Genomic DNA, 56,229 nt, shown 5'->3' on the forward strand with positions numbered 1-56,229 from the left:
GTACCGGTTCCTGCAGGTCCAGCTGGAGACAGGGGATGTGACCGCCGCGGGCATCACGGCCACCTTCGTCGGCCTGGCCGGTGGTCTGCTGTCCCGCCGCTACCTGATCCCGCCGCAGATCACCGCGATCGTGGGGATCACCCCCCTGCTGCCCGGCCTCGCCCTGTACCGCGGGATGTACTCGATGCTGACCGACCAGTTCGTCGTCGGAATCTCAAACCTCGGTATCGCACTGGCCACGGCCACCGCCCTGGCGGCCGGCGTCGTCCTCGGCGAGTGGATCGCCCGTCGCCTGCGTCGTCCCAGGATCCTGTACCGCTACAACGACCTGCGCCGTCCTCCGGCACGTCGGTCCCGCGGGCGCCGCCCGGGCGGATCGGTCACGCCGCCGATGCACTGGAATGTCCTGCGCCAGCGACGTGGGGGAACACCGTGGCTTCCCGATCCCCGCCGTTCCCACCAGAGGCAGCGGGACCGGGAAAGTGCGCAGGACGGTTCGGGGAGTTAGACTGAACTCTTACGCCGTATCGTCTTGTAAGGGAGCAATCAGTGCCGCCGAAGGTCAGCGACAACCACACCACCAGCGCAGAATCCCTGCACACCGTGGAAGAGGAGACCGCGAAAGCCGCGCAGCGGATCGTCGCCACCTACGCCGATGATTTCCTCGACGCCGCCACGCTGATGTGCATGCTCGGCGTCGAGCCAGAGGGGCTCATCCACCGCAAGGTCGCCGCGGACGCCGCAGCCGAAGAAGAGGCGAAGAACCCCCAGGCTGCGAAGAAGACCACGAAGAAGGCGACCAAGAAGACCGCCAAGAAGGCGCCTGCGAAGAAGGCCGCCGCCAAGAAAACCACGGCGACGAAGAGCACGAAGTCTGGAGCCGCGAAGAAGTCCACCGGCGAGTAGTCTGGCGACCACATAACCGAGAACACCGACCCTCGAGCACCCTAAGGGGAGACGACGCCGTGACTGCCGGAGATGACCGAACATACGACGCCCACGGAGAGTCGTCGGCCGGGACCGTTCCCACGAGTGACATGGTCGTGGTCGCCAACCGGCTGCCGGTGGACCGGTCCGTCGACCGGGAAGGGAAGGTGACCTGGTCACCCAGCCCCGGTGGACTAGTCACCGCCCTGCGTCCCGTCCTGGAGAGCAGCCAGGGCAGCTGGGTCGGGTGGCCCGGCGCCACGGCCGACTCCCCGGAGGAGGAAGTCCACGTCTCGGATCTCCCGGAGATGGACGGCGGCATCTCCCTGGTGCCGGTCAACATCACGACCTCCGAGTTCCAGACCTACTACGAGGGGTTCTCGAACGACACGCTGTGGCCGCTCTACCATGACCTGATCGTGCACCCGGAGTTCCACCGGTCATGGTGGCGCGCCTACCGCACCGTCAACGAACGTTTCGCCCGGGCCGCCGCGGAGGCCGCCGCACCCGGTGCCACGGTCTGGGTGCAGGACTACCAGCTCCACCTGGTCCCCGGCCTGCTGCGCGAACTGCGACCGGACCTGAAGATCGGGTTCTTCCTGCACATCCCCTTCCCCGCCCCGGAACTGTTCCGTCAACTCCCGTGGCGGTGGGACGTCCTGCAGGGCACGCTCGGCGCCGACCTCATCGGTCTGCACACCCCCGATTCGGCCTGGAACTTCCTCTACACGCTGCGCGCACTCGGCGGGGACGTGACTTTCGCCAAGGTCGGCGAAGGTGACGCCTGCGGCGCGGACGGCGAGGGGACGTTCACCGACGACGGCGCAGCCGGCACCGACGAGTCCGGTGTGTCCTACATCCGCGGTGCCCGGCTGCCACGGCGGGACGCCGTCGCCGGAACGGTGCGCACCGAGGACGGCCGCGAGGTCAAGGTCGGTGTGTTCCCGATCTCGATCGACACCGAGGGCGTCCAGTCCAAGGCCACGGCCCCGGAGACGGTGTCTGCGGCGAGTGCCCTGCGCCGACGCGTGGGCTCGCCGAAGATCCTCCTCGCCGGCGTGGATCGGCTGGACTACACCAAGGGCATTCATCAGCGCCTCAAAGCTCTGGAGCAGCTGCTCAGCCAGGGGCTGCTGAACCCGGACGAGGTCTGTCTCATCCAGGTCGCCACCCCGTCGCGTGAACGTCTCGACTCCTACGCCCGGACCCGCGAAGACGTGGAGCGTACGGTGTCGCGTATCAACGGCGCCTACGGCAGTCTCGGGCACACGGTGGTGCACTACTCCCACGCGAGCATGCCGTTCGCCCAGCTGGTCTCCCTCTACGCCGCGGCGGACGTGATGCTGGTGACCGCGCTGAAGGACGGGATGAACCTCGTCGCCAAGGAGTACGTGGCCAGTCATTCCGACGGCTCCGGGGCCCTGGTGCTCAGTGAGTTCACCGGTGCGGCGACCCAGCTGCCGAATGCCTACCTGTGCAACCCCTATGACGTGGAGTCCACCGCTGCCGCGATCATGAAGGCCATCGAGTCGCCGGACGACGACAAACAGGCCCGCATGCAGGAGATGTGGGAGGAGATCCGGTCCCACGACGTGCACGGATGGGCCCGTCGCTTTCTCGCCGTGCTGGACCCCGGCGTGCTCGACGGCGCCGACCCAGACTCCGACGCAGGCACGGTGGACGAGTGAGCCAGCGCCTGACACGCGGGGCCCTACGGACAGCACTCGGCGGCGTCGTCCTGACCGGAAGCGTCCTGCTCGCCTCCTGCGGGTCCGACATTCCCGGCGAGCTGGCGGACATACGCTGGCAGGTCGGCCGTGTGGAGGACACCGACCTCGCCGACTCCGGCACCGCCGTGGCCTCCTCGCTGTCCCAGACCGACCAGGCCCGTACGTGGCTCGCGCTGGGCGGCAGTACGGTCACCGGGGCAGCGGGCTGCATGTCGCTGAGCGGCGATGTCGAGTGGCTCGACAACGACCGGGTCCGTTTCCCCGGATTCAGTGCCCGTGACATCAGTGGTGAATCCGGTGGTACCGAGTGCCTGCCGAATGACTCCTCACTGGCCGAGCGTCTCGTGGCCCTCCTGGGCGAGGGTTCCGGCGATGGCGAAGATGGCGAAGGTGACGGGGAGGCCCCCACACTGCGGTGGAGCACCCCCAGCGAGGACGAACTCCGGCTGACCCGCACCGATGACGACCCGTCGAACTGGCAGACCGGGCGATTCGTCGAGTTCCTCGCGACGCCCTGACGTGGCGCCGCTACGCTGGACGGCATGACCGACGACTCCGTCACCACCGGCCCCCTGCCCACCGTCTCCACCGACGACGTCCAGTACCTCGCCGAGGTCCCGCACCTGCTCGTCGCCCTCGACTTCGACGGCACCCTCGCCGGATTCTCCACCGACCCGCTGTCCGTCCGGATGGTCCCCGGGGCCCGCGACGCCCTCGACCGGCTCGCCGCCTGTGCGGGCACCACCGTCATGCTGCTCTCCGGCCGCAACCTCGAGATCCTCCAGCCCGTCGCCGAGGTCACCGCCGTAGCCTCCCCCGCCCCCGGTGACATCCTGCTGGTCGGGAGCCACGGTGCCGAACCCGCCGACGCCACCAGCTCCGGTCTCGACGATGACCAACGTGCCCTGCTCTCCACACTCGCGGGGATGGCCGACGACTTCGCCACCCGGGATTCCGGGATGTGGGTGGAGCGTAAACCGTTCGCGGTCGGTCTGCATATCCGTGGAGCCGCAGACCGACGGACCGGCCTGACCGCCTACGAGGAGTTCCGTCTCGCCGCCCAGAAACTCGACGGGGTCACCGTGACCCCGGGCAAGGACATCGTCGAGGTGTCCGTGTCACCGGTCACCAAGGGCAGCTACCTCGAGGCGTACATCGACCGAACGCAGCCGGACGCCGTCGTCTTCGCCGGGGACGACGTCACCGACGAGACAGCCCTGCGCGTTCTCGACCAGCAGGGGCTCACACCTGCAGGGGACGGGGGGCACCCGGGCCGTCCCGACGTAGGCATCCGGATCGGCGACGGCGAGACCGCCGCCCACCGACGTCTCTCTGACCCGGAAGCGATGGCTGAGACCCTCGCACGTCTCGCCGAGGCCCGACTGCTCCGCCAGGGAGACCGCGAGGGCGGGGTCGTCGACGCCGCATCGGTGGCCGCAGTCAGCGAGCTGCGGGAGGACCGACAGTCCGCCCGGGGAGAAAACGCGTCGGGAGAATGATCCGTGACTCCGGCTCCGCCCATTCGGTCGCGGGTTCCCGGCGCGTGGCCTCGGTGTTCCGGCCGATCAGTGCGGCGAGCACGTTGCCGCTGGTGAACCCCTTCTCACGGTTGGGCTGCTCCACGGTCGCGAGACCGCGGAACCGCGCCCGCGCGATGCCGTCGAACCCGACCACCGACAGATCGCCGGGTACGTCGATGCCCGTGTCGTCGGCGTAGTCGAGCACCCCGAGAGCCTGACTGTCCGTGGTGCAGATGACCGCCGTGAGATCGGGGTGGTTCTCCAGGAGTTCAGCGGCTGCGCTACGGGCGGTGTCGGGGTTGTTGATGTGGCGTTCGATGACCGGGACGTCCTCCCTGCTGATCCCGGCGTCCTCCAGCACTGCCAGTGCCCCGAGGACACGGCCCTTCTGGACGTGCATCTGCGCCTTGTCCAGTCGCCCGGCGCTGACCGGCCCGTTGTTCGGACGCCGGTCCAGGCGGATGCACAGGATGCCGACACGACGGTGGCCGGCGTCCACCAGCGCCTGTGCGGCCGGGCGGATCGCCTCGCGGTCGTCGATGCCGACGAAGTTGACGCCGTGGTCGTCGGCCGGCTGGTCACAGATGACGGTGGGGACGTTGCGGCTGGTCACCGAGGTGAGGAAGGGATCGTCCGCAGCCACGGAGTAGACGATGAAGCCGTCCACGACCGCCTGGTTCACCAGGGAGGCGGGGCGGTCCTCCTCGGCGGTCTCCGCGCCTGCCGGGATCAGCAGCATCGAGGTGTCCATGCCCACGCATGCCTCGGAGACCCCTGACATGAACTCCAGTGACGCCTGGTCTTCGAAGGCGTAGGTCATGTCATCGGTGAGCAGCACACCGATGGCACCGGCGCGACGGGTCCGCAGGGAGCGGGCCGTCGGGTCCGGACCGGAGTACCCCATCCGCTCGGCTGTCCGCATGATGCGCTCGCGCAGTTCGACAGAGAGCTGCTCCGGACGGTTGTACGCGTTGGAGACCGTTGTCCTGGAGACACCCAGTTCCGCGGCGATGGAGGCCAGGGTGCCCCTCCGGCCCTGTCTGCCTTGCCGACCCTGGTTACTGGAGCGATTCACGACGACCATGGTAGTCGACGGCTCCGGGCGTGACTGACGTAACCCTAATTGGCAAGCGTTACCAACAAGGACTACTGTCGTCCTCATGTCACGACGTCGATCCGCCACCCGTACCGCTGCCGCCCTGTCACTGGCCGGGGCCACCGCCCTGGCTTTCGGCCTCACCGCCTGTGCAGGCGGTGCGGACAGTGCCTCCGCCGACAACGGCGGCATCCGCATCGTCGCGTCCACCTCCACCTGGGGCGACATCGCCCAGCAGGTCATCGACGATGTTGACGATGCTGCTGATGCTGACGGCGCCACCGACGCTGAGGACATCACGGTGGACACCATCCTCTCGGGCACCGACGACGACCCCCACGAGTACGAGGCCACCGCCCGGGACATCTCCACCATCCGGGACGCCGACATCGTCGTCGGCAACGGGGCCGGCTACGACAACTGGCTCACCGACAACGCCGGGGACGATGCCGAGGTCATCACCGCCGCCCCGGTCGCTGAGGGACACGATCACGGCGACCATGCAGAGGAGGCCGAGGAAACCGACCACGCCGACCACGCCGACCACGATCACGGCAGCGGCGTCCTCGAAGGCGAGGACAATCCGCATGTCTGGTTCGACATGGACCGCGTCACCGAGTTCGCCGACAGTCTCGCCGCCCACCTCAACAGCCTCGACGACAACTTCCCGGCGGAAGCCACCGGTGTCCACGAGATGACCGACGGGTTCCGCCAGCGGATCGCCGAGCTTCCCCACTCCCACGTCGTGCTCACCGAACCCGTGGCGGGTCTCCTGCTCCGCGGCTCAGAGGTCCACGACGTCACACCGGAAGGATTCGCCCGGGCCGTCCTGAACGAAGGTGAGCCGTCCGTGGCCGATCTCTCGGCGACCCGCGATCTCATCACCGACGGCGAGGCGGACGCGTTGATCACCAACACCCAGTCCGAGAGCCAGGCGTCCCGCCAGCTCACCGACGCCGCCGAGGACAAGGACGTGCCGGTCGTCAACGTCACTGAAACGCCGGACAACGACGAGGACTTCGCCGACTACGTCGACGCCGCGATCACCGACCTCGAGGATGCGCTCGGCTAGATGTCCCTCCTGACCTTCACCGGCGCCAGCGTCGACCCCCTGTGGCACGACCTCACCCTGAGTGTCGAACCCGGGGAGTTCCTCACCGTCCTCGGGCCCAACGGGGTGGGGAAGTCCACCCTGCTCAATGCCGTCCTGGGGACCCGTCCCCTGTCGTCCGGCAGCGTCAGCGCGCCTGACCGGATCGGCTTCATCCCCCAGCAGCGCATGTTCGACACCGATCTGCCGATCCGGGTCCGCGACCTGGTGGGACTGTCCATCGAGCACGGGACGATGTCACGGCGACGTCCCCGCCGCTCCACCATCGACGCGGCGCTCGCCGAGGTCGGCGCGTCAGGTCTGGCCGACCGTCGGGTGGGTACGCTCTCCGGTGGCCAACAGCAGCTCGTCAGGCAGGCCCAGGCCATGGCCACCGACCCCGAGCTCCTCCTCTGCGACGAGCCGCTGCTCAGTCTCGACCTGTCGGCCCAACGGGCCGCGGTAGAGCTGCTCGACCGACGTCGACGGGAGTACGGTACCGCCGTCATCTTCGTCACCCACAGCATCAACCCTGTCCTGGCGGTGACCGACCGGGTGCTCTACCTCGGTCCGGACGGACACGTCACCGGTGCCGTGGACGAGGTCATGACCGGCCCGGTGCTGTCCCGGCTCTACGGCACCGACGTGGACGTCGCCGAAGTCAACGGACGGATGGTGGTCGTGTGAGCACCTGGGACCTGCTGCAGGTCGACTTCGTCCAGAACGCCCTGATGGCCTCGCTGCTCCTCGGCTTGGTCTCCGGTGCTCTCGCCCCGCTGATCGTGATGCGCAAGATGAGTTTCGCCGCCCACGCCACCGGCGAGCTGGCGCTCATGGGTGCCGCGGCCGCACTGCTGTTCGGGGTCAGTGTGACCACGGGCGCGGTTCTCGGCGCTGTGCTGGCGGCCGTCGTGCTCGCCCTGCTGGGGTTGAAGGAACAGGACGCCACCGTCGGCGTCGTCCTCGCCTTCGGCATGGGCCTGTCTGTCCTGTTCATCTACCTGTACCCGGGCCGGACATCGGAGGCCTACGCGCTACTCACCGGGCAGATCGTGGGAGTCTCCGGCGCGTCACTGGGCATCCTGGCACTGATGGCGGTCCTGGTCGTCGGAGCCGTCGCCGTGCTGTGGCGGCCGCTGTTGTTCGCCACTGTCGACCCGGTCATGGCGGCGGCGTCGGGCGTGCCGGTGAAACTGCTGGCCGCTGCATTCGCCGTGCTCATCGGCATCGTCGCTTCCCAGGGTGTCCAGATCGTCGGGGCCCTGCTGCTGCTCGCCCTGTTGATCACTCCGGGCGCTGCGGCCGTACGGGTGACCTCGAACCCGCTGCTGGCAGTCGCACTGTCCGCCCTGTTCGCGACCACCTCCGCCGCAGGCGGTCTGATACTCTCCCTGGAGCCGGGACTGCCGGTCAGCCCCTTCGTCACCTCGATCAGCTTCGCGATCTACCTCGTCTGCCGCGCCATCGGCTGGGCCCGTGGCCGCCGGGTGATCCGCGACGAATCACGCCAGCGGCGCAGCCAGCCCGAACTCCCCGCCGACCCGCATCACTCACAGAGCGTGAGTTGATCCCGTAGCGCCGGAGGAACACCGTCCTGCTTCAGGCGTCCGGCAGGTACTCCACCCACATGTCACACATACATATACCCGCATGACAGCCTGAGTCCTCAGGTCAGCATTCGCCCCCGATTCCGACCTGAGCCCTCAACCTCCCCCTCCGGGGAGTTTCACCCCACGCGACGCTGGCGGGCGAACTCGCTGAGCACCACACCCGCCGCCACGGAGGCATTGAGGGACTCGACCCGCCCTGCCATCGGGATCGACAGGATGTCGTCGCAGGTCTCCCCCACCAGACGCGAGAGCCCCTTCCCCTCGGATCCCACAACGACAACCACCGGGGTGGTCCCGTCATAGGTGTCGAGGGTGTGCTGACCGCCGGCATCAAGCCCCACAACCTGGTATCCGGACTGCTGGAACTGCTTCAGTGAGCGCACCAGGTTCGTCGCGCGGGCGACCGGCAGCCGTGCTGCCGTGCCGGCGGAGGTCCGCCATGCCACAGCGGTCACCGAGGCTGACCGACGCTCCGGGATGACCACGCCGTGCCCGCCGAATGCCGCGACCGAACGGATCACCGCACCCAGGTTGCGTGGATCGGTGATGTTGTCCAGCACCACGATCATTCCCGGCCGACCCGAGGTCTGCACTGCGTCGATCAGGTCCTCGACCTCGGCGTACTTGTACGGCGGCACCTGCAGGCCGATGCCCTGGTGCATGCCGTTTCCCGTCATCCGGTCCATCTCGTCGCGGCTGACCTCGAGCACGGCGATGCCACGCTCGGCGCAGGTGTGGACCGCCTCCGAGAGCCGGTCGTCATTGCCGGTGCCGACCGCGACATACAGCGCGGTGGCCGGAGCGTCCGCCCGCAGGCATTCGATCACCGGATTCCGTCCGACGACGAGTTCCGGCTGGTTGTCGGTGTCCCGGGGATTCTGGCGCCCGGAGTCGCGACGCTCCTTGGTCTTCTTCGCCTTGTACTTCGCGTGGTAGACGCGGTCCTCCGCCTTCGGGGTCGGCCCCTTGCCGGCGAGCCCCCGTCGCCGGGTGCCGCCGGAGCCCTTGTCCGAGCCCTTGCGCGCCGTCTTCCGTACCGCGCCGCGGCGCTTGTCGTTTCCTGCCATGGCGACCAGACTACCCTGCACGTTCGTCCTGTTCCCAACACCGTCGCCGCACGGTATCCTCTGCTGGTTATGACGCCTCAGGAATCGTCCTCTCCCCTGCACGACGGCATGTCTGTCGGCAGTTCCCTGACCCGGACCGAACGGCTCGACCGCCTGCCTGTGACCCGACGGCACGTGAAACTGCTGGACGGTTCCGGAATCGGGTGGGCGTTGGACGCGATGGACGTCGGTCTCATCGGCTTCATCATGGCCGCACTCACGACCCACTGGGGGCTCACCCACACCGAGACCTCGTGGCTGGCATCCGCAGGATTCATCGGCATGGCCCTGGGCGCCACTTTCGGCGGCCTGCTGGCGGACCGTTTCGGACGGCGGAACGTCTTCGCCGTCACCCTTCTGGTGTACGGCTTGGCGACCGGGGCGTCCGCCCTGGCCGGTGGACTCGCCGTGCTGATCGCCCTGCGTTTCCTCGTCGGACTGGGACTCGGGGCGGAACTTCCGGTGGCGTCCACGCTGATCTCCGAGTTCGCGCCGCGTAAGGTCCGGGGGCGCATGGTGGTGATCCTCGAGGCGTTCTGGGCCGTGGGCTGGCTGGCGGCCGCGGTGATCGGCGCGTTCATCATCCCGCTGAACGACAACGGGTGGCGCTGGGCACTGGCCCTGGGCATGGTGCCCGCCTTCTACGCCCTCTACGTGCGGATGAAACTGCCGGAGTCCGTTCGTTTCCTGGAGGCCAAGGGTCGCCACTCCGAGGCGGAGGACATCGTCACAGGTTTCGAGGCGTCGGAGCCGACGCGCCTGCGGTTCCAGGGCGAACCACATTCCTCTGACGCATCCCGAGTCCTCGACGAAACGCAGCAGGACGCAGCGATTGTCGGCGGGAACTCAGAGACAGCCGGCTCAGCATCGGGTATCTGGTCGTCAGTACTGCGACGCCGCACTACCGCACTGTGGACGATCTGGTTCTGCATCAACCTCAGCTACTACGGCGCCTTCACCTGGATTCCTTCGATCCTGGTCGATCAGGGCTACACGCTGGTGAAATCGTTCACGTTCACCCTGATCATCACGCTGGCCCAGCTGCCGGGGTATGCGGTGGCCGCTTTCCTCATCGAGAAGTGGGGACGTCGGAGCACCCTGGCCACCTTCCTCGCCGGATCAGCGGTGGCCGCCGGACTCTACGGTTTCGCAGGTGTGGAGTGGCAGATCATCGCCGCCGGATGTCTGCTGTCTTTCTTCAACCTCGGGGCGTGGGGCGCGCTGTATGCCATCGGCCCGGAGCTCTACCCGACGACAATGCGTGCCCGGGGCACGGGAGCAGCGACCGGGTTCGGACGGATCGCGTCGATCCTCGCACCACTGATCGTGCCGCCCCTGCTGGTGTTCGGGGGTATGCCGGTCCTGTTCGCACTGTTCGGCACGGCATTCGCCGTCGCCGCGGTGGCCGCGCTGGCGCTGCCTGAGCTGAAGGGGACCCGTCTGGCGGAGCGGTAGGCGGGAAGCCGTCTTGACCGTTCATCAGCACCCGGAAGTGATACGTACCTTCGGCCACCTCCCTGAACCGTATGATGATCTTGATACGGAGGTATACGGGAACCGCCAACTCCAGCGGACGAAGTCCCGGACATACAAGATCGCAGCCTGGAGCGCGATCGTCGGCGGACACGATTTCTTCCTCGGTCGCTATGCCAGAGGAACGGGAAAAACTCTCTATCTCTTCGCCGCCCTGTTGTGTTTCTCGCTTCCGTACAACAATGCACTGGGCGTCGTACTGACATCCGGGGCCGTCGCCGGGCACTTCTTGTCGGTCCGCTCCGTCGCCCACATGAGTGAAGACGCCCCGGTGTTTCAGTCGGTAACACCGGCCTCCGTCCTCAACGTCATCTATTTCCTGTTCGTTAGTCCCTTCTGGGGTGTCGACTACTGGTCCTCCAAGGAGAACCGAAAGAAGCAGCGGCGAGGACTTTTCCGCTAGAAGAACCGTGCCTGACACGCCAGGAGACACCACGCCTTTTGCGCGATACCCCGTATTCACTGTCACCCGGTGCCGGTGACTGAGTTCTGACCTCTCTGCCCCTGTTCGTCGGCTAGGCCGTCAACTCGACCCCTCTGATGAAGACGTCGACGCGCTGGAATCCGCCCGCACCCGATCCACCGCAGAACCGATGGAACTTCCGTGGTCGTCCTCGACACCAATGTCGTGTCCGAGGCCATGCGCCCACGACCTGACCCCTCAGTCATCACTTGGTTGAACGACCAGGCCGCAGACACGCTTTTTCTGTCTAGCGTCTCTCTCGCGGAGCTACTCTTCGGAATCGGCGCGCTTCCCGAGGGGAAACGCAGAGAACATCTGTCCACGGCACTCAATCAACTCATGACACTCTTCTCCGGTCGCGTCCTTCCGTTCGACACCGACTCGGCGCGTCACTACGCACAGATCGTGGTGGCCTCACAGAGGCTCGGACGACCACTGGCAGTAGCAGACGGATACATCGCCGCCACCGCGTCCGCCCACGGTTATTCGGTCGCGACGCGGAATGTCAGCGACTTCGAATCCACCGGGGTGAACCTCATCAATCCCTGGGCGGAACAGAGATAGCCCTGGAGCGCCGAATGTCACCCGTGCCGTTGTCCGCGCAACGCGGCCCCCTACCCCAGTGACCAGGTCGCCCCCTCCGGGGTGTCGGTGACGACCACCCCGGCTTCCTTCAGCCGGTCCCGCACTTCATCGGCGGTGGCGAAGTCCTTCTCCGCGCGGGCCGCAGCACGGCGGTCCAGCTCGGCACGCACCAGGACGTCCAACGCTGACGTCGCACCGTCCGACGCATCGGCGCCGATCCCCAGCCCACGCCCCTGCGCAGACGGCCCGGACCATGTCGCCGACAACGGGTCCACACCGAGGACACCGGCCATCGCCCGCACGGCACCGGCGATCTCCGTCAACCGCTCACGGTCACCGGACTCGAGAGCCTTGTTGCCCTCCCGCACGGCATCATGGATGACGGCCAGCGACTGCGGGACGGACAGATCGTCGTCCAACGCCTCCTCAAACGACGGCAGCCAGGAACCTGTCTCGACCTCACCGAGGATCTCCACAGCACGGGCCAGGAACTTCTCGATCCGGCGGAAACCTGCGGCCGCCTCCTGCAACGCAGACTCCGAGTACTCCAGCATCGAGCGGTAGTGCGCCGAGCCCAGGTAGTAGCGCAACTCGATCGGACGGACCTGGGTGAGGATGTTCGGCACGGAGAGCACGTTGCCCAGAGACTTGGACATCTTCTCGCCCGACATCGTCACCCAGCCGTTGTGCAGCCACAGGCGGGCGAAGCCGTCTCCGGCGGCATGCGCCTGGGCCGCCTCGTTCTCGTGGTGGGGGAACTGCAGGTCCATGCCACCGGCGTGGATGTCGAACTCCGCACCGAGGTACTTGCGCGACATCGCCGAGCACTCGATGTGCCAGCCGGGACGTCCGTAGCCCCACGGGGTGTCCCACCCCGGTTCACCCGGTTTCGCCGACTTCCACATGGCGAAGTCGCGCGGGTCCTCCTTGCCGGGGGCGGCGTCCTCGCCCTGGTCCAGTTCGTCGAGCTTCTGGTGCGAGAGGAAACCGTACTCCGGGACCCGCGCCGTGCGGCAGTACACCGAACCGTCCTCCGTGGCGTAGGCGAGGTCGGCGTCGATGATGCGCTGGATGTAGGCGATCATCTCCGGGATGTGGCCCGTGGCACGCGGTTCGACGGACGGCGGTGTCACTCCGAGCAGGTCATAGGCGCGGGAAAACTCCCGCTCGTGAGTGGCGGCCCATTCCCACCAGGGACGGCCGTGCTCGGCGGACTTGGTGAGGATCTTGTCGTCGATGTCTGTAACATTGCGCACGAAAGCGACATCGAGCCCCTTGGCCTCGAGCCAGTTGCGCAGGATGTCGAACGCCACCCCGGAACGCACATGTCCGATGTGCGGAATGGACTGCACGGTCGCACCACACAGGTAGACCGACGCGTGTCCTTCCTGCAGCGGAACGAAGTCCTGGAGTTCACGGGTCGCGGTGTCGAAGAATCGCAGAGTCACAACTGACAGTCTAGACGGGAGAGACCCCATGAAACTTGCGACGGTCCGGATCGACGGCTCACGGTGCACGATCCGGGTGGACAGCGTCGACGACGCACCGGACGGGGGCTCGGTCACCGGACGCATCGTGGACCGTCGCGAGCTCGGCGCCCTGCTCACCGCCAATCCCACCGGTATACGCGGCACCGTGGAATCCGGCCTGCGGCGGGACGGCGACGAGGTCACCGTCCCCCTGACCGACCTCCTGCCGGTCATCCCCTCCCCCTCGAAGGTCTTCTGCGTCGGCCTGAACTACCGGGAGCACATCGAGGAGATGGGGCACCCGATCCCGGACCATCCGACCCTGTTCGTGAAGTACCCGTCCGCACTGACCGCCCCCTACGCGGAGGTCACCATACCGGCGGGGATGACCGACAAGGCGGACTACGAAGGTGAACTCGCGGTGGTCATCGGCTCCCGGCTGGCCGGCGCCCGCGGTGGTGCGACCGCCGAGGAGGCACGGGCGGCCATCGGCGGCTACGCCGTGATGAACGATTTCTCACAGCGCGACTGGCAGTACCGCACCCAGCAGTGGCTGCAGGGGAAGAACCTCGACCGGTCGTCCGCCTTCGGTCCGTGGCTGACGGTGGCGGACGACTACGACCCCGTGGCCGAGGGTGCCGTTCTCCGCACGTGGGTCAACGGCGATCTCCGGCAGGAGCACTCCACGTCCGACCTGGTGTTCCCCCCGGTGGATCTGGTCCGGTACATCTCGAACTTCGCCACGCTGGAGCCCGGCGACGTGATCGTCACGGGTACCCCGGAGGGGGTCGGTGCAGGTTCCGGCCGTTTCCTCAGTGACGGCGACGTGGTGCGCATCGAGGTCGACGGCCTCGGCGCCGTGGAATCCACCATCCGGATGTGAACGCACTGCCCCTGCCGGGACCACGCTTTGATAGGGTCAGCTCAGTACGCTTACCCTGACCTACGCACCTCCGGAGTACCTCATGACCCTTCGCACCACCCGCCCGACGCGCCGCGCAGCCGCCCTCGCCGCCACCGCTGTCCTCGCCCTGGGCCTCACCGCCTGCTCCAGCGATTCCGATGATTCTGCGGAGTCAACGGACTCTACAGACTCGACGGCCCCGACGACGGCAGCCGACTCAGCCTCCGAAGGCTCTGCATCCGACGGCCCCCTCTCGGTGGACAAGGCCGACGGTCTCACCGCAGGCGACACCGTCACGGTCACGCTGGACGGACTGGACACCGAACAGAACTACTACGTCGCTGTCGCCACGACCGACGGCGAGAGCAGCGACCCGTCGACCTACGCCGGTGAGATGAGCGACTGGGCGCGCGTCGTCCCCGAGGGAGAGGAGGGTGGCACCGCCACCTTCGACGCCGACGGCAACGCCGAGTTCGACCTGACCGTCCAGGCCACCAACGAGGACGGCACCGTGGACTGCACCACCGACTCGTGCTCGCTGAAGCTGGTCACCGACCACGCCTCGACTCCCCCGTTCTCGGACGTCGCGTCCGTCCCCGTGACCTTCGAGGAGTGACACGGTAGCCCCCGGGATCATTCTCCGGGGACCAGCAGCCCTCCCTCGTAGGCGAGGATCACCAGCTGGGCACGGTCATGTGCCTGGATCTTGGTCATGATCCTGTTGACGTGTGTCTTCGCCGTGTGCGGCGATATGAAGAACGTCTCCGCGATCTGCTGGTTCGACAGGCCACGCCCCACCAGCTGGAGCACCTCACGTTCCCTGTCCGTGAGCAGGGCCAGGCTGCGCGCCGCCCGTTGTGAGACCGCCGGGCGCGGCTCAGGGGACCGCACGTAGCGGGCGATCAGGCTACGGGTCGCCGTCGGCGACAGGAGCGCGTCACCGTCCGCGATGGCGTGGACGGCGCGGATGATCTCCTCCGGTTCCGCACCCTTGCCGATGAATCCGCTGGCCCCCGCACGCAGGGCAGCGACCACGTACTCGTCCTCTTCGAACGTCGTCAGGATCAGTACCTTACTGTCGGCGTTCGCCGGGTCGGAACAGATGCGTTCAGTCGCCTCGATGCCGTCGAGACGGGGCATGCGGATGTCCATCAGGACGACGTCGGGGCGCAGGGATGCGGTCATCTCGGTGGCTTCCAGTCCGTCCGTGGCGGCGCCGACGACCTCGGTGTCCGCTGCACTGGAGAGGATGTCCACCACCGCCTGGCGGATGAGGGCCTGGTCGTCGACGACGAGCACGGTGGTCACGGATAGTCCTCCCGGTTCCTGGTGTGACTGGCGAGTGGTAGTTCAGCGGAGAGCGTGAATGTCCCGTCTGATTCTACGGTGGAGATTGTGCCGCCCACGGCCGCCACACGTTCCCGCAGACCGGTGAGGCCCAGATGTCCCTGTGGGGCGTCGGGCTGGTTACGCCCGGTGTCCGAGACCGGATTGCGCACCTGCACCGTCACCGCGGCGTCCGCCCCTCCCCGAACGACGATGCCCAGGTGCGCTGTCCCTCCGGAACCGTGCTTGTGGGCGTTGGTGAGACCCTCCTGAACCACCCGGTACACCACCCGCCCGGTGGTCTCGTCGATCGACGAGAGGTCGCCGTCGACTGTTCGGTCGACAGTGAGCCCCGCCTCGACGACCGAGCGCACCAGGGGGTCGATGTCAGCGAGACCGGGCTGCGGCAACTGGACGGATGCTCCCTCTGCACCCGCCCCGGCATTGTCGTCGGCGCGCAGGTAGCGCAACAGCACCCCGATGTCCCCGAGCACCTCACGCGCAGCTCCACGGATGGTGGCGAGCGATTCCCTGGCCTTCTCCGGCCGCGTGTCCAGTGAACTGGACGCCACACCGGCATTGAGACTGATCACCGAGATACGGTGGGCGACCGTGTCGTGCAGGTCCTGGGCGATACGGAGTCTCTCCTCCGCGACCCGTCTGCTCGCTTCAGCCTCCCGGGTCTGCTCGGCACGTTCGGCGCGTTCGGTCACCGCCCGCGTGTACTCACGCCGGGACCGTGCGCTGTCCCCCAGGGCGGTGGCGACGGCGATACCTGCGGCGACCTGGAACACCTGGGGATCCAACGCCATACGGTCGTCGGTGAACAGGCTCAACACCGCCACCACGGTCGCTCCGAGGGTGCCCAGGACCAGTGCGGTCCGTCTCGGCACCGTGTTCGCCGCGGCGAACACGGCCACGACCGCCCCGATACCCGGTGCCAGGACGGGTGACACGAAGACGACGGTGGCGAGATACATCACAAGGCACGCGATGAACACGGGCACGGACCAGCGCCGACGCAGCGGCATCAGTGCCGCGGTCGCCACCGCCAGCAGGGGGACGAGAACCACCATGTGTTCGTCGGGGAATCCGGGACCTGATCCCGGGCCGGGCCCCGGGCCCAGGGGCAGCCCCAGGCCGGACCCGGGGGCTCCTCCCGGCGTCGGCACGACGACGGAGACGAGGATGAGGGCGATGATCGCCAGGTCCCCCGCCCACACCGGCAGCCACGCCGGACGCTCGCGGGGCGGACCTGAGGCCGGACGAGCCTGGGGCGTCAGGCCTGTCGGGTCTGTCGGGTCGGGCTGGCTCATGCGACCATTCTCCTTCATCTCTGTCATTCGTGTCCCTGCTGGTGCTGCTGGTACTACTGGTCTGCCGCTCCACCGAGAATTCGGCGGCGAAGCGGGTGTCCGGAGGTACCGCCGACAACGACCCACCGTTCACGGACCTCCTGGGTCGGTGGAGGAGCCGTCTCCCCGGATTCTTCGGATGCGGAGCTGTCTTCGTCGTCCGTGCCCCCGTCCGGATTCGTGACGGCGCTGTCCGTGGTCAACGCGTCCCGCACGATCCGGCGCGGGTCGTAGCGCTGCATCTGCCTGTTCCACGTTGTCGGGTCCATCGCGTCGACGGGAAACCCGAGTTCCTGCTCCGCCCGGTGCCGGGTCGATTCGGTGAAACGCCGGAAGTCCCTGACGACGGTGGCGAGTTTCTCCGCATACAGGGGCAGTCGTTGTGGACCGATGATCACGGCAGCGAGGAATCCGATGACGATGAGTTTCTCGATGGTCAGTCCGAACATGTCAGGACACTTCTTCCAGGGTCGGGGTCACGGTGTCACCGGCAGTGAGGTCGGTGCCCGTGTTCTTCGGCAAACGGCGGTCATGAATCCAGGCGATGGACAGGGAGATTCCGAACAGGACCACCATGGGGACAGCGATGAGGAACATTGACAGCAGGTCTGCGGCCGGGGTGACCAGGGCGCTGAACACCACGATGCTGATCGTTATGCCACGCCAGCTGCGGGCCACTGTCGCCGCCGACAGCAGTCCCATCATGTTCAACACGACGATGAATGCCGGGAGGGTGAAGGCTACGCCCGCAGCGAGCACCAGCTTCATCACGAAGTCAACGTAGTACGACGCCTGCAGCAGAGTGCTGTCCTCTGAGGACGCGAACCCGGCGAGGAGTTCGACGATCCTGGGGAACACCGCCACTCCGGCGGCGCAACCAGCGGCGAACAGCGGGATGACCGCGGCGATGAAGCCGAAGGTGTAGCGCTTCTCTCTCGTGGTCAGGGCAGGGGCGATGTAGGCCAGGAGCTGGTAGAGCCACACCGGGCTGGACAATGCGATGCCACCGAACAGGGCGATTCTGAGTTTGAGGTCGAAGGCGCCGGTGATGCTGTCGTAGTTGATACTGGCCGCACGGGTCTGCGCGATCTCGACGACCGGAGCGCGCAGGACCTCGAGGACCTGGTCGGACAGGAGGTAGGCGATGACCATGGCGACCGCGAGGGCCGCCGCGACGCGGATGATCCTCCTCCTGCCTTCACGGAGGTGTCCGGCTACGGGCATCGTGTCCGGCCTCGCGCTCGCGGTCGTCATGAGGTGTGCTGTTCTGTCTCGGATGCTTCCTTCTTCAGGATCCGGACGGACTGGCCGACACTCTTGGCCAGCGCGGGGAGCTTCGCCGCCCCGAACAGCAGGAGCACGACGGCGAGGATGACCAGGGCGTGCATTCCGGTGAGGTTCTGTAACATGATCTACTCCTTGAGGTTCTGTGATTCTCTGGTTGATGATGTGACGGTCGTCGTCAGGACGCTGCGGTGTCCGGTGCGCCGGCCATGCCGCCGGCCGGCGGTTCACCCGGTGATTCACCGTTGGGGGGCTCGCCGCCGGGGCCTGCGCCTTCACCGCCGGCCCCTCCCGGGCCACCGCCTGCGGGAGCTGCACCGGCGGTGGGTTCAGTGGTGGTGTCCACCCGCACCACCAGGGAGGCGATGTACCCGGAATCGACGTCGCCGCTGATCGTGGCCATCTGCAACGCCCCGGCGTCCTCGCCGAACACGTTGTCAGTCTCGAGGGTGATCTGAGACAGGTTGTCTGACGACCCGTCATAGACCGACGAGGTGTAGACCTCGTTGAGGACGTCCTCCGGGATCGCCATCTGGGAGGTGGAGATCGCGTTGGCCGAGTCGTCGATGGAATCGACGTCGGGGTACACCTCGAAGTGGATGTGGGTCCACCGCCCGGTGTAACAACCCGGCATCACGGAGGTGAACGTCACCGTCCCGTCGGCGTCGGCGACCTGGACTCCGCGAAGCCAGGTCTCGTCCTCGACACCCTCTGAGTACATCGAGTACTGCCCTTGTGCGTCACAGTGCCAGGCGTACACCGCGACATCAGCGAACGGCGCATCATCATTGGCCATGTCGGTGACGGTGAAGGTGAACTCCAGCGGCACGCCGTCGACCGGCGCGTCGGCACCGATGCTGGAACGGATGTCACTGCGCACGATCCCCGATTCCGACAGCACGTCCGGGCCGTTGGAACCGTCTGCCGGGTACGGGCCGGCTGTCTCGTCCGGAATCTCACCGGAGGGCAGGGGCGACGAGGCGGCACTGCCGGTGGTCGCCGCCGCATTGGTGGTACCGGACGTCGGGTCCGAGCAGGCTGCCAGTGCGACGGCGCCTGCACCGGCGACACCTGCGCCGAGGAACATCCGCCGGCTCACCAGGGTCCGCAGATCGAATCCGACGCCCTGGTCGACAACCTCCTCTTCGGGCCGGTCGAGCAGTCGGCCCTCGTAGACGGGGCCGGCGGGAGTGTCGGTGGGTTCAGGCACGCGGGTGGCCATGATGGTCCTCCTTGATCTTCGGGACTGTTGTGGGGTCTACGGTGGTGAACGGCTTCCTGTCCGTCCACCACCGTGACCTTGAGTCTCGTCGACCACGACGCCTGCCGCGTCCCCCCTACGCAGTCATCACGTACCCCCACCGCGGTATTTTGCAGTACACCCCCTGCACTATCCCGGACGCGTCACCGTCCGGACGTGCCGTCGTCCTGCCAGACGACGGCCGTCGCCACCGCGGCCACCCCTTCACCACGACCGGTGAACCCCAGGTGGTCGGTCGTCGTGGCAGAGACACTCACCGGAGCGCCGAGATGACCGGACAGAACCTGCTCTGCCTCGGCACGCCGCGGCCCCATCTTCGGCCGGTTGCCGATCATCTGGACAGCAGCGTTGCCGATGGTGAATCCGTGGGACACCAGAAGGTCCCGGCACTCGGTGAGCAGCTGTGCCCCGGTGACTCCCGCGTACTCATCGCGTCCGACCCCGACGAACGAACCGAGGTCCCCGAGACCGGCGGCGGACAGCAGGGCGTCCACGACAGCATGCGCCACCACGTCACCGTCGGAATGCCCCTCGCATCCGTCGACCCCGTCAAAGAACAGACCGGCCATCCAGCAGGGTTTACCGCTCTGGACCTGGTGGGCGTCGGTGGCCACACCGACCCGGGGAATGATCACGCCACTCCCCCGTCGCCTGCCGTCCGGTGGGCCCTCTCAAGATCTTCCGGCAACGTGATCTTGAACGCCTGGTCGTCCCCCGGGACCGTCACGACCGTCTCTCCAGCCATCTCCATCAGCGATGAATCATCGGTGACTGCGACAGGTGCCAGATCCGACGGCGGTTCGCCGGTCGGGTGCGCGGAATCGAGTTCCTCCCTAGCCTGCTGCATCCGGTTCGCCGCGAGCAGCCTGTCCAACGCGAAGACCTGCGGGGTCTGGGCTGCCCGCAGGCCACGACGTTGCGGCGTGGAGTGGATGGTCTCGGCGCCGTCCAGTGCGCCGCCAGCCACCGTCTCCACCACCTTGACGGTGTCGGTCACCGGCACAACCGGTACCGCACCGGCCCACGAACCAGTCGAGACACCTTCCGCCGCCGCCGCGACCGTGGCGCGGATCATCTCCGGCGGTGTAAGGCACCGGGCAGCATCATGAACGGCGACGAGGAAGCCTTCGGTCAGCTCATCGTCCATGTCATCGGGGTCCGCATCGGCAGCTTCCGGGCCGGAGCTGCTTCCGCCGATCAGGGACTGGACCGCCTCCAGGCCTGCACGCACGGAGTCTGACCGGTCGGTTCCACCGAGGACCACAGTGACCTCCATCGGCGCCCACAACCCGATCTGGCTGCTGACCAGTTCGTGGGTGTATTCAAGCATGTCGGTGGAGACTGTCACGACTGTGTGGCCGACAGATTCCGATGCAGCGAGCCCGTCCAGGCACCGCTCCAGGATCGTCCGGCCACCCACCTGTACGAAGGCTTTCGGCAGGACCTCCCCCAGCCGCGTCCCGCTGCCCGCGGCCGCGACAACCGCGTACACCCGGTCAAGTCCGTCCACGGCGTCGCCCCTCGACCCGGCCACCGGGGTCAGTCCTCGTCTTCGCCGAGTTCGTCGTCAAGATCGACGGACTGCGGTGCATCCTCCTCCGCGACACCGGCGGCACGACGGGCCGCCGATTCCTCGCGGTGCCGCACGATGGTCTCCTCCATCTTGCGTACCGTGGCGTCGGCCTTCTCGTCATCCACGCCCTCAGCGAGAGCGAGCTCACCGACGAGAACGAGACGTGCCTTGGCGAGCATGCGCTTCTCACCGGCGGACAGCCCACGGTCCTGGTCGCGGCGCCACAGGTCGCGAACAACCTCGGCGACCCGATTCACATCGCCCGACGCCAGCCGTTCCTGGTTGGCCTTGTAGCGGCGGGACCAGTTGCCCGCCTCCTCGACATCCGTCTCCCGCAGGACGGAGAAAACCTTGAGCAGGCCTTCCTCACCGACGACGTCGCGGACGCCGACCGTCTCCGCGTTCGCGGCGGGCACCCGGACGAGCAGGTCCCCCTGGTTGACCCGGAGCACGAGGTAGTCGACCGGCTCCCCCTTGAAAACGCGCTGCTCAATTCCCTCGATCACTGCTGCACCGTGGTGGGGGTAAACGACGACGTCCCCGATGTTGAACTCCATGACGAGCCAGTTTAGCACCCTCCCCGGGCACCCGCGGTCCCGCCTGCTTCTCGCCCACGGTTGTCACCGGGCGACCGCCCCCGCCGCATCCGGCCCACCCCGTATGGGCCCATCCAGCCGGGCCGAACTAGGTGTCCAGCACCCCCACAGGTTAATGTGGACTCGACGAAACCCGCCGCCCTGACATGTGACGGGACATATCATCTGCAGTTGACGGCCCCGGACGGGCCTCAGATGGAGGAGAACCACAGTGAAGAACCGGAAGCCCGCCGCTCGTCGGCTGCTCGCCGTCACCGCCGGTTGCGCGGCCCTGGCCCTGTCCGCCTGCGGTGCAGGTCAGATCTCCCAGACGGCCAACCAGGTAGCCGCCGTCAACGGCACGAACGGCGAACTCGGCGACGCCGTCGTCCGGGACGTCACCCTGATCACCCAGGAAGACAACTCGGTCGCACTGAAGTTCAACGCCTCCAACCAGGGCGTCGAGGGCGAGGACATCACCCTGGAGCGGGTGTCCGTGCAGGACGCCTCGGTTGACCTCGGTGAGAGCGTCACCCTCTCCCCGGACTGCTCGGTTGTCGCCGATTCCGAGTCGGCGATCAAGGAGATGAACCCCTCCAACGCCGACGTGGGCTGCACGCAGTACCTGGAGACCACGGTGGACGGCGAGAACTTCTACAGCGGTGCCGCGCGGGTCGTGACCTTCGAGTTCAGCAACGGTGACATCGAGATCAACGCCCCGATCGTCGCCTGGTACGCCGAGGCCGGCCAGACCAACCGCCACCAGGACGGTGTCACCCGTGAAGGCACCGACACCATCGACGGCGACCACGAGGGCCCGGACATCGGCTGACTCCTCTTCTCCCCGTCTGACGCGCATATTCCTGCCTCCAGGAGATGCGCGTTTTTCATGTCCGCCCCCGCTACTAGTCTGTGAGCCATGGCCACGAAAACCACGAACCGCAAACCCCGCAGCACCTACAGCTGCTCCTCCTGTGGCCACCAGGTGTCGAAGTGGGTCGGCCGGTGCCCGTCCTGTCATGAGTGGGGGACGATGGACGCCGTCGGCGCCACGCCCGCGACCTCCTCCACCCCGGCGGGGTTGACCCCGACATCGCCGGCACAGCCGGTGACCGAGATCGACCCGACCACCGCCAACCACCGCACCAGCGGGATCCGCGAGCTGGACCGGGTGCTCGGTGGTGGCGTGGTCCCCGGCAGTGCCGTCCTGCTCGCCGGTGAACCCGGCGTGGGCAAGTCCACCCTGCTGCTCGAGGTCGCCAACCGGTGGGCCCGTCAGGACCGCAGCGTCCTCTACCTCACCGCGGAAGAGTCGGTGGGCCAGGTGCGCCACCGTGCGGAACGTACCGGGGCGCTGTCCAGGTCACTGTTCCTGGCCGCTGAGCACGATCTGGAGACGGCTCTCGGGCAGATCGACGCAGTGCAGCCCGAACTGGTGATCATCGATTCCCTGCAGACGCTCAACGCCTCCGGGGTGGAGGGCGTGGCAGGTGGTGTCGCCCAGACACGCGCGGTCGCCGCCACGCTGACCACCCTGGCCAAATCCACCGGGGTCCCTGTCCTCCTCGTCGGGCACGTGACCAAGGACGGCAACGTCGCCGGTCCGCGCACCGTCGAGCACCTGGTGGATGTCGTCCTCAATTTCGAGGGCGACCGGCACAGCTCCCTGCGTTTCCTGCGCGGGCAGAAGAACCGGTTCGGCGCGACCGACGAAGTCGGGTGTTTCGAACAGACGGCTGACGGGATCCGCGAGGTCGCCGACCCGTCCGGCCTGTTCCTGCACCACCGGGACGACCCCGTCGCCGGCACCGCCGTGACGGTCCTGATGGACGGGCGTCGCCCGATGCTCGGTGAGATCCAGACACTCGCCCTGGAGACCCAGATGCACACCCCTCGACGGGTCGTCACGGGGATCGACGCCAGCCGTGTCGCTGTTGTACTGGCGGTGCTGGCCAAGCGCGCCGGCGTCGACCTGATGGGGCACGAGGTCTACGCGGCGACTGTCGGGGGAATGAAGATCAACGAGCCCGGAGCGGATCTCGCGCTTGCACTGGCCCTCGCGTCAACGGCCTCCGGAAAGGCCCTGCCGACCGGCCTGGTCGCGGTCGGGGAGGTCGGCCTCGGCGGCGAGGTCCGACGCGTGCCGGACCTGCGGCAGCGCCTGGCTGAGGCCCGACGACTGGGTTTCACCACCGCCGTCGTCCCTGATTCCACCCGGGGTGCCGACCGGACCACACCGCCGGAGGGCCTGCGGATCATCGCCGTCAGTACCGTTCAGGAGGCCGTGGCGAAGATCGGCGTCACGCGAGGTTGAACGTCTGCGACTCCGAGGTGTTGTCACCGATGTGCCCGTAGACCATGTACGCACCGTTGCCGACCGGCTCGCGGTTGTCGCAGGAATCCGGAGACGAGGTGGTCCGTGACCACGCGGTCATCTCGAAGGTGCGGGACTGGTCCGGATCCAGGCGCAGCCGCCCGGTCGACGTCGGTGAATTGCAGTCGGTGTCGCCCCAGACACGGGAGTACCCGGAATCCATGGTGAACACCTCGAACCTCAGCTCGTCCTCGCTGAGGTCGATGTCGCACTCCCCGGACGTGGGATTGGTGACCTCGAGGAAGAAGTTCGGCTGCTGGCCGTCCCGGAACGTCGGCGCGCCCGGCCGTACAGACAGGCGGAGGTCGTCCAGCCCGCAGGTTTCCTTCGACGCGACGTCATCCGGGACCGCCTCGGTCTCCGACGGCTCCGCGGAACGTGACGGCGACGCCGACTCTGATGCTTCCGTGGACGTCTCACTCGACGCCGCGGATTCGGTCGATTCCTGTGTCGTCTCGGGCGAGGACTCCGAGACCGCAGAGGACTCCGACGTCCCGGCGACCTGGTCCTGGCCGTCGTCCCCACCGGTCAACGAGCTGATGACCCACCACAACAGCGCGACAACCACGACCAGAACCACCACCGCCGTGATACGACGGCGCTGGTAGATTTCCGGGGGCAACGGCCGGGGATCATTACGCTGACTCACACGCCCAGTGTAACCAGCACGGACAACGTCACAACGTCATGACACCCCGGAGGTTGGGTGTCAACCCCGTCTTCAGGGCACCGGGGTGGCCGGCACGCCGTCAATCTCGAGACCGTAGCTGGCGACAGGTTCGGCCAGGCCGTCCGACAGGCGGTACCGCATACCGACCACCCCGCACTGTCCGTCGCGGAGCCGCTCGAGGATCCCCGGGGAGCGGTCTACGATATGGTTCGCGATCTCCACCACATGGTGCTTCTCGAAGTCCTCCCCCGTGTCCGCGCCCTGCGACCGTGCCGCCAGCAACGACGGGGTGACCTTCTCCACGAGCACGCGCTGGAACCCCGGGGGCATGCTGCCCGTGGCCAACGCAGTCTGAGCTGCAGCGACAGCACCACAGCTCTCATGCCCGAGCACCACGACAAGCGGGACCCCCAGAGACACCACAGCAAACTCCAGTGACGCGAGCACAGACAGGTCGGTGATCTCACCGGCGGTACGGATGACGAAGATGTCGCCGAGGCCCTGGTCGAAGACGATCTCCACCGGGACCCGCGAATCCGAGCATGCCAGCACCACCGCATTGGGCCGCTGACCACCGGTGAGCAGCTCACGACGCCCACGGTCCTGATTCGGGTGGGCGGAATCCTCATCCATGAAGCGACGGTTGCCGGCCATCAGCAACTCGACGGCCTCCTGCGGTGAGAGGTGCCCTGCGGAGTCGTTGGTGCCACGGGCCGGTGCTGTTTCGTCTGATGTCATGCCGACTATTCTGCCACCGCCTTTTGCCGGGCGCCCGTCCGTGCGGCACAGTAGTTCCCAGTGGACACCGTGACGACGCAAGAAACACCAGCTGCACCTGACAAACCGACCTCACTGGGCACGGCGCTGAACCAGTGGTACGACAGGCATGCCCGCGACCTCCCGTGGCGGAGCCCTGACACCACCCCGTGGGCCGTCCTCCTCAGCGAGATCATGTCCCAGCAGACCCCGGTCGCCCGCGTGATCCCCCTGTGGACCGCCTGGTTGGAGCGGTGGCCGACACCGGCGGACCTGGCGGAGGCACCCACCGACGAGATACTCCGGGCCTGGGCGAATCTGGGGTACCCGCGGCGCGCGCTACGGCTGCGCGAGTGCGCCCGCGCGATCGTCACGGGTCATCACGGCCGGGTGCCCGACACCGTCCCGGAGCTTCTGGCGCTGCCGGGAATCGGCGACTACACCGCTCGCGCCGTCGCCGCCTTCGCCTTCGGACGCGCCGTCCCGGTCGTCGACACCAATGTCCGTCGCGTTCAACGACGCCTGGCCCGGGGGGAGTTCCTGCAGGGTGCGGCGAAAGCCGGAGACCTCGCCGACGTCGCCGACCTGATGCCCTGGGTCGACGACGATCCGGCCCTCACCAGGCGCGGCTACCGCAATCCACGGCACCGGCCGGAGGCTCGCCGGGAAGCCGTGGGCATGTGCGCGTCACTGATGGAACTCGGTGCCACAGTCTGTACCGCGAAGTCACCGCAGTGCGGTATCTGTCCGGTGTCCGACCGCTGCCGGTGGATCGCCCTGGGACGCCCGGCACCGAGTGCCGCCGACTCCGCGGCGGCGAAGAAGCGGGTCCAGAAGTTCGAGGGCACGGACCGTCAGGTGCGGGGCCGGATCATGGCGATCCTCCGGGCAGAGGGGACCACAGAGGTCACCGTCGAGGAGTTCACCGGGACCAGCGACGACGCCGAGCAGCGCACCCGGGCACTGGAGTCCCTGGTCGCTGACGGGCTCGTCACACAGACGGACGCCGGCCCCGGGGCCCGTTACCGACTACCTCGGTAAGGGCCGCCGGGACCGGCGTCCCGTGACGTCGTCCAGAGTGGACGGTCAGTCGCGGTGCTCTCCTGCGGAGACGTCCTGGGTCTCCGGGAGTTCACCCTCATCGGTCGCAGCGTCGATGACATCCTCCTGCGCGTCCTCGGCAGGCTCCGCCGCGATCTCCGGCAGCGGCTTCGGGCGGGAGCCGAAGACGAACTTCGCGCCTTCGCCCTTACCGGTGCCGTCCCAGTTCTCGACGTCGACGGTGACGATCTCACCTGCACCCAGCTCACCGAACAGGATCTTCTCAGACAGGTGGTCCTCGATCTCGCGCTGGATCGTCCTACGCAGCGGACGTGCGCCCAGCACGGGGTCGAAGCCGCGGACGGCCAGCAGGCTCTTCGCCTCCTCGGACAGTTCCAGACCCATGTCCTTCTCCGCCAGCGCCTTGCTCACCCGACCGGTCAGCAGGTCGACCATCTGGACGATCTGCTCCCGTGTGAGCTGGTGGAAGACCACGATGTCGTCGATACGGTTGAGGAACTCCGGGCGGAAGTGCTTCTTCAGCTCGTCGTTGACCTTCGTCTTCATGCGGTCGTACTGGGCGTCCTCATCGGTTTCACCCGAGCCCGAGAAGCCCATGCCCACGGCCTTGGAGATGTCCCTGGTGCCCAGGTTGGAGGTGAAGATCAGCACGGTGTTCTTGAAGTCCACCATCCTGCCCTGACCGTCGGTGAGTCGACCGTCCTCGAGGACCTGCAACAGGGTGTTGTAGATCTCCGAGTGCGCCTTCTCGATCTCGTCGAACAGGACGACGGAGAACGGCTTACGACGCACCTTCTCGGTCAGCTGGCCGCCCTCGTCGTAACCGACGTATCCGGGAGGAGCACCGAACAGACGCGACGCGGTGAACTTGTCGTGGAACTCACCCATGTCGATCTGGATCAGTGAGTCGTCGTCACCGAACAGGAACTCCGCCAGTGCCTTCGACAGCTCGGTCTTACCCACGCCGGACGGGCCGGCGAAGATGAACGAACCGCTCGGACGCTTGGGATCCTTCAGGCCCGCACGGGTGCGCCGGATGGCCCGGGAAACAGCCTTGACCGCGTCATCCTGGCCGATGATCCGCTTGTGCAGCTCATCCTCCATGTGCAGCAGTCGGGTGGACTCCTCCTCGGTGAGCCGGACGACCGGAATACCGGTCCAGGCACCGAGAACCTCGGCGATCTGCTCCTCACCGACCTCGGCGACATCGTCGAGTTCGCCGGCACGCCACTGCTTCTCCTTCTCCGCACGTTCCTCGGTGAGCTTGCGCTCGTCGTCACGCAGCGAAGCGGCCTTCTCGAAGTCCTGGTCGTCGATGGCGGCTTCCTTGGCGCGGCGGACCTCGGCGATCTTGTCGTCGACGTCCTGGATCGCCTTCGGTGCGGTCATCCGCTTGATGCGCATACGCGCACCCGCCTCGTCAATGAGATCGACGGCCTTGTCCGGCAGGAAACGGTCGTTGATGTACCGGTCCGACAGCCGTGCCGCAGCAGCCAGTGCGCCATCGGTGATGGAGACCCGGTGGTGGGCCTCGTAACGGTCGCGGAGCCCCTTGAGGATCTCGATCGTCATCTCGGCACTGGGCTCGGGCACCTGCACCGACTGGAAACGGCGCTCAAGGGCCGCGTCCTTCTCGATGTGCTTGCGGTACTCGTCCAGCGTCGTCGCACCGATGGTCTGCAGCTCACCACGGGCCAGCTTGGGCTTCAGGATGCTGGCGGCGTCGATCGCACCCTCGGCGGCACCTGCGCCGACGAGAGTGTGGATCTCGTCGATGAACAGGATGATGTCGCCGCGCTGGTTGATCTCCTTGAGCACCTTCTTCAGGCGCTCCTCGAAGTCACCGCGGTAACGGGACCCGGCGACCAGCGAACCCAGATCCAGTGAGTAGAGCTGCTTGTCCTTCAGCGTCTCCGGCACCTTGCCGTTGACGATGTCGAGGGCGAGTCCCTCGACGACGGCGGTCTTACCCACACCGGGCTCGCCGATGAGCACGGGGTTGTTCTTCGTACGACGCGAGAGCACCTGCATGATGCGCTCGACTTCCTTCTCGCGTCCGACGACCGGGTCCAGCTTGCCGTCCTTGGCCGCCTGGGTCAGGTTCTGACCGAACTGGTCCAGGACCAGCGAATTGGACTTCTGGCCCGGCTTACCGCCCGAGCTCGAATCCGAGGACTGGCCCACACCGGCCGTGGCCGGCTCGTCCGGGGCAGCCTCAGGCTCGGTGCCCTCGTAACCCGACAGCAGCTGGATGACCTGCTGGCGCACGCGCGACAGGTCGGCGCCGAGCTTGACCAGCACCTGCGCGGCAACGCCCTCGCCCTCGCGGATGAGTCCCAGCAGGATGTGCTCGGTGCCGATGTACTTGTGGCCGAGCTGCAGTGCCTCGCGGAGGGCCAGCTCCAGAACCTTCTTGGCCCGGGGCGTAAAGGGGATGTACCCGCTCGGCGGGTGTCCACCGGTGCCGATGATGTCCTCGACCTCGGTACGCACCGCCTCCAGGGAAATACCCATGGATTCAAGAGCCTTGGCGGCAACGCCCTCACCCTCGTGGATCAGCCCCAGCAGGATGTGCTCGGTGCCGATGTAGTTGTGGTTGAGCGCGCGGGCCTCTTCCTGTGCCAGGACGACGACCCGTCGCGCACGGTCGGTGAACCTCTCGAACATTTGCTCTCCCTCGCTTCAAGGTCCGGATGTGGGGACCACCTTAGTGATTCAGCGTCTCCACGTTGAGTCACTTTGTACAACGACAGCCACCCGCGGCTTGTTCCCCGGGACGCACCCCCACCAAACACCCGAAAAACCCCTGTTCAACGCATACTTTTCGTGCTTACGGAAGCGTTGTACGCCGTCAGCGAACAGGCGTTTTCACGGCTCCCGGGAGTACATGCAGCTATTCCGGCGAAACGAACCATTTTTATCTGTAACCTGTCTTACACGACCACGTCCCCTGAGCGGTCTGTCACTACAAAGCCGCAGCTTCAGTCCGAGAAAAAGGAGAACCATGAGCGGATCTGAACCCGCAGTCACGCTGAAACAACTTCCGCAACTCGCCGAAGGAGCAGTCCCCCTCGTCAAGTCCGGCGTCTTCGGCGCGATGAGCCCGGTCGCCATGGGCAAAGCCCTGAAGGCCATAGTCCAGTGGTCATTCACCCCCGCTGGCCTTCTGGCCATCGGTGCGGCACAGGACCCCTACCACACCGCCATTCTCGATGACGCCGGGTCAATCACCTACGGCGAGCTCCACGACCAGACGAACAAGTTGGCCGAGTCGCTCTACCGGACCGGCGTCCGCGAGCGTGACAAGATCGGCATGCTCAGCCGGAACCACCGTGGATTCATCATGACCCTGTGTGCACACGGCCGTCTCGGCACCGACATCGTCCTGTTCAACACAGGCGCATCGGCTGAACAGACCCGCGCCGTCATGAAGGAGCAGAAGATTGACCTGCTCTTCATCGACGAAGAGTTCATCCCGCTGCTGCCCAAAGGCTTCGACGAATGCCCCGTGATCATCAACTGGGAAGAGGATCAGGACACCGCCGCCGCCCCCCTCACCGAAGAGGAGAGGGAGGCCCGGACCGCGGACATCGAGTACGCCAGTAACGTCGCCGACGCCCAGAAGTCCGACGACCACGCCACCAGGAATCCGGACTGGCCGACGCTGACGGAGGTCCTGCGCACGGGCCCCGCAGAGTCGAAGATCCCGGCACGCCCCCGTCGCGGCCGCACGATCATCCTGACCTCCGGAACGACCGGCACTCCGAAAGGTGCCCGCCGCCCGGAGCCCAAGACCTATCTTCCGGCGTCGTCGATCATGTCCCGGATCCCGCTCAAGCATCACCGCGGCTACTACGTGCCTGCGCCGATGTTCCACCTCTGGGGCTTCTGCCAGATCCAGCTGGGCCTGGCGCTGCGCGCGACGTTCATCCTTCAGCGCAAGTTCTCCCCGCGCGCAGCAGTGAAGCTCATCGAAGCGAACCGCCCGGCGAATATCGCGATCGTCCCCACCCAGCTCCGCCGCCTTCTCGAAGCGGTCCCGGAGAACTTCAACCCCGGCGTGAAGTCGATCGTCGCCTGCGGTGAGGCGCTTCCGCCACGGGTCATCCGTGACACACACGAGAAGTTCGGGAAGATCCTCTACAACCTCTACGGTTCCACCGAGATCAGCTGGGCCTCGATCGCCCAGCCGCACGAGCTTGACGAGCACCCGACCACGGCAGGTAAGCCACCGATGGCCACGGTTCTGAAGATCGTCGACGATGACGGCAATGAGGTCCCGGAAGGCGTTGTCGGACGCGTCTTCGTGGGCAATGACCTCCTGTTCGAGGGCTACACCCGCCCCGGCGTGGACAAGGAGAACCTCGACGGCCTGGTCTCCACCGGTGACCTCGGCTACTACGAGGATGGACTGTTCTACCTCGCCGGACGCAGCGACGACATGATCGTCTCCGGCGGCGAGAACGTCTACCCGCAGGAGGCCGAGGACGTCATCTCCGACATGCCCGAGGTCTACGAGGTCGCCGTCCACGGTGTCGCAGACCCTGACTTCGGACAGGCTCTCGCCGCCTACGTCGTGGTCAACGACGAGAAGGACAAGGAAGGTTTCGAGGAGCGTGCGAAGGCAGCGGTGAAGGCGAAGCTCGCCCGTCACAACGTCCCCCGGTACTACGTGTTCATGGACGTGCTCCCGCGCAATGCCGTCGGCAAGATCATCCCGCGCGAACTCCCTGCGGTCGACAACGGGATGGATGACGACGACGCAGCATAGAACCGCGATGATGCGCTGAAATGCACGCGATCATCCGGAGCTACCGGAGCGGCCCGCAGACAGGATCTGCGGGCCGCTCTTCTCTGTGTCCGGACCGTAACCGTTCACACAGCTGACGGGCCTCTGAGCGGGTAATCTGCGAGGCACACAACCTTCAGCCCGCTTGACCGCCGGAGTACATGATGACCCCAGATCACCGGAATCCCCCACCACGCGTGTTGATCATCATCGCCGGCATCGCACTCACCATCCTCGCCATTCCTGGCGGGGCCGTGATCGCGCTGGCCATCATCTCCCTGGTGCTCAGGATCTAGGTGTCGTCCCCTCTTGGGTTGTGCACACGCCCCCGCTGGGTGTCAGCCCCGGACCCCTGTGCGGGCCCATTGCGGATTATCGCACTCCATAAGTTTCTAATCATCAGGAACATGCAGGTCGCAATTGCATTACCCAGTTATAGGGTGCGAAGAGTGACGTAGCCGCTGGGGGTGGCAGAGCACGGTACGCCCGACCATCAAACACATCGCCGAGCGGACGGTCGTCGTCTGACCGTACTGCCGCGGGATGTGTGCGGGATGGCCACCAATCCCGAGGGCGCTGGAGACGCGAAAAGCGGCCGCCGGTCAGTATGACCGGCGGCCACTCTCGGCTCTGTGAACTGCTACTTCAGCTGTGCGGAGGTCAGCTCCAGCTCACGGCGGGCGACGACCAGCTGCTGAATCTGCTGGGTGCCCTCGAAGATGTCCAGGATCTTCGAGTCGCGGGACCACTTCTCGAGCAGGGAGCGCTCCGAGTAGCCGTAGGTGCCGGCAAGCTCGACGGCGCGCAGGGTCAGGTCGGTGGCCATGCGACCGGCCTTCGCCTTGCACTCGGAGGCTTCCTTGTTGTTCGGCTGCTTATTGTCGGCCATCCAGGCGGCACGCAGCGTCAACAGGTACGCGGCCTCCCAGTCGGATTCGAGGCGGATGTACTCGGCCACGGCAGCGGGCTGGTTCCAGCTCGGAGCATCGTAGTCGATCTCCAGGCCGGCCTTCGTCAGGATCTTGCGCAGCTTCTCCAGGGAGGCGCGGGCGACACCGACGGCCATGCCCGCCACCAACGGGCGGGTGTTGTCGAAGGTGGCCATGACGCCACCGAAGCCCTTCTTCGTGTCGACCTCCGGGGAACCCAACAGGTTCTCCTTCGGGACACGCACGTTGTCCAGGATGAAGTGGGCGGTGTCGGAGGCACGGATACCGAGCTTGTGCTCCAACCGGACCAGTTCAAAGCCCGGGGTGTCGCGGGGGACGACGAAGGACTTGATGGCGGCACGGCCGGCGGACTTGTCGACAGAGGCCCAGACGACGACGTGGGTGCACCGGTCACCGGCGGTGACGAAGATCTTCTCGCCGTTGAGGACGTACTCGTCGCCGTCCAGCTTCGCCGTGGTGGCGACCGCTGCGGAGTCGGAACCGAACTGCGGCTCGGTGATGGCCATGGACGCCCACACCTTGCCGAAGCGCTCGAGCTGCTCATCGGTGGCCACAGCGGCGATGGCCGAGTTGCCGAGGCCCTGGTAGGGGATCGACAGGGTCAGTCCGACATCGCCCCAGCAGGTCTCGATGACGTTGAGCAGAGAGGACATGTTGCCGCCGTTGCGGACGGATCCGTCGTCCTTCTTCTTGTCACCTCGGCCGCCGGACGCCCCGGCGAGGTTGCCGCCGCCGTCGCTCATGCCTTCGACCAGCGAGGCCATGGTGTCGAGCTCGATGGGACGCTCGTGCTCAGCGAGGTCGTACTTACGTGCGATGGGTCGGAAGATCTCCGCGGCGGCCTGGTGGGCCTGGTTGATGGTCCCGCGCAGCTTCTTCGGGAGTTCCAGGTTGATCATTACAGTGCTCCTTCGATGTTGTTACTGACGGGGACTTACAGGACCACGACGCCTTCGGCGACACCAACGGCACGCAGGTCGCGGTACCACTTCTCCACCGGGTGCTCCTTGGTGTAGCCGTGGCCGCCGAGTAGCTGAACGCCGTCGAGGCCGATCTGCATACCACGGTCTGCGGCGAAGCGACGGGCGAGACCCGCCTCACGGTTGAAGGACAGCCCCTGGTCGATCCGGGAGACACCGCGGAGCAGGATCATGCGCAGCCCGTCGAGCTCGATACGGATGTTGGCGACCATGAAGGCGACGGACTGGCGGTGCGCGATCGGCTCACCGAAGGCCTGCCGCTCCTTGACGTAGGGCTTGACGTACTCGAGGACCGCCTCGGAAGTGCCGGCAGCGAGTGCGGCCCAGCCCAGACGGGCACGGCGGATGATCTCGGCGTAGTTCTCGGTGCGGGTCTCGTCGTCGAGCTCTGCACCACCGAGCAGGTTGGACGCCGGAACCTTGACGTCCTTGAGCAGGACGCGGCCCAGGCCTGCGGCACGGACACCCATGGACGGGTCGGCCTCGACCACGACGCCCTCGGTGGAGGACTCGACGATGGCGAAGGTGTTGACGCCGTCCAGGTCCACGGCGACAACGAACAGCTCGGCGGAGCCGGCGCTGGGGACCATGGTCTTCACACCGTTGATGACGACGTTGTCGCCCTCGCGCTTGGCGGTGGTCTGCAGGACGAAGGGATCGAACAGGGCACGGGACTCGTTGACGATCACGGCGGCCTGGGGAACCGACTCGCCGGCGAACTCCGGCAGGTAGGTCTTCTGCTGTGCATCATCGCCGTAGTTGGTGATGGTGGTCGCGACACCGGCGGGCGCCAGGATCGCGATAGCCTGGCCCATGTCGCCGAATGCCAGCGCCTCGGCAACGAGAGCGGAGGTCGTGGAGGCGGACTCGGAGGCCAGGCCCTCATACTCCTCCGGCAGGCTGACCAGGGAGATTCCCAGTTCAGCTGCGGTGTCCAGGATCTCCTGGGGGGTTTCGGCGGCCTCATCGGCGTCGTGCGCGCCGGGGCGGAGCTGCTCCTCGGCGAATTCACGCACGGCGGAGGTCAGCATCTCCTGGTCTTCGGAGGGGGTCAGGTCGAAGAGTGCCTTCGCGGGCTTCTTCGGCTCGGTGGTGCCGTCGCCCTCGCTACCCTGGTTCTCCAGCCGCACCGGCTTGCCGGAACCCTTGGACTTCTTGAACTGGCGGTTGATCGCACCAAGGGTGCGCATTCCGCCCTTGGTGGACTCATAGGCCACCCGGTCCACCTTCTCGCTCAGGCCGTACTTGGTGGCCAGGTCGGAGCCGGTGAAGCGGGTCAGGACGCGCATCGCGGTACCGATGGCGTCACGCTTGATCGTGTTGAGGCCCGGTGTGGAATCGTTCCGCTTGCTTCGGTCACTCATGGTGAGGCAGCTACCTTTCGCTGTACTCGAGTCTCGCCCCGGCGGTCACCGGGGGACGGACAGTCTTAGACAGTCATGGAGTTGGGTCGGACAGATAATGATTACATCATAACCACGAACCATGATCCGCGTCACAAATGCACGTATTCGACGTCTGTCACACAGTCATACCGCGAAACATTTAGATCGGGGCAGGTGAAGTATCCTGCCCCGCACCCCCGCCAGTCACCCCCGTAGCGCCCCCTACAGATGCAGTCGCGGGCTCAGCTGTCCCTTTCCGGCTTCACCATCGGGAACAGCACCGTCTCGCGGATGCCCAGTCCTGTCAGTGCCATCAGCAGACGGTCGATGCCCATACCGTTTCCGGAGGTCGGCGGCATGCCCTGCTCCATCGCCGCCAGGAAGTCCTCGTCCAGCACCATGGCCTCGTCGTCACCGCCGGCGGCGAGACGCGCCTGATCCTCGAAGCGTTCACGCTGGATCACCGGGTCCACCAACTCGGAGTAACCCGTGGCCAGCTCGAATCCCCGCACGTAGAGGTCCCACTTCTCCGTCACCCCGCGCTTGCTGCGGTGCTGGCGGGTCAACGGGGACGTCTCGACCGGGAAGTCACGGACGAAGACCGGGCCGTAGAGCTGGTCCTCGCACAGGATCTCCCAGATCTCCTCGACGAGCTTGCCGTGTCCCCACCCACCCTTCGGCGGGACCGGCAGACCGATCACCGCGGCCAGGGCCTTGAGCTCCTCGACAGAGGTGTCCACGGTGACCTCGTCCACGACGTCCTGGTCGGGGAACTTACGGTTGAGTGCCTCGTTCAGGGAGGGGTACATCTCCATGGTCTTCCACTCGCCGCCGAAGTCGTACTCGGTACCGTCCACGAGCGTCACGGTGGTGGAGCCGAAGACCTCCTCGGCGATCTCCTGGACGACCTCACGGATCAGCGTCGCGCCGGTGTCATAGGTCCCGTAGGCCTGGTAGGTCTCGAGCATCGCGAACTCCGGCGAGTGGGACGAGTCCACTCCCTCGTTGCGGAAGTTACGGTTGACCTCGAAGACCTTGTCGATGCCACCCACGACACAGCGCTTGAGGTAGAGCTCCGGCGCGATCCGCAGGTAGAGATCGATGTCCAGCGCATTGGAGTGGGTCTCGAACGGACGCGCGGCGGCACCACCGTGGAGAGTCTGCAGCATCGGGGTCTCGACCTCGAGGAAGTCACGGCTCTCCAGCGCATGACGCAGGGCGCGCATGACCTTGATACGTGTCACCGCGTTGGTCCTGGCCTGTTCACGCATGATCAGGTCCGTGTACCGGTGGCGGATGCGGGTGTCTTCGCTGAGTTCCTTGTGTGCCACCGGCAGCGGGCGCAGCGACTTCGAGGCCATCGACCAGGAGTCCGCCATGACGGAGAGTTCGCCGCGCTTCGAGGCGACCACACGGCCGTGGATGAAGACGATGTCGCCGAGGTCGACGTCGGACTTCCAGGAAGCCAGGGCGTCCTCCCCCACCTCGGCGAGCGACAGCATCGCCTGCAACTGGGTACCGTCCCCGTCCTGGATCCTGGCGAACGCCAGCTTGCCGGTGTTGCGCACGAAGATCACCCGTCCGGCGATTCCCACCTCTTCCGACGTCTCGTCGCCGGCCGCCAGGTAGGTCACCCCTGCGGCCCGTTCGACCGCCGCGGCCTCGTCCTCGTCCTTCGGCAGAACAGCGTAGGACGCGACGATGTCCTTGAGCGCATGCGTGCGGGCGACCTCCACCGGGTACGGGTCACGGCCGTCGGCGATGAGGCGGTCACGCTTGCCACGCCGGACCTTCACCTGCTCGGGGAGGTCACCACCGTCAATCTCCGGAGAGACCTTCGATGCGTTCTGGGGGGAGTTCTTCGCGTCAGTCACGGTGCTCCAGCCTACTGCATGGCGTCACGTGGACCTGCCCTGAGGCCGACCGGCGAACGACGGGGGTGACAGCATCACACCGCTACTGACAGAAGCCTGAGAGACACTCCCTTTCCTGCGGTTTCCGACGCCGGACCCGGAGGTGACCGTCAAGCGTTGCCGACACCGGACCGGGCGAACTTCGCTTGAGCATATGTCACTCACTCCCCGTACGACGACGGTGCTCCTCCTCGCGTCGATTCTGCCGCTGATCGACTCAAGTCTGGTCAACGTCCTCCTGCCGTCAATCAGTTCCGATCTGGGTATCAGCGAAGACTCCCTCCAGCTCGGTGTCTCCGGCTACATGCTTGCCGCCACGGTGGGCATCATTCTGTCAACGACCTGCCTGCGCCGCTTCGGTTCGCGACAGGTCTGGGCGGCATCGGTGGTTGTCTTCGCCATCGCGTCGGCGCTGGTGGGCCTGAGCGGAAACCTGGTCGTGTTCATCGGTTCCCGGGTCCTGCAGGGGGCAGCGTGCGGGTTCATCATGCCCGCCGTACAACAGCTTGCCGCCGGGATCGTCGGTCGCGCCGGAATGCGTGACGCGCTGGCCACCATCGGCCTTCCCGCCGTCATCGCACCGGCTTTCGGTCCGCTACTGGGCGGCGTGCTAGTGGATGCCGTCGGCTGGCGGATACTCTTCCTCGTCAACGTTCCCGTAGCCGTCGTCGCACTGATCATGGCCCCCGGCGCGCTCCCCCGCACAGGAGGACACGGGAACCCGCTGGGACTTGGCCAGGCACTCCCCGCAGTCGCGGGGGTGGTCACACTCCTGTGGGCGGTCAGCGAGGTCGGGAAACTCCCGCTGGGGTGGGGCGTGCTGTCGGTCGGCATCGCCGTCATACTGCTGCTCCTCTTCTGCATCCTCGACCTACGGTCGGCCACTCCACTGTTGGACGTGTCCTTGTACCGCAGCCCTGCATTTGCCACGGTGATGGGCCTCTGTCTGGTCGTGGGTGCCGTGTTCTACGGCACGCTGCTGTCCACGTCACTGCATCTGCAGACCGAACTCGGCAAGCCGGCATGGATTGCCGGCGTTCTGCTCGGTGTTCAGGGTCTGGGTGCCTGGATGGTGCGCACTCTGATCAAAGGACCCTGGCACTCGACCAACGCTTTCGCCGTCATCGGACTGGGACTGGTGGTCGCGGCCGTGGGCACAGTGTTGATGCAGGCGGTCAGCAGCTGGACGGTGATATCCGCCGCCGCCATCGCTGTCGGCGCGCTCGTCCGGGGCCTGGGCCTGGGCGCGTGCACGTTAGTCGCCCTGTCCGCGGCCTATGAGGTCGTCTCGGACGAACAGGCTCCTGCTGTCGGGGCTCACAGCCGCCTCATGCTGCAGGTCGGTGGAGCATTCGGTACTGCGGTTGTCGGGGTGTGGGCGGCCTCCGCATTCTCACTCGGGGTCACTGTCGCAGTGGTCGCGTTCGGTGGCGCCGCGGGGGCCGGCGTACTTCTCCTGCAACAGCGACGTACGCCCGAGTAAGCACGTACGCTCGGTTTTCATGGACGAGGTCTCTGTTTTCGGACGCCGACTACGGCACGCCCGTCTTGAACGGGGGATGTCTCAGACGGCCCTGGCCTCCGGAATATGCTCCGCCAGCGCGGTGTCACGGTGGGAGGGCGGGCAGAGCGTGCCGCCCGACGGGGTGATCTCCCGACTGGCGGAACGCCTCGGGCTCAGTGCGTCACTGCTGACCGCCCAACAGTTCGATTCACGGCTCCTGGCTTCCTGGGACGGCTTCGGCGAACTGATCACGGTCAGCTTCAGCACAGGTACCCGAGACGGACTCCCTGTCTCGTCTCCGATGGCCTCCTGGATATCGCGTGCCCGCTACGTTCTCACCCACTCCGATCCGTGGGCCGACGGCGATCCTCGTCCGGTGGTGGACGATCTTGCAGTGGACCCGCTGACCACCTCGACGCCAGTGGCGTTGGAGACCGTCGAACTGCTGGACGCGGTGGTCACGGTACGCGACAACATGACCGCCGACAGCGTGGACGCCCTGGTGGACGCCCTCGTCTCGGCCGTCGATGCCCCCGGGCCAGTCCGTCAGGCAGCACTGGAGACGGCCGTCGCTGTACTGGTCACCGTCGGCATGCCTGCGGCCGCGCGCAGCGTGGTTGCCCGGGTGGCCCCGCCGGAGATCACCCTGACCTGCCGGACGCTCCTGGCCTGGGAAGGAGACCCCGGCGGGGGCCTCCCTCCGGTCCAGGCCGTCCACAGCGCGAGGGACGTGGCGTTGGATGTGGCGTCCCGCCACCGGAACTCCCCCGACGTCATCCGCTCGATTGCGGAGACATGTCAGGGGGACGGTTTGGTGACCGCGTGGATCTGCCAGATCTTGACATCAAACTGATATCACTTTAACGTTAAGTGATATCAGTTTCCGGAGATTCCGGACGCAGAGAGGACACCATGACACCCGAGACCCCCACCGCGGCCCCCGACGGCGTCGCGGGAACCCCCGTCGGACACGACGGCACCAACGTCAGCATCAGCGAGCACCGTGCATGGTCCGGTTCCACCGGACTGGCCGTCTTCGCCCTCCTCGGCGGTATCGTTCTCTTCCTCGCCCCCATCGCCCTGATCGTCTGGGCCGGGGTGGGTATGAGTTCCGGGAGCGTCGGCGAGGCACTCGGCGGTACGCTCATCGGCGTCGGCGTGGTCCTCATCCTCCTGTCCGTGGTCATCCTGACGATGCTGCGTGTCATCAACCCCGGCCACACCCAGGTCGTCCAGTTCTTCGGCCGGTACCTCGGCACCAACCGGACGACCGGCCTCACCCTCGTTCCCCCGTTGGCGACGTCGAAGAAGGTCAGCGTCCGGGTCCGGAACTTCGAGACCAACGAGATCAAGGTCAACGACCTCAACGGCAACCCGGTGAAGATCGGCGCGATCGTCGTCTGGCAGGTCTCCGACACCGCGAAGGCCACCTTCTCCGTCGAGGACGTCGAGGAGTTCATCCACTCCCAGTCCGAGTCCGCACTACGCCACGTGGCGACCACCCACCCCTATGACTCCGTGCCGGGACGCATCAACGCCGACGGCACGTCCGGGGACGCCGCCACCAGTCTCGCCGGTTCCACCGACGTGGTGTCGCAGGAGTTGGCCGACGAGGTCGCCGCCCGCGTCGCCGTCGCCGGGCTCGAGATCGTCGAGGCCCGCATCTCGGCGCTCTCCTACGCCCCCGAGATCGCCGGCGCGATGCTGCAGCGCCAGCAGGCTCAGGCTGTCGTCGACGCCCGCGAGCAGATCGTCGACGGTGCCGTCTCAATGGTCCAGACAGCTCTCGACCAGCTGGAGGAACGCGATATCGTCGACCTGGACCCGGAACGTCGCGCGTCCATGGTCTCGAACCTGCTCGTCGTCCTGTGTTCCGACTCGTCGACCCAACCGGTGATCAACACCGGTGGTCTCCATGGCGCGTAAGAACGTCCCACTTCGCATCGACCCGGCGGTCTACGACGCGATCGCCCGCTGGGCCCACGATGACCTGCGCAGTGTGAACGCCCAGATCGAGGTGATGCTGCGCGATCAGCTGCGCCGGGCCGGGCGGTTACCGAAATCGACCGGCGAACTGCCCAGACGTGGACGCCCACCGCGTCGGTCCGGCCCTGACCCGGACAAGCCCGCCTAGAGGTCTTCGAGGTCCCCGGAGGAGAGGTACCGGAGCCGGGCGGACAACACCTGGATCTCGGGCCGCGCAGCGACGAGACGTTCCACTGCCTCCAGGATCTCGACGACATGCTCCCGGTCCCCGCTGACCACCGACGCACCGATGGCCGTCCGCCGGTGGAGGTCACGGTGATCGACCTCCGCCACGGAAATGCCGAACTTCCGGTGCACTTCCGCGATCACCGGCCGGACCACGGAGCGTTTCTGTTTGAGCGAGCGTACGTCGCCGAGGAGAACATCAAGTTCAAGAGTTCCGATCCACATATGGCCAGTAACAGTAGCGTATGGAGGACGGAAGAGACAGTGCCGACGTCCGACGGACCAGGACGATATGCGGTACAGTCCAGCAGTCCAGCCACAGGCGACGACGAGACAGTCACGAGATAACGACTCCAAGAGGACAGGCACCCGTGAAAGAACAACTCAAGATATCGATGGCATTCCTCGGACTGCTCGTAGGCGCCGGTTTCGCCACCGGACTCGAGGTCATCCAGTACTTCGCGTCCTTCGGCATCAACGGACTGTGGGGTGCGGTTCTCGCCGGCGTGGTCATGGCCGTGGCCGGTGCAGTGATTCTGCAGCTCGGCAGCTACTTCCTGGCCGACGAACACAAGGCCGTCTTCCGCAGCATCACCCACCCTGCGGTGTCGTGGGGGCTGGACATCGTGGTCACGCTGACATTGTTCTGTATCGGTTTCGTGATGCTCGCCGGTGCCGGGTCAAACCTGGAGCAGCAGTTCGGCCTGCCGGCATGGATCGGCGCACTGATCATGACCGTCCTGGTCATGGTCACCGGTCTGCTCGATGTCGACAAGGTCAGCGACATCATCGGCGGGCTGACGCCGCTGCTGATTCTCGCCGTCCTCATCGGCTTCGTCTACACGCTGTTCAACCTGCCGGACGATTTCAGCGCCGTCAGCGAACTTGCGACCCAGGAAGAGTCCCCCGTCAGCCCGTGGTGGCTGTCGGCGGTGAACTACAACGGGCTCGCGCTCCTCCTGGGTGTCTCGATGTCGCTGGTGATCGGCGGGAACCACGCCAATATGCGGGACGCCGGACGTGGCGGCCTGCTCGGCGGCGTCATCTACACCATCCTGCTCATCCTGGCCGTGTTCACGCTCCTGGCAAACATTGAGACCGTCGCCGGCGACGACGTGCCGATGCTGACCCTGTTCAACTCCATGCACCCGGCCATGGGCTACGTGATGGTGTTCATCATCTTCGCAATGATCTTCAACACCGCCATCGGCATGTTCTACGCGTTGGGTAGGCGGGTCACGTCCTCCCGTCCGTCCTGGTACACCCCGGTGTTCCTCGCATTGTGCGCCGCAGGCTACGCCGTGAGCTTCATCGGCTTCGACACCCTGATGACCTACGTCTACCCGGTGCTCGGCTACCTCGGCATGGCGATGGTGGTATTCCTGGTCGGCTGGTGGATCTACGCCCGCAGGCGTCTCACCGAGGAGAGCGGACACCGCGACACCATCCGCGACCTCACCGAACAGCGTGAGGACGACGACGCCGACTTCAGCAGCGACGACGAGTCCGAACTGTCGGATGAACTCAAGGAGTCCGACGCCGACTCCGACGCGCTGGCCGAGCAGGTCACCAGCGAAGTCACCGGTGAGGACGGCGACGACGGCGACGGCGACGGCGACGAGGACCGTCGAGACGGCGCCTGAGTCGCCTGTAGGGGCGCCGCAGTCAGATCACGGCGCTCACCGGGATGCAGTCCTGCCTCCTCCCCCAGGCCGGGTACAGGAGCCGTCGCTGCGAAGCGACGGAGTCGAACTGTCCCCGTACACACACCAGGGCGGAGTACTCAGGGACGAAGAGCACCTCTCCCAGGATGGAGTCGCGGGAGAATGCGGCCACGTCGTCGAGGCTGTGGTTCCAGCCGAGCCATGTCTCTCCGCCGATGTCAGCCTCAAACCATCCCCCACCGAGATCGGTCAGTTCCGCCGCGGTGAAGCGTTCGAGTTCTCCTGACGCCGGGTGGAGTACCTCGGCGACTTTCCGTGCCTGGATGTGGTGGACCTGATGTCCCGGATGGAACAGTCGGCATTGTGGATGGCGCATGATGCTCCTACGAGTTCGCGTTTCCCCGCTCACTGTCTGTGGCAGGGCCGATCGTCCTCCGGGGGCACCGGTGTACGCGACACGGTTGCCAGTCACCCACGCCAGCCGGGGTCCGGGTGGCCGCCGCATCCTGAAAGGTGCACTGCGACCACGGGATGAACTTCTTGATCGTGGTCCTAAGACTAACACACCAACAGACCGAGCTGTCTAGTTATTTTCACGCTTGACCTTCACACGGTGTCAAGGTGTCGACTGAGGTCATGAACCTCAACGCCACAGACCCCTCTGTCCGCCTCCGCGCCGCACTGGACGCAGGCACCACACCGGACCCGGCGGACACCGCCACCGTCCGCGAACTCGTCGCCCGGTGCGCAGTCGAGCCGGACTTCTTCGTCCGCGACATGCTGACCTGGGCACTCACCAGGCACCCCGTGTCGATCACCCTGCCGCCGCTGCTCACCGAGCTACTCTCGCCCACGCCGCAGGCGCGGGCACAGGCACTGCACACCCTGTCGAAGATCGGTGAGGACTCCGCCTATCCGCACATCACCGATGATCTGCTCGGCGATGCCGACGATGACGTCGCACGCACGGCCTGGCGTGCCGCCGCCGGTCTTGTCCCGACGAGAGACGCACGACAGCTCGCGACCCGTCTCAGCACCCAACTGGGCCGTGGCCCCCGGGAACTGCGCCGCAGCCTCTCCCGGGTGTTCCTCCAGCTCGGGGAGGCCGGCCGGCCTGTCCTCGACGATGCCAGCACAGCTGGCGGCGTAGCCGCAGCCCATGCCGCAGCCACCCTGATCCTCCTCGACGACCCCGACTACGGTTTCGACGCGGCCGAATACGCGGTCGCCCACCCGGAGTAACAGCACGGATTAAGATCAGAGCATGCTCATCGGTGAGGTGTCGCGCAGGACGGGGGTCAGTACGCGGATGCTGCGGTACTACGACGCACACGGTCTGGTCACTCCGTCGCACCGCACCAGTGGTGGCTACCGGGAATACTCCCGTGGGGACCTCGGACGCCTGATGAAGGTAGAGTCACTGCGGTCCCTGGGCATGGGCGTCGAGGAGGTCCGTACCGCGCTCGACGACCCCGCCCTCGACGTCGCCGCCGTCGTCGACCGGTTGCGCGAGGAGACCCGGGAGAGGATCCTCGACGAACAGGCTCTTCTTGACCGGCTGGATTCCCTCCGGGACCACCATGACGATCCGCCGGACAGCTGGGATGACGTCCTGGCCGTCACGTCACTGCTCAGCGCCCTGCGGTCACGGCGTTCCGGTGCCCGGCAGTCCGCCGTCCTGCGCACTGCGCCGGGCCGGGCGACCACGGCGCTCGTCACGTCCTACCTGGACGAGGCGGGCCCCAACGTCGCCGGGACCCTACGCTGGTCGCTGGCACGCACCGGCGAGAACGCCGTCCGCGCACTCACAGCCCGGATGGCCTCGGCAGATGCGGCGGTACGCCTGCGCATCGTCGAAGCCCTCGGCGACATCGCCGGGGAAACCTCCACGGCAGCCCTGAAGATCCTGGCCGATGACAAGGAACACTCCGAACACTCCGAACGCTCCGTCCGCTCCCGCGCCGTCCTGTCACTCGCCCACCGGGAGGCCGACGACGATCTCACCGGGCGCCTGGTGGCCATGGTTGTCGACGGTGACCACGACGTCGACGCCGCTGAGGCTCTGGCGTCCCTGTGCCGTCGGCACCCGCACACGGCAGAAGAGGTCGTCTCGCAACTCGCGTCGTCCGGTGCCACCGCGCCGCAGGACGCCCGACTGCGCACGGTCCAGGCTCTCGCCGAACTCGTCGGCACCGCCGGAACAGCTGCCGTGACGGCCCTGTCGGCCTTCACCACCGACCCTGACCGCACCGTCGCGCTGACAGCCCGGGCACTCACCCGTCCGTAGCCAGGCGGGCGAAAGTGTCGAGGTCGTTGAACCGGCCCCGCAGCATCTCGGCGTCCCGGGCCGTCCCTTCACGGAAGAATCCGGCGTTGACCGCCACTGCGCAGGACGGGGCGTTCTCGGGGTTCGCCTTGATCTGGACCCGGTGCACACGGTAGTCGAAGAGGAACTCCGTGACTGTCCGCACCACCGCGGTCATCAGACCACGTCCGCGCAGGTGGGGTGCTGTGGTGTAGCCCAGTTCCACGCACCGGGCCTCTCTGCTGACCAACCGCACCTCGAGTGTTCCCCCGAACTGCCCCGGCGCGTCCGGATCATCGACGATCCACAGCATCGCCGTCGGGGAACGGGCCATCGTGCGCAGGAAAGCTTCGGCATCGCCGCGGGAGTAGTTCTCCTCCAGGTGGGTGAACCGCCGCGAATCCGCATGCCTGCTGGAGGTCACCAGTCCCGGCAGGTCACTGTCCACCGGTGCCCGCAGCCGCAATGTCGTCCCGTCGCCGAGCTCCCCGACGATGTCGGCGGACGGCAGTGGCCAGCTCAACGGCGCATCGGGATCGGTCATACCGACCGAGACTACTCTCCCAGCAACCAGTCATTGGGGCTGAACAACTCCACGTTCACCGCCGCGGGACGCAACACCTCAGCCTCCGCCTCCAACTGTGACCGGACACTCTGCAGGAACCCCGTACCGCCGCACAGGTACCAGGATGCCCCCACCGGAAGCACGGACTCCCCGGGGCTCGCGGCGAGCGTGGCCAGGTCGACGCCATCGCCGTCCGCGCGGTAGGACGTCACCACATGCACCGTCGCCCCGGCATCCCGGAGGGCCGCAACATAGCTGTCGGTCACCTCGCGCTGGGCGTAGGACGCCGCGTCCTCGTCTGCGTGGATCACCGTCACTGTCGGAGCAGTGCCGGCAGCGGCCAACGACGAGAGCATTCCCGTCATCGGGGTCGAACCGATCCCGGAGCTGACCAGTACCACCGGGACCGTGCCGGCCAGGACCCGGTCGTCGAGGACCAGGTCGCCGGCGGGCAGGGTGGCGTCCACCCGGTCCCCGACGGCGAGCCCGTCCAGCAACGCCCCCGATACCTCGCCGTCCCGCTGCACAGCGATGGTGAACCCTTCCACACCCCAGTCAACCAGCGAATACTGACGCAGCTGCCGGGCACCGTCCGGCAGCACCACCCCGATCGACACATACTGACCGGCACGCGCGTGGGCGAACTCCTCGGGGGCGGTGAACGTGAACTCGGTGACCGTCTCCGAGAGGTCACGGCGACCTGCCAGGACAGCATCGCGGAAGACATCGCCCGGTTCAACGCCTGCCTCCCGGTACATTCCCGACTCCGCACCGACGAGCACGTCGGCCATCAGCCAGTACACCTCGTCCCACGCCTCGGCGACCTCTGCGGTGACCGCGTCACCGAGGACCTCGACGATGGCGGCGAACAGGTGGTCGTGCACGATCTGGTACTGGTCCGCGGTGATTCCGAGCGAAACATGCTTGTGTGCGATCCGCGAGAGCATCGCCACCGGGTCCGGGGCGGACGGGTCGACGAGCATCGAGGCGAAGGTGGCGACCGAGGCCGCCAGCGCCTTCTGCTGCCCGCCCGAACGCTGGTTACCGCGGTTGAAGGTATCGCGGATGAGCTCCGGATGGGCAGCGAACATGCGGCTGTAGAAGATGGGGGTGATCTCGTTGATGTGCGCGCCGATCACCGGCAGCGTGGCTTTCACGGTCGCCTCGTGCTCAGGGGTGAGACGGCGGGACCGCACGGAATCGGACAATACGGACGTGGTGGTGCTGGACATTATGCTTCCTTACTCGTCAGCGTTGTGGTTGTTGTTGCCGTGGTTGTTGTTGTCGTGGGGCGGCACGGGGAGCGTCGGCATCCCCACACGAACCGGCCCGGCGTCCTGGCCTGCGGCATTCCGGTCGATGAGGTCGCCCAGTGTGATGCCGTCGAAGGTGGCGAAGAAGTTCTCCTGCGCATCGGCGAGCAGATGGCGGAGTGAACAGTCGCGACGGGCCAGCGGGCACGGGGTGTCGCCTTCGCAGTCCACGACTTCGTGGCGTCCCTCCAGGTCCCGCAGGAGCGTGCCGACGTCAACCGTCCGCGCGCCGTGAGCCAGATACACCCCACCGCTACGGCCCCGTACCGATCCGAGGATCCCGGCGCCGGTCAGCCGGGCGATGACCTTCTTCACGTGTGATGCCGGTGCTGCAGTCTGGACGGCGAGTTCACCGATGGTGCGCCGCTGCGCCGGGTCCGTCGCGCCAGCGGCCCCGGTGTCACCGAGGATCATCAGCGACCGGAGACCCAGGTCAGTGAACTTCGTGAGGTGCATAGACCCCACGGTAGGCTCCCCGAGACGCAAAGGTACATCTGAGATGCCCCATAAAAGAGCGGGCGATCACCAGGTCAGGGTATGTTTACCTGCCGCAGACCGGCCCATTCCTCCCGTGGGGCCGCACTGGGATTGATCTCCGTCACATTTTCTTCTCGCGGCGGCTTTCGGGGAGTTTTCTCCCTGACTGGCGGTGTGCTGTTGCTGGCACAGCAATCCCAGGGTGGTGCGGACGACAGAAACCACCCAGAGATGTCCGTCCCAGCGGCCGGCGCCCCCAACCCCGTGCCCCCGAACCCCCGGCGCAGCGCTACGCGGGGTACCGCGGATTCAACAGCCCCGATCCCACCGGCACGTCGGCAGGGTCGGTGCCCAGGGTGACCTGTTCATTGGCGTCGTCGACGAAGACGACCCGTGGGTTGTAGTCCTTGAGCTCCTCGGAGGTGTACTGCCCGTAGGCGATGATGATCACCAGGTCACCGGGGTGGACGAGGTGGGCTGCGGCGCCGTTGATCGAGATCATGCCGGAACCACGCTCGCCGGTGATGGCGTAGGTGGTCAGGCGGGCGCCGTTGTCGATGTCGACGATATCGATCTGCTCACCCTCGAGCAGGTCGGCGGACTCCATCAGGTCAGCGTCGATGGTGCAGGAGCCGACATAGTGCAGGTCGGCCTGGGTGACGGTCGCCCGATGGATCTTGGACTTCATCATGGTGCGGATCACGTGGAAAACCCTACTCTCTGCCCGACCTCGACGTCAGGTCTTCAGTGCTTTCAGGACCCTCGACTTCTTCGCCGATGTTGCGGAACCCGATCCCCAGCGGCACACCCACGTTGTCGATCAACCGGGTCGAGCCGACCCGTGCTGCGATGAGCAGGCGGGCGTCACCTTTCTCCGGTGCCTCGCCGAGGTCCAGACCCCGCAGTTCAAGGTAATCGACGTCCACATCCGGGGATGTGTCCAGCACCTGGCGTGCGGTGTCCAGTACGGCCTCTGCCCCGTCCTCGGCGACGTGGGCGCCGGCGAGCAGTGCCGCAGACAACGACAAGGCCGCCCCGCGTTCAGCGTCGGACAGGTAGACATTGCGGGACGACTTGGCCAGCCCGTCCGCCTCGCGCACCACGGGCACACCGTGGACCTGCACTCCGAGGTTGAGGTCCGTCACCATCTGCTGGATCAGCACGAGCTGCTGGTAGTCCTTCTCTCCGAAGAACGCGTGGCTGCAGTTGGTGATCTGGAACAGCTTCGACACCACGGTGAGCACACCGGCGAAGTGCGTCGGCCGCTTCTCCCCCTCCAGCACAGCGCCTGCCGGCCCCGGCAGGACGGTGCTGCGTGGACCGTTGGGGTACATCTCCCGGGGACTCGGGGCGAACACGGCGTCCACCCCGGCGGCGGCGAGCTTCTGGACATCCGAGTCCAGTGTGCGCGGGTACGCGTCGAGGTCCTCCCCCTCGGCGAACTGGAGAGGATTGACGAAGATCGACACCACGACCAGGGCCCGTGGGAGCTGCTGGGCGGCTCGGACCAGCGCCAGGTGCCCTTCGTGCAGCGCTCCCATGGTCGGGACGAGGACGACGGGGCGCCCGGCCTTGCGCATCGCACGGGTGAGCTCACCGATGCTGTCGATGTCGGTGTAGACGGTGGCCTGACCCGGGGTGAAACTCACCGGTGATTCTCCTGACAGGTGTGACGGCTGTGATGGCACAGGAAACTGGACGCTAAGACACGATAGTCGTCCTCCCCCGCCAGATCCCATTCAGGTCTGGTCCAGGGCCCGTTCGACATTCAGTGACCCCGCTGCGCGTGCTGTCCGTTCCGCATCCTGCCGGTAGGACGCCGCGAGGTCTGATTCCACGCCCGCCGGTGTTCCGGTCCGGCTCAACGCCGCGAGATGTCGCAGTACCGTGGCTGCGTCATCCCTCGCGGTGGGGCCGGTGAGCGCCGCCATGCGGCTCTCGAGCGCGCCATCGACAGCGGCAGGGATGATCCGCCGCAACAGCAGCGAGGAGCGCGGGTCCTCGATCCCGTCACCCAGGGCGTGGTCGAGCATCCGCAGAGACTCGACGACCTGGGTGACCAGATGGTTCGCCCCGTGTGCCATCGCGGCGTGGTAGACGGTGCGTTGTTCCTCGGCGATCGGGACGGGGATCCCGCCCATCGTCGCCACCAGGAGCTCGGCGACGGCTGCGCCGGTCTCGGAGTCACTGGTCACACCCCATGCACAGCCCACCAGGTTGTCGACGTCCTCCGGTCGCCCGCGGAACGTCATCGCCGGGTGAAGTGCCAGCGGCAATGCTCCGGTGTCGGTGACCGGTTGCAACACCTCGCACCCCAGTGCACCAGCCGTGTGGACGACGATCTGGCCGGAACGAACCACATCCGCCACCATCGTCACCACTTCCGGAAGCTCCGGATCAGGGACGGCGAGTACCACCAGGGCAGCCTGAGCGACATCCGCGATGCCGGCGTCGTCGTGGACGGGTACGCCGGGTAGACGCGTCCGGGCCCTCTCGCGGGACCGCTCTGACCTGGCGACGACCCCGTGCACATGATGTCCGGCCCGCAGCAGGCTCTCGGCGACGGCGGTACCGACGGCTCCGGCAGAAATGACGCCGACCGACAGGCGGGGTTCCTGTCGGTCGGCGGGGGTCGTGGCGTTCACGGCGATGAGTCTACCTGTCGTTCTACCGGGCGTTCTTCTTCATCTGCGCCATCAGCTCGGCGACGGTCACGCCCTGGTCACTCTCGTCGGCGCGGCGACGACCGTGCGGCTCGGCTTCCTCGGCGCGGCGACGACGGCCGGGCGCGGGCTCTGAGACCGGCTCCGGGGCCTGTTCCGGAACGGGTTCCGGAGCGGGTTCCGCAGCCTTCTCCGGTTCCGGGGCAGGCGTGTCCTGCTGCTCGGACCAGCGCGGACGAGTCTCGGGGCTCTGGGCCGTCTCCCGGGGCGCCGTCTCCGTCGGCTCGGCGGCATCCATCGAGCGGGTGTCGACGACCATGGGGATCTGCGTGGTGTCCTCACTGTCCGCGCCAGACCACCGCACAGCGGCGAATGTGCCCGTGGAGAAACCGCCGCGACGCCCACCGGAACGGTTCTCGCCCTGCTTACCGGCACCGTTCCCAGTGCCTTCTGTGCCTTCTGTATCCCCTGCGCCCTCCACGCCTCTGGCCGTAGTCTTCCCACGGGTGTCCTGCCCGGCTGTCGGACGGGCCTGCTCGCCGGCACGGGAGACGTTGCGCTCCAACTCGATGATGCGCTCGGCGCGGGCCTTCAACGACACCTGCTCGTTGTTCCAGTCGCCGCCGGAGAGGTCGGAAAGCTGCTCACGCATCGCCTCCAGCTCCTTACGGATGGCGTCGAGCGTCTTGTCGTGCTCGCTGCCGAGGCGACTGCGGTAGTCGTTCTCCAGCTGGACCTCACGGCGCTGCGACTCCGAACGTTCCCGCTCCATCTCGGCCCGGTGGCGGCGCTCCTGCTCCTGACGGCGGCTACGCTCCTCACCGATCACGCCGGAATAGCGCGACACCAGGATCGCTCCGAAGAACGCGGCCCACAGCGAGGTGATGACCGCGACATTGAGCCACACCTCCGAGTCGACGAAGAACATGATGATCGTCGCCGCGAGGGCGAGGACGAACACCAGGTACATCAGCAGCTTCAGACCGTTTCCGGGCGTGGAGGAACCGCTCCGGCTCGACGGATCAGGAAGCCGGTGCGAATCGTCGGGCGAATACGCGGAACTCATGGCGTCAAGAATACATCTCCATGTCCTTCCTCACCGTCGGCATCGCCGGGAGGGACGAGACAACTTCGTTCCAGCAGGACACCGGCAACCGCCATGGCCACCGCTGCCAGCAGAGACGTCACCGCTCCGGGGGTGTCCTGCTGGGCGGCGAGAAGCTCCCCGTGTCGCAGGAGAACGTACACCGTCACTCCGCCGTAGAAGCCCGCCACCAGAGAACCGATCCATGCCGCTGCCTTGCCGAACACGGCGCACCGGGAGATGAACACCGGCGACATCTGCGAGCGGTCCTGCCCCACCTCCCCCTCGGCGATCCGACGCCGCACGGTCACCGCCAGCACGCCGGCCACCACAGCGAAGATCCACAACGCGGTGGACCCGCTGACGCTCATCGAGGGAAAGCTGCCGTAGAAGACCCACACACCGGCGAAGGACACGACACCCGCGGCCACCGCCGAGGTGACGAGCAGCCCGACACTGGTCTGGTTCATGGGGCCCATCGTACGTCGGGAAGCACACGGATTCCCTCCGCCGTCCCTGACGCGCCCGCCTCCGGACCCTCGCAGGCGGTCAGCCATTCCCGGACGGGGCGACCGTCCAACACGGCGTGTGGGTCAGCGTCCAGCCAGGGCACGAGGACGAACGGCCGCTGGTGGGCCCACGGGTGCGGCAGGATGAGTTCCTCACCCCACCGACCGTCACTGCGGATGCCGGCGTAGTCGATGATGTCGATGTCGAGGGTGCGTGGACCCCAGTGCCGGTCACGCACCCGACGCGCCACCTGCTCCAGGTCCTGGCAGTGTCGAAGCAGGGCCAACGGGTCGAGTGTGGTGCGGACGGTGAGGACGCAGTTACGGAACTCGTCCTGGTCGGTCACCCCCCACGGCGGGGTGGCGAACATCGCACTGGCGCTGACCGGGACGACCCCCTCAACGGCCACGAGAGCGTCAGCGGCACGACGGATCTGCTCCTCGGGGCCGGACAGCGCACCCGGCAGGTTCGACCCGAAGGCCAGGACGGCCGGGACGGCCCGGTCAGCAGAATCCTCAGGGGTGTGGTCGGTCATGTCCTGGTCCCGGGGGTTTTACGTGACCGGCGGGCGACCACGCGGACATCGGAGAACGGATGGTGGATCGGCGCATCCGGTTTGTGCACGGTGACTTCCACGGCGAGAACTCCCTCGACGTCGTTGATCTGGTCGGCGATCGACGCGGAGACCGTCTCGATCAGGTCCATGCTCGGTCCGGAGACAATCCCCACGGCGATGTCGGCGAGATCGACGTAGGAGATCGTCCTGGCGATGTCATCGTCGGCGACGGCGGCGGTGAAGTCCGTCCAGACCACCAGGTCGACGATGAACTTCTGCCCCTGCTCCTTCTCGAAGTCGTAGACACCGTGGTAGCCGTAGACCTCCAGTCCGGTCAGCTCGATACGGTCAGCCACGGCGGGCCCTCCATCCTTCAGGTAAAGCCGGACCGCGGCCGGTGGCCACGGACCGTGCGACATCCACGGCGGCGCGGTTCGCGGCGACGCTGTGGACGCGGACGGCCCAGGCGCCGGACGCTGCGGCGAGGGCGCTCACCGCCGCGGTCGCATCATCGGCCGACTCGGGCGTGCCCGGTGCTCCGTCCGGTCCCGGACGCAGCGCGGTGAGGAATCTTTTCCGGCTCGCACCGATGAGCACACGGTATCCCAGCGTCATGTAGGAACGCATACCTGCCAGCAGCGCCCAGTTGTCGTCGGCGTTCTTGGCGAAGCCGAGACCGGGGTCCAGGATGATGCGGTCGGGGTCGATGCCGGCGTGCTCGGCGCGGGACGCCAGGGACGGCAACAGGTCACAGACGTCGGCGACGATGTCCCCTCCGTGGTCGGCACGTCCGGACGCGGACTCGAAGCGCTCCGCACGCCAGTGCATCAGGCAGTAGTCGACCCCGGAGTCCGCGACGGTGCGGTACATCGCGTCATCGGCCAGCCCGCCGGACACGTCGTTGACGATGTCGACCCCGGCCTCGATCGCCGCTGCAGCCGTCGACGCGCGCATCGTGTCGACGCTGGTGGTCACCCCTTCTGCGTGCAGTGCCCGAATGACGGGGACGACCCGCTCTGCCTCGAGTTCCGCCGGCACGCGCGTGGCGCCGGGCCGGGTCGACTCCCCACCGACGTCGATGATGTCCGCGCCGTCGGCGACCATGGCCCGGGCGTGCGTGAGAGCCCGGTCGGTGGTCGTCCACTCCCCTCCGTCGGAGAAGGAATCCTCGGTGACGTTGAGGATCCCCATCACTGCCGTCGTGGCCGTCGTCGCTGTCGTATCTGTCATGGCTGCCATCGCGGGGATGCCGTCCTGCCCGCCGCTCAGCGACCGCGGATGAGGCTGAGTGCCTCGGCGCGGGAGCGGGCGTCCTCACGGAAACCGCCACGGACCGCCGATGTCACGGTGGAGGCGCCCGGCTTCCGGATGCCCCGCATCGCCATGCACAGGTGCTCGGCCTCGATGACGACGATGACGGCGTGCGCCTGGAGCCGCTCCGAGACAGCGTCGGCGATCTGGCTGGTCAGACGCTCCTGGACCTGGGGGCGCTTGGCGTAGCCGTCGGCCAGCCGCGCGAGTTTCGACAGACCGGTGACCGTCCCCGACTCCCCGGGAATGTAGCCGATGTGGGCGTGTCCGTAGAACGGTACGAGATGGTGCTCGCAGGTGGAGTAGATCGGGATGTCCTTGACCAGGACGAGTTCGCGGTGGTCCTCGTTGAAGGCCTTGGCGAGTACCTCCGCCGGGTCCTCGTAGAGTCCACCGAAGGACTCACGGTACGCGCGGGCGACCCGCGCCGGAGTCTCCTGCAGCCCTTCCCGGTCCGGGTCCTCCCCCACGGCGAGCAGGAGTTCACGCACCGCAGCCTCGGCGCGCGCCTGGTCGAAGACCCGGCCGCCGTCGCGGCTGTTGTCACTGTCGGTCACAGAGTCGGTCACGGTGTCAGATCAGTCTTTCTCATCGGAGTCGTCAGGGCGGTGATGACGTCCACCGTCATGCTGGCCGCTGTTCTGGGCCCTCAGGTTACGCGTCGGCGCGTCGTCGCTTGTCCACGGGTTGTCCGGTTGTTCACTGTCCGGGAGCCGGAAACCACGCAACGGCTGGTCCCCGGCGCTCTCGGCACTCTCAGCCTCGCCGGACGTTCCGTAGCTGCTTTCACCGGGATGCCGGCCCGGTTCATCCGGATTCACCCGGTCCTGGCCGCCCCACAGGTGGTCGGGGTGTGACTGCCCGCTCCACCGCCCGGGGGTGCGCGGTGCCTGCGGGTGGTCCTGCTTCTGCTCCAGTTCATCGGCCTGCTGGCGTCGGCGCCGCTCGATGCGGGCCTTGCGCGCCTCGGAGAAGAAGTCGTTGCGGGCGGGAAGTTCCTCGCCCCGCTCGCGCGCCAGCTCGGTGGGTGTCTTCACCGGCTCGCGGAAGTCCTTCGGGTGGTCGATGTCCTGGTTCGGGAAGATGTCGCTGACCTCGACCGGTTCCATGTCCTCGAAGATCGCCTCGAGGTCCGGACGGCGCAGCGTCTCCTTCTCCAGCAGCTTCTCGGCGAGACGGTCGAGGTAGTCGCGGTTGTCCCGCAGGATCCGGTAGGCCACCCCGTGTGCCTTCTCGATGAGCATACGGACCTGGTCGTCGATGGTCGCCGCCACAGCAGGCGAGTACTCCAGGGAGCCCTGCCCGCCCCTCCCGACGAAGGGGTCGCCCTGTTCCTCGCCGTACTTCACCGCACCGAGCTCCGGGCTCATGCCGTACTCGGTGACCATGGAGCGGGCGATCTTCGTCGCCTGCTCGATGTCGGCGGAGGCACCGGTGGTCGGCGATCCGAAGACGAGTTCCTCGGCTGAGCGGCCACCCATGGCGAAGACCAGGCGCGCGAAAAGTTCCGACCGGTTGTACATGCCCTTGTCGTCCTCCGGGACGGCCATCGCGTGACCGCCGGTACGGCCGCGGGCGAGGATGGTGACCTTGTAGACCCGCTCGATGTCCTTGATGCCCCAGGCGGCGAGGGTGTGACCGCCCTCGTGGTAGGCGGTGACCTTCTTCTCATGCTCCGAGATGATCTTGGTGCTGCGTCGCGGACCACCGATGACCCGGTCGGTCGCCTCCTCGAGCGCATCACCGGTGATGACGTTCCCGTCCACGCGGGCTGTCAGCAGCGCCGCCTCGTTCAGGACGTTGGCCAGGTCCGCACCGGACATACCCACCGTGCGCTTCGCCAGGGAGTTCAGGTCCACGTCCGGAGCCAGGGGCTTGCCCTCGGAGTGCACGCGCAGGATCTGCTCACGTCCGGCGATGTCGGGGTTGCTGACGGGAATCTGACGGTCGAACCGCCCCGGTCGCAGCAACGCCGGGTCGAGGATGTCCGGACGGTTCGTCGCAGCCATCAGGATGACGTTCTCCCGGTCGCTGAAACCGTCCATCTCCACGAGCAGCTGGTTGAGTGTCTGCTCGCGCTCGTCATGGCCGCCGCCCATGCCGGCACCACGCTGGCGGCCCACCGCGTCGATCTCGTCGACGAAGATGATGCAGGGGCTGTTCTCCTTGGCGGTCTTGAACAGGTCACGCACCCGGGAGGCGCCCACGCCGACGAACATCTCGACGAAGTCCGAACCGGAGATCGTGTAGAAGGGCACCCCGGCCTCGCCGGCCACCGCGCGGGCCAGAAGGGTCTTGCCCGTGCCGGGAGGCCCGTAGAGCAGGACGCCGCGGGGGATCTTCGCCCCGAGGTGCTCGTAGCGCTCCGGATTCTGCAGGAAGTCACGGATCTCGTCGAGCTCCTCGACCGCCTCGTCCGCACCCGCGACATTGTCGAAGGTGGTGTCCGGGTTGTCGACGTTGAGTTCCTTGGCCTTCGACTTGCCGATATTGAACGCCCCACCCGGGCCGCCCTGCATCCTCGTGAGGAAGAACAGCAGCAGGCCACCGATCAGCAGGATCGGCAGCAGCATGACCAGCAGGGAGCCGAGGATGCTGTCCTGGGTGACGTTGGTGGTGTAACTGTCGGCGTCCGACGCCTCGACGCGGTCGAAGACGGTGTCGGCGGCCCGCGCAGGGTACTGGGCGGTGACCTGGTCGATCCCGTCCTTGCCGTCGACACTGATGTCGTTGCGCAGCGTCATCTGCAACTGCTGCTCACGGTCGTTGATCTGCACCTCGGCGACATTGTTGTCGTCGAACTGCTGCATGGCCACTGACGTGTCGACGTCGTCGTAACCGCGGGTGGAGTCGGTGAGGACACCGAAAGCGTAGATGACGACGAGAACCGCGGCGGCGATGGCGGCGATCCTCAGAACCCTCTTCTTGTTCATAGTCCCACTAGCGTATCGCAGGACCGGACATACCGTTCCTAGCTGTACACGCTGGGGCGCAGCGTCCCGACCCACGGCAGGTCACGGTAACGCTCCGCGTAGTCCAGGCCGTAACCGACCACGAAATCGCTGGGGATGTCGAACCCGATGTCGGTCGTCTCCACGTCACGCTCCACCGCATCGGGCTTACGCAGCAGGGTGACCACCTCGAGGCTCTTGGGGCCCCGTCCCTTCAGGTGGTCCACCAACCAGTGCAGGGTGATGCCGGACTCGATGATGTCCTCGAGAATGATCACGTTCCGACCGGCGATGTCGCGGGTCAGGTCCATGCGGATCTCCACGGTGCCGGAGGACTCCGCCGACTGACCGTAGGTGGACAGGGCCATGAACTCCATCTGCGTGGGAATGTCCATCGCCCGGGCGAAGTCCGCGATGAAGTAGGTCGCCCCCTTGAGCACACAGAGCAGGATCGTGTCCTCGTCCTCACCCCGGTAGCGGTCGCTGGCGGCCTTCGCCATCTCGGCGATCCGGGCGTGGAGTGTGGCTTCGTCGACGAGAACACCCTCGACGTCGTCGTGGTAACAGTTGTCGGGTACGTCGGCGCTCTTGGCGATCATCACGGGGTCCTGTCCTCTTGCTCTAGTACTAGCTGACTGCCGGTGGTCGTCCGACGGCGACGCACCACCAGTCGACGGGTGCCTCCCATTGTAGAGGTCCGGGACAGTGCCGACGGCGACCCGGTCTCCGGATACGGCACCGCGACGGCCCCCTGCCCGTGCCAGTCGGCGACCAGAGCGTCCAGCGCCTCCAGATGCCGCGAGGTCAACGGCCCCACCCGCGACCCCAA

60 protein-coding genes (2 of these 60 running past the window's edge) are annotated in these 56,229 nt (G+C 66.8%); 25 read left to right on the forward strand and 35 right to left on the reverse strand.

Annotated features, from left to right (window positions below; genetic code table 11):
* From thrE to otsB, 5 genes are all read left to right on the forward strand, one after another.
* Positions 1 to 508 carry the final stretch of a threonine/serine exporter ThrE gene (gene thrE / locus FS507_RS09975; protein WP_440130347.1) on the forward strand. 1,106 nt of this gene lie to the left of the window's left edge, so 508 of the gene's 1,614 nt are visible here — the last part of the coding sequence; its start codon lies beyond the left edge, outside the window; it ends in the stop codon at positions 506 to 508.
* Positions 509 to 549: 41 nt separating this feature from the next.
* The gene (locus tag FS507_RS09980; RefSeq protein ID WP_145942640.1) at positions 550 to 906 is read left to right on the forward strand and encodes a hypothetical protein; all 357 of its coding nucleotides are present in this window, start codon (positions 550 to 552) and stop codon (positions 904 to 906) included.
* Between the two features lie 131 nt (positions 907 to 1,037).
* The gene (locus FS507_RS09985; RefSeq protein ID WP_145942732.1) at positions 1,038 to 2,615 is read left to right on the forward strand and encodes an alpha,alpha-trehalose-phosphate synthase (UDP-forming); all 1,578 of its coding nucleotides are present in this window, start codon (positions 1,038 to 1,040) and stop codon (positions 2,613 to 2,615) included.
* Entirely contained in the window at positions 2,612 to 3,175 is a 564-nt protein-coding gene (locus FS507_RS09990) for a hypothetical protein (RefSeq protein ID WP_145942641.1), read from the forward strand. Before FS507_RS09985 ends, FS507_RS09990 begins: the two co-directional genes overlap by 4 nt.
* Positions 3,176 to 3,199: 24 nt before the next feature.
* Positions 3,200 to 4,156 (forward strand): trehalose-phosphatase, encoded by a 957-nt coding sequence (otsB, locus tag FS507_RS09995; RefSeq protein WP_145942642.1) that lies wholly within the window; start codon positions 3,200 to 3,202, stop codon positions 4,154 to 4,156.
* Here the strand turns inward: otsB and FS507_RS10000 are convergent.
* Positions 4,098 to 5,252, reverse strand: coding sequence for a LacI family DNA-binding transcriptional regulator (locus FS507_RS10000; RefSeq protein ID WP_260853293.1), 1,155 nt, complete (start codon positions 5,250 to 5,252; stop codon positions 4,098 to 4,100). The two genes, otsB and FS507_RS10000, sit on opposite strands and share 59 nt — an antisense overlap.
* An 85-nt stretch (positions 5,253 to 5,337) precedes the next feature.
* Between FS507_RS10000 and FS507_RS10005 the strand changes: the two genes are divergently transcribed.
* Genes FS507_RS10005 through FS507_RS10015 form a run of 3 tightly spaced genes read left to right on the forward strand, consistent with a single transcriptional unit; the run spans position 5,338 to position 7,931 of the window.
* Positions 5,338 to 6,345, forward strand: coding sequence for a metal ABC transporter solute-binding protein, Zn/Mn family (locus FS507_RS10005; RefSeq protein WP_145942644.1), 1,008 nt, complete (start codon positions 5,338 to 5,340; stop codon positions 6,343 to 6,345).
* A complete protein-coding gene (locus FS507_RS10010) occupies positions 6,346 to 7,050 on the forward strand; it encodes a metal ABC transporter ATP-binding protein (protein WP_145942645.1) in 705 nt (234 codons plus the stop codon).
* Positions 7,051 to 7,094: 44 nt separating this feature from the next.
* Positions 7,095 to 7,931: a metal ABC transporter permease gene (locus tag FS507_RS10015; protein WP_260853313.1), complete on the forward strand. Its 837-nt coding sequence runs from the start codon at positions 7,095 to 7,097 to the stop codon at positions 7,929 to 7,931.
* Positions 7,932 to 8,089: 158 nt separating this feature from the next.
* Here FS507_RS10015 and rlmB read toward each other — a convergent pair whose 3' ends face one another.
* Complete coding sequence (gene rlmB / locus FS507_RS10020; protein ID WP_145942647.1) at positions 8,090 to 9,040, reverse strand: 23S rRNA (guanosine(2251)-2'-O)-methyltransferase RlmB; 951 nt, start codon at positions 9,038 to 9,040, stop codon at positions 8,090 to 8,092.
* Positions 9,041 to 9,109: 69 nt separating this feature from the next.
* On the opposite strand from rlmB, the gene FS507_RS10025 reads away from it, so the two are divergent.
* The 3 genes from FS507_RS10025 to FS507_RS10040 all read left to right on the forward strand — a co-directional run bounded on the left by FS507_RS10025 (position 9,110) and on the right by FS507_RS10040 (position 11,639).
* Positions 9,110 to 10,534, forward strand: coding sequence for an MFS transporter (locus FS507_RS10025; protein WP_260853294.1), 1,425 nt, complete (start codon positions 9,110 to 9,112; stop codon positions 10,532 to 10,534).
* Positions 10,535 to 10,547: 13 nt separating this feature from the next.
* Complete coding sequence (locus tag FS507_RS10030; protein ID WP_145942648.1) at positions 10,548 to 11,015, forward strand: hypothetical protein; 468 nt, start codon at positions 10,548 to 10,550, stop codon at positions 11,013 to 11,015.
* A 201-nt stretch (positions 11,016 to 11,216) separates the two neighbouring features.
* Complete coding sequence (locus FS507_RS10040; RefSeq protein ID WP_145942649.1) at positions 11,217 to 11,639, forward strand: type II toxin-antitoxin system VapC family toxin; 423 nt, start codon at positions 11,217 to 11,219, stop codon at positions 11,637 to 11,639.
* 50 nt (positions 11,640 to 11,689) lie between these two features.
* On the opposite strand, the gene cysS is transcribed toward FS507_RS10040, so the two are convergent.
* A complete protein-coding gene (cysS, locus tag FS507_RS10045) occupies positions 11,690 to 13,108 on the reverse strand; it encodes a cysteine--tRNA ligase (RefSeq protein ID WP_186314636.1) in 1,419 nt (472 codons plus the stop codon).
* 28 nt (positions 13,109 to 13,136) lie between these two features.
* Between cysS and FS507_RS10050 the strand changes: the two genes are divergently transcribed.
* Positions 13,137 to 14,012, forward strand: coding sequence for a fumarylacetoacetate hydrolase family protein (locus tag FS507_RS10050; protein ID WP_145942650.1), 876 nt, complete (start codon positions 13,137 to 13,139; stop codon positions 14,010 to 14,012).
* An 82-nt stretch (positions 14,013 to 14,094) separates the two neighbouring features.
* The gene (locus FS507_RS10055) at positions 14,095 to 14,649 is read left to right on the forward strand and encodes a hypothetical protein (protein ID WP_145942651.1); all 555 of its coding nucleotides are present in this window, start codon (positions 14,095 to 14,097) and stop codon (positions 14,647 to 14,649) included.
* Between the two features lie 17 nt (positions 14,650 to 14,666).
* Here the strand turns inward: FS507_RS10055 and FS507_RS10060 are convergent, their stop codons facing one another.
* From FS507_RS10060 to FS507_RS10100, 9 genes are all read right to left on the reverse strand, one after another.
* The gene (locus FS507_RS10060; RefSeq protein WP_145942652.1) at positions 14,667 to 15,341 is read right to left on the reverse strand and encodes a response regulator transcription factor; all 675 of its coding nucleotides are present in this window, start codon (positions 15,339 to 15,341) and stop codon (positions 14,667 to 14,669) included.
* Positions 15,338 to 16,675: a sensor histidine kinase gene (locus tag FS507_RS10065; protein ID WP_186314637.1), complete on the reverse strand. Its 1,338-nt coding sequence runs from the start codon at positions 16,673 to 16,675 to the stop codon at positions 15,338 to 15,340. The genes FS507_RS10060 and FS507_RS10065 overlap by 4 nt, the downstream gene beginning before the upstream one ends.
* 53 nt (positions 16,676 to 16,728) lie before the next feature.
* The gene (locus FS507_RS10070; RefSeq protein ID WP_145942654.1) at positions 16,729 to 17,163 is read right to left on the reverse strand and encodes a preprotein translocase; all 435 of its coding nucleotides are present in this window, start codon (positions 17,161 to 17,163) and stop codon (positions 16,729 to 16,731) included.
* Between the two features lies 1 nt (position 17,164).
* Positions 17,165 to 17,968, reverse strand: coding sequence for a twin-arginine translocase subunit TatC (gene tatC, locus FS507_RS10075; protein WP_145942655.1), 804 nt, complete (start codon positions 17,966 to 17,968; stop codon positions 17,165 to 17,167).
* Positions 17,965 to 18,123 carry a twin-arginine translocase TatA/TatE family subunit gene (gene tatA / locus FS507_RS10080; protein ID WP_145942656.1) on the reverse strand — a complete coding sequence of 53 codons (159 nt, stop codon included), beginning with the start codon at positions 18,121 to 18,123 and terminating at the stop codon, positions 17,965 to 17,967. The genes tatC and tatA overlap by 4 nt, the downstream gene beginning before the upstream one ends.
* 53 nt (positions 18,124 to 18,176) lie before the next feature.
* A complete protein-coding gene (locus FS507_RS10085; protein ID WP_145942657.1) occupies positions 18,177 to 19,220 on the reverse strand; it encodes an intradiol ring-cleavage dioxygenase in 1,044 nt (347 codons plus the stop codon).
* A 182-nt stretch (positions 19,221 to 19,402) separates the two neighbouring features.
* The gene (ispF, locus tag FS507_RS10090; protein ID WP_145942658.1) at positions 19,403 to 19,894 is read right to left on the reverse strand and encodes a 2-C-methyl-D-erythritol 2,4-cyclodiphosphate synthase; all 492 of its coding nucleotides are present in this window, start codon (positions 19,892 to 19,894) and stop codon (positions 19,403 to 19,405) included.
* On the reverse strand, positions 19,891 to 20,793 hold the full coding sequence (locus FS507_RS10095; protein ID WP_260853295.1) for an IspD/TarI family cytidylyltransferase: 903 nt from the start codon (positions 20,791 to 20,793) through the stop codon (positions 19,891 to 19,893). The genes ispF and FS507_RS10095 overlap by 4 nt, the downstream gene beginning before the upstream one ends.
* Positions 20,794 to 20,798: 5 nt before the next feature.
* Positions 20,799 to 21,389: a CarD family transcriptional regulator gene (locus FS507_RS10100; RefSeq protein ID WP_145942659.1), complete on the reverse strand. Its 591-nt coding sequence runs from the start codon at positions 21,387 to 21,389 to the stop codon at positions 20,799 to 20,801.
* Positions 21,390 to 21,639: 250 nt separating this feature from the next.
* Between FS507_RS10100 and FS507_RS10105 the strand changes: the two genes are divergently transcribed.
* Both FS507_RS10105 and radA read left to right on the forward strand, forming a co-directional pair.
* Entirely contained in the window at positions 21,640 to 22,239 is a 600-nt protein-coding gene (locus tag FS507_RS10105) for a hypothetical protein (RefSeq protein WP_145942660.1), read from the forward strand.
* Positions 22,240 to 22,326: 87 nt separating this feature from the next.
* Positions 22,327 to 23,721, forward strand: coding sequence for a DNA repair protein RadA (radA, locus tag FS507_RS10110; RefSeq protein ID WP_145942661.1), 1,395 nt, complete (start codon positions 22,327 to 22,329; stop codon positions 23,719 to 23,721).
* Here radA and FS507_RS10115 read toward each other — a convergent pair.
* Positions 23,708 to 24,430 (reverse strand): hypothetical protein, encoded by a 723-nt coding sequence (locus FS507_RS10115; RefSeq protein ID WP_145942662.1) that lies wholly within the window; start codon positions 24,428 to 24,430, stop codon positions 23,708 to 23,710. The genes radA and FS507_RS10115 overlap by 14 nt on opposite strands.
* A 72-nt stretch (positions 24,431 to 24,502) precedes the next feature.
* Positions 24,503 to 25,189, reverse strand: a complete 687-nt coding sequence (locus FS507_RS10120) for a carbonic anhydrase (RefSeq protein ID WP_260853296.1) — start codon at positions 25,187 to 25,189, stop codon at positions 24,503 to 24,505.
* Between the two features lie 69 nt (positions 25,190 to 25,258).
* Between FS507_RS10120 and FS507_RS10125 the strand changes: the two genes are divergently transcribed.
* Complete coding sequence (locus FS507_RS10125; RefSeq protein WP_145942663.1) at positions 25,259 to 26,248, forward strand: A/G-specific adenine glycosylase; 990 nt, start codon at positions 25,259 to 25,261, stop codon at positions 26,246 to 26,248.
* A 45-nt stretch (positions 26,249 to 26,293) separates the two neighbouring features.
* Here FS507_RS10125 and FS507_RS10130 read toward each other — a convergent pair whose 3' ends face one another.
* The gene (locus tag FS507_RS10130) at positions 26,294 to 28,936 is read right to left on the reverse strand and encodes an ATP-dependent Clp protease ATP-binding subunit (RefSeq protein ID WP_145942664.1); all 2,643 of its coding nucleotides are present in this window, start codon (positions 28,934 to 28,936) and stop codon (positions 26,294 to 26,296) included.
* 337 nt (positions 28,937 to 29,273) lie between these two features.
* On the opposite strand from FS507_RS10130, the gene FS507_RS10135 reads away from it, so the two are divergent.
* Positions 29,274 to 31,040, forward strand: coding sequence for an AMP-binding protein (locus tag FS507_RS10135; RefSeq protein WP_145942665.1), 1,767 nt, complete (start codon positions 29,274 to 29,276; stop codon positions 31,038 to 31,040).
* 179 nt (positions 31,041 to 31,219) lie between these two features.
* On the forward strand, positions 31,220 to 31,354 hold the full coding sequence (locus tag FS507_RS18495; protein ID WP_260853297.1) for a hypothetical protein: 135 nt from the start codon (positions 31,220 to 31,222) through the stop codon (positions 31,352 to 31,354).
* Between the two features lie 344 nt (positions 31,355 to 31,698).
* Here FS507_RS18495 and FS507_RS10140 read toward each other — a convergent pair whose 3' ends face one another.
* From FS507_RS10140 to lysS, 3 genes are all read right to left on the reverse strand, one after another.
* Positions 31,699 to 32,907: an acyl-CoA dehydrogenase family protein gene (locus FS507_RS10140; RefSeq protein WP_145942666.1), complete on the reverse strand. Its 1,209-nt coding sequence runs from the start codon at positions 32,905 to 32,907 to the stop codon at positions 31,699 to 31,701.
* Positions 32,908 to 32,942: 35 nt separating this feature from the next.
* Entirely contained in the window at positions 32,943 to 34,352 is a 1,410-nt protein-coding gene (locus tag FS507_RS10145; RefSeq protein WP_145942667.1) for an acyl-CoA dehydrogenase family protein, read from the reverse strand.
* 263 nt (positions 34,353 to 34,615) lie between these two features.
* A complete protein-coding gene (gene lysS / locus FS507_RS10150) occupies positions 34,616 to 36,247 on the reverse strand; it encodes a lysine--tRNA ligase (RefSeq protein WP_186314638.1) in 1,632 nt (543 codons plus the stop codon).
* A 193-nt stretch (positions 36,248 to 36,440) separates the two neighbouring features.
* Here lysS and FS507_RS10155 point away from each other — a divergent pair, with 193 nt between their 5' ends.
* Genes FS507_RS10155 through FS507_RS10170 form a run of 4 tightly spaced genes read left to right on the forward strand, consistent with a single transcriptional unit; the run spans position 36,441 to position 39,924 of the window.
* Positions 36,441 to 37,769 (forward strand): MFS transporter, encoded by a 1,329-nt coding sequence (locus FS507_RS10155; protein ID WP_145942668.1) that lies wholly within the window; start codon positions 36,441 to 36,443, stop codon positions 37,767 to 37,769.
* A 19-nt stretch (positions 37,770 to 37,788) separates the two neighbouring features.
* On the forward strand, positions 37,789 to 38,643 hold the full coding sequence (locus FS507_RS10160; protein ID WP_145942669.1) for a helix-turn-helix domain-containing protein: 855 nt from the start codon (positions 37,789 to 37,791) through the stop codon (positions 38,641 to 38,643).
* 59 nt (positions 38,644 to 38,702) lie between these two features.
* Positions 38,703 to 39,716 carry an SPFH domain-containing protein gene (locus FS507_RS10165; RefSeq protein ID WP_145942670.1) on the forward strand — a complete coding sequence of 338 codons (1,014 nt, stop codon included), beginning with the start codon at positions 38,703 to 38,705 and terminating at the stop codon, positions 39,714 to 39,716.
* Positions 39,706 to 39,924 carry a hypothetical protein gene (locus FS507_RS10170; RefSeq protein WP_145942671.1) on the forward strand — a complete coding sequence of 73 codons (219 nt, stop codon included), beginning with the start codon at positions 39,706 to 39,708 and terminating at the stop codon, positions 39,922 to 39,924. Before FS507_RS10165 ends, FS507_RS10170 begins: the two co-directional genes overlap by 11 nt.
* Here the strand turns inward: FS507_RS10170 and FS507_RS10175 are convergent.
* Entirely contained in the window at positions 39,921 to 40,226 is a 306-nt protein-coding gene (locus FS507_RS10175) for a DUF503 domain-containing protein (RefSeq protein WP_145942672.1), read from the reverse strand. The two genes, FS507_RS10170 and FS507_RS10175, sit on opposite strands and share 4 nt — an antisense overlap.
* 146 nt (positions 40,227 to 40,372) lie before the next feature.
* On the opposite strand from FS507_RS10175, the gene FS507_RS10180 reads away from it, so the two are divergent.
* The gene (locus tag FS507_RS10180) at positions 40,373 to 41,644 is read left to right on the forward strand and encodes a YkvI family membrane protein (protein ID WP_260853299.1); all 1,272 of its coding nucleotides are present in this window, start codon (positions 40,373 to 40,375) and stop codon (positions 41,642 to 41,644) included.
* Between the two features lie 22 nt (positions 41,645 to 41,666).
* Here FS507_RS10180 and FS507_RS10185 read toward each other — a convergent pair whose 3' ends face one another.
* Positions 41,667 to 42,041, reverse strand: a complete 375-nt coding sequence (locus tag FS507_RS10185; protein ID WP_145942673.1) for a hypothetical protein — start codon at positions 42,039 to 42,041, stop codon at positions 41,667 to 41,669.
* A 260-nt stretch (positions 42,042 to 42,301) separates the two neighbouring features.
* Between FS507_RS10185 and FS507_RS10190 the strand changes: the two genes are divergently transcribed.
* A complete protein-coding gene (locus FS507_RS10190) occupies positions 42,302 to 42,907 on the forward strand; it encodes a HEAT repeat domain-containing protein (RefSeq protein WP_145942739.1) in 606 nt (201 codons plus the stop codon).
* A gap of 22 nt (positions 42,908 to 42,929) precedes the next feature.
* Entirely contained in the window at positions 42,930 to 43,952 is a 1,023-nt protein-coding gene (locus tag FS507_RS10195; protein ID WP_145942674.1) for a MerR family transcriptional regulator, read from the forward strand.
* Here FS507_RS10195 and FS507_RS10200 read toward each other — a convergent pair.
* The 15 genes from FS507_RS10200 to tilS all read right to left on the reverse strand — a co-directional run.
* On the reverse strand, positions 43,939 to 44,514 hold the full coding sequence (locus tag FS507_RS10200) for a GNAT family N-acetyltransferase (protein WP_145942675.1): 576 nt from the start codon (positions 44,512 to 44,514) through the stop codon (positions 43,939 to 43,941). The two genes, FS507_RS10195 and FS507_RS10200, sit on opposite strands and share 14 nt — an antisense overlap.
* An 11-nt stretch (positions 44,515 to 44,525) precedes the next feature.
* Positions 44,526 to 45,767 carry a globin domain-containing protein gene (locus FS507_RS10205; RefSeq protein WP_145942676.1) on the reverse strand — a complete coding sequence of 414 codons (1,242 nt, stop codon included), beginning with the start codon at positions 45,765 to 45,767 and terminating at the stop codon, positions 44,526 to 44,528.
* Between the two features lie 9 nt (positions 45,768 to 45,776).
* A complete protein-coding gene (locus tag FS507_RS10210) occupies positions 45,777 to 46,304 on the reverse strand; it encodes an RrF2 family transcriptional regulator (protein WP_145942677.1) in 528 nt (175 codons plus the stop codon).
* A gap of 310 nt (positions 46,305 to 46,614) precedes the next feature.
* Entirely contained in the window at positions 46,615 to 47,028 is a 414-nt protein-coding gene (panD, locus tag FS507_RS10215; RefSeq protein ID WP_075816363.1) for an aspartate 1-decarboxylase, read from the reverse strand.
* A 10-nt stretch (positions 47,029 to 47,038) separates the two neighbouring features.
* Complete coding sequence (panC, locus tag FS507_RS10220) at positions 47,039 to 47,974, reverse strand: pantoate--beta-alanine ligase (RefSeq protein WP_145942678.1); 936 nt, start codon at positions 47,972 to 47,974, stop codon at positions 47,039 to 47,041.
* A gap of 90 nt (positions 47,975 to 48,064) precedes the next feature.
* Positions 48,065 to 48,970 carry a Rossmann-like and DUF2520 domain-containing protein gene (locus tag FS507_RS10225; protein WP_145942679.1) on the reverse strand — a complete coding sequence of 302 codons (906 nt, stop codon included), beginning with the start codon at positions 48,968 to 48,970 and terminating at the stop codon, positions 48,065 to 48,067.
* 22 nt (positions 48,971 to 48,992) lie between these two features.
* Positions 48,993 to 50,054 carry a DUF6779 domain-containing protein gene (locus FS507_RS10230; RefSeq protein WP_260853300.1) on the reverse strand — a complete coding sequence of 354 codons (1,062 nt, stop codon included), beginning with the start codon at positions 50,052 to 50,054 and terminating at the stop codon, positions 48,993 to 48,995.
* On the reverse strand, positions 50,051 to 50,542 hold the full coding sequence (locus tag FS507_RS10235; protein ID WP_145942680.1) for a DUF3180 domain-containing protein: 492 nt from the start codon (positions 50,540 to 50,542) through the stop codon (positions 50,051 to 50,053). Before FS507_RS10235 ends, FS507_RS10230 begins: the two co-directional genes overlap by 4 nt.
* Entirely contained in the window at positions 50,539 to 51,117 is a 579-nt protein-coding gene (gene folK / locus FS507_RS10240) for a 2-amino-4-hydroxy-6-hydroxymethyldihydropteridine diphosphokinase (RefSeq protein ID WP_145942681.1), read from the reverse strand. The genes FS507_RS10235 and folK overlap by 4 nt, the downstream gene beginning before the upstream one ends.
* The gene (folB, locus tag FS507_RS10245) at positions 51,114 to 51,494 is read right to left on the reverse strand and encodes a dihydroneopterin aldolase (protein WP_145942682.1); all 381 of its coding nucleotides are present in this window, start codon (positions 51,492 to 51,494) and stop codon (positions 51,114 to 51,116) included. The genes folK and folB overlap by 4 nt, the downstream gene beginning before the upstream one ends.
* On the reverse strand, positions 51,487 to 52,368 hold the full coding sequence (gene folP / locus FS507_RS10250; protein ID WP_145942741.1) for a dihydropteroate synthase: 882 nt from the start codon (positions 52,366 to 52,368) through the stop codon (positions 51,487 to 51,489). The genes folB and folP overlap by 8 nt, the downstream gene beginning before the upstream one ends.
* Positions 52,369 to 52,403: 35 nt before the next feature.
* Positions 52,404 to 53,018, reverse strand: a complete 615-nt coding sequence (gene folE, locus FS507_RS10255) for a GTP cyclohydrolase I FolE (RefSeq protein ID WP_260853302.1) — start codon at positions 53,016 to 53,018, stop codon at positions 52,404 to 52,406.
* 9 nt (positions 53,019 to 53,027) lie between these two features.
* Positions 53,028 to 55,382 carry an ATP-dependent zinc metalloprotease FtsH gene (ftsH, locus tag FS507_RS10260; RefSeq protein ID WP_145942683.1) on the reverse strand — a complete coding sequence of 785 codons (2,355 nt, stop codon included), beginning with the start codon at positions 55,380 to 55,382 and terminating at the stop codon, positions 53,028 to 53,030.
* Positions 55,383 to 55,420: 38 nt separating this feature from the next.
* On the reverse strand, positions 55,421 to 55,999 hold the full coding sequence (hpt, locus tag FS507_RS10265) for a hypoxanthine phosphoribosyltransferase (RefSeq protein ID WP_145942684.1): 579 nt from the start codon (positions 55,997 to 55,999) through the stop codon (positions 55,421 to 55,423).
* Positions 55,999 to 56,229: the final stretch of a tRNA lysidine(34) synthetase TilS gene (tilS, locus tag FS507_RS10270; protein WP_145942685.1), read on the reverse strand. The gene runs 828 nt beyond the window's last position; the window shows 231 of its 1,059 coding nt (coding positions 829–1,059); its start codon lies beyond the right edge, outside the window — the gene reads right to left on this strand; its stop codon occupies positions 55,999 to 56,001. The genes hpt and tilS overlap by 1 nt, the downstream gene beginning before the upstream one ends.

The organism is Corynebacterium glyciniphilum AJ 3170, from assembly GCF_007673095.1.
Taxonomy (GTDB): domain Bacteria; phylum Actinomycetota; class Actinomycetes; order Mycobacteriales; family Mycobacteriaceae; genus Corynebacterium.

Bases quoted from the DNA above. Each gene is read 5' to 3' on its own strand.
- FS507_RS09985 (WP_145942732.1), top strand. From the start codon at position 1,038: ATGGTCGTGGTCGCCAACCGGCTGCCGGTGGACCGGTCCGTCGACCGG.
- otsB (WP_145942642.1), top strand. From the start codon at position 3,200: ATGACCGACGACTCCGTCACCACCGGCCCCCTGCCCACCGTCTCCACC.
- FS507_RS10005 (WP_145942644.1), top strand. From the start codon at position 5,338: ATGTCACGACGTCGATCCGCCACCCGTACCGCTGCCGCCCTGTCACTG.
- FS507_RS10010 (WP_145942645.1), top strand. From the start codon at position 6,346: ATGTCCCTCCTGACCTTCACCGGCGCCAGCGTCGACCCCCTGTGGCAC.
- FS507_RS10015 (WP_260853313.1), top strand. From the start codon at position 7,095: ATGGCCTCGCTGCTCCTCGGCTTGGTCTCCGGTGCTCTCGCCCCGCTG.
- rlmB (WP_145942647.1), bottom strand. From the start codon at position 9,040: ATGGCAGGAAACGACAAGCGCCGCGGCGCGGTACGGAAGACGGCGCGC.
- FS507_RS10025 (WP_260853294.1), top strand. From the start codon at position 9,110: ATGACGCCTCAGGAATCGTCCTCTCCCCTGCACGACGGCATGTCTGTC.
- FS507_RS10050 (WP_145942650.1), top strand. From the start codon at position 13,137: ATGAAACTTGCGACGGTCCGGATCGACGGCTCACGGTGCACGATCCGG.
- FS507_RS10055 (WP_145942651.1), top strand. From the start codon at position 14,095: ATGACCCTTCGCACCACCCGCCCGACGCGCCGCGCAGCCGCCCTCGCC.
- FS507_RS10065 (WP_186314637.1), bottom strand. From the start codon at position 16,675: ATGAGCCAGCCCGACCCGACAGACCCGACAGGCCTGACGCCCCAGGCT.
- FS507_RS10070 (WP_145942654.1), bottom strand. From the start codon at position 17,163: ATGTTCGGACTGACCATCGAGAAACTCATCGTCATCGGATTCCTCGCT.
- tatC (WP_145942655.1), bottom strand. From the start codon at position 17,968: ATGACGACCGCGAGCGCGAGGCCGGACACGATGCCCGTAGCCGGACAC.
- tatA (WP_145942656.1), bottom strand. From the start codon at position 18,123: ATGTTACAGAACCTCACCGGAATGCACGCCCTGGTCATCCTCGCCGTC.
- FS507_RS10085 (WP_145942657.1), bottom strand. From the start codon at position 19,220: ATGGCCACCCGCGTGCCTGAACCCACCGACACTCCCGCCGGCCCCGTC.
- FS507_RS10100 (WP_145942659.1), bottom strand. From the start codon at position 21,389: ATGGAGTTCAACATCGGGGACGTCGTCGTTTACCCCCACCACGGTGCA.
- radA (WP_145942661.1), top strand. From the start codon at position 22,327: ATGGCCACGAAAACCACGAACCGCAAACCCCGCAGCACCTACAGCTGC.
- FS507_RS10120 (WP_260853296.1), bottom strand. From the start codon at position 25,189: ATGACATCAGACGAAACAGCACCGGCCCGTGGCACCAACGACTCCGCA.
- FS507_RS10130 (WP_145942664.1), bottom strand. From the start codon at position 28,936: ATGTTCGAGAGGTTCACCGACCGTGCGCGACGGGTCGTCGTCCTGGCA.
- FS507_RS10135 (WP_145942665.1), top strand. From the start codon at position 29,274: ATGAGCGGATCTGAACCCGCAGTCACGCTGAAACAACTTCCGCAACTC.
- FS507_RS18495 (WP_260853297.1), top strand. From the start codon at position 31,220: ATGATGACCCCAGATCACCGGAATCCCCCACCACGCGTGTTGATCATC.
- FS507_RS10140 (WP_145942666.1), bottom strand. From the start codon at position 32,907: ATGATCAACCTGGAACTCCCGAAGAAGCTGCGCGGGACCATCAACCAG.
- FS507_RS10145 (WP_145942667.1), bottom strand. From the start codon at position 34,352: ATGAGTGACCGAAGCAAGCGGAACGATTCCACACCGGGCCTCAACACG.
- FS507_RS10155 (WP_145942668.1), top strand. From the start codon at position 36,441: ATGTCACTCACTCCCCGTACGACGACGGTGCTCCTCCTCGCGTCGATT.
- FS507_RS10160 (WP_145942669.1), top strand. From the start codon at position 37,789: ATGGACGAGGTCTCTGTTTTCGGACGCCGACTACGGCACGCCCGTCTT.
- FS507_RS10165 (WP_145942670.1), top strand. From the start codon at position 38,703: ATGACACCCGAGACCCCCACCGCGGCCCCCGACGGCGTCGCGGGAACC.
- FS507_RS10170 (WP_145942671.1), top strand. From the start codon at position 39,706: ATGGCGCGTAAGAACGTCCCACTTCGCATCGACCCGGCGGTCTACGAC.
- FS507_RS10175 (WP_145942672.1), bottom strand. From the start codon at position 40,226: ATGTGGATCGGAACTCTTGAACTTGATGTTCTCCTCGGCGACGTACGC.
- FS507_RS10185 (WP_145942673.1), bottom strand. From the start codon at position 42,041: ATGCGCCATCCACAATGCCGACTGTTCCATCCGGGACATCAGGTCCAC.
- FS507_RS10190 (WP_145942739.1), top strand. From the start codon at position 42,302: ATGAACCTCAACGCCACAGACCCCTCTGTCCGCCTCCGCGCCGCACTG.
- FS507_RS10195 (WP_145942674.1), top strand. From the start codon at position 42,930: ATGCTCATCGGTGAGGTGTCGCGCAGGACGGGGGTCAGTACGCGGATG.
- FS507_RS10200 (WP_145942675.1), bottom strand. From the start codon at position 44,514: ATGACCGATCCCGATGCGCCGTTGAGCTGGCCACTGCCGTCCGCCGAC.
- FS507_RS10205 (WP_145942676.1), bottom strand. From the start codon at position 45,767: ATGTCCAGCACCACCACGTCCGTATTGTCCGATTCCGTGCGGTCCCGC.
- FS507_RS10210 (WP_145942677.1), bottom strand. From the start codon at position 46,304: ATGCACCTCACGAAGTTCACTGACCTGGGTCTCCGGTCGCTGATGATC.
- FS507_RS10230 (WP_260853300.1), bottom strand. From the start codon at position 50,054: ATGAGTTCCGCGTATTCGCCCGACGATTCGCACCGGCTTCCTGATCCG.
- FS507_RS10235 (WP_145942680.1), bottom strand. From the start codon at position 50,542: ATGAACCAGACCAGTGTCGGGCTGCTCGTCACCTCGGCGGTGGCCGCG.
- folK (WP_145942681.1), bottom strand. From the start codon at position 51,117: ATGACCGACCACACCCCTGAGGATTCTGCTGACCGGGCCGTCCCGGCC.
- folP (WP_145942741.1), bottom strand. From the start codon at position 52,368: ATGACAGATACGACAGCGACGACGGCCACGACGGCAGTGATGGGGATC.
- ftsH (WP_145942683.1), bottom strand. From the start codon at position 55,382: ATGAACAAGAAGAGGGTTCTGAGGATCGCCGCCATCGCCGCCGCGGTT.
- hpt (WP_145942684.1), bottom strand. From the start codon at position 55,999: ATGATCGCCAAGAGCGCCGACGTACCCGACAACTGTTACCACGACGAC.